This is a genomic window from Amycolatopsis thermalba (assembly GCF_023376025.1).
GTDB classification, from domain to species: Bacteria; Actinomycetota; Actinomycetes; order Mycobacteriales; family Pseudonocardiaceae; genus Amycolatopsis_E; species Amycolatopsis_E thermalba.
Window position 1 is genome coordinate 5376505 of record NZ_CP091196.1, and the last position, 57671, is coordinate 5434175.

The following is a 57671-nucleotide window of genomic DNA, read 5'->3' on the forward strand; positions in this document are numbered from 1 at the left end:
GCGGCCTCCAATGCCTCAGTGGCGGGGTCCGTGGGGGCGGGCTCGGCGTCCACGGCGCGGTCGATGGCCGCCACCGCGTCGGCGAGCGCTGTCGCCAGCGGCGACGGGGTGCTGCCGGTGCCGCCCGGCGCCTGTGCGTGGCTGCCGGGTTCGGGGGGCCGTTCGTTCGGGTCGCTGCCCACGGCTTCACACCAGCGGCGGCCGAGGTCGATCATCGCGTCGGTGTCGTCGTCGGCGGTGCGGTGGGCCTCGCGCCAGATCTCGCGCAGCGTGTCCAGGGTGCCGGCGTCGAGGACCCGGGTGACCTCGCGCCGCACGGCGGCGGTTTCGCGGCTGTTGAGGACTCCCCCGTCCACCCGAGCCAGCAGCAGCGCGGCGCAGCGCGCGGCGTCGGCGGTCGTCATCTGCGGGGCGGTCGCGGGGTCGTCGAGATCGACCTTGAGATCGGCGAGCAGGAGGTTGGTGGCGCTGGCGCGCAACCAGTACCGGTCACCCGGGCGGCGGCGCAGCTGTGCCGCTTCGATGCGGGACTCCTCCAGCAGGGCCGCCGCCGCTGCCGCACCGGGCGGCGCGTCGTCCGGCGCTTGCCACACCGAGTGTTTGGCGTGCGCGCATTCGTGAGTCAGCAGTCCCCACGCGGTGCGGTAGCGCTTGCGGTCCCCCACCCGGTGCGGGGCGACCGTGGCGGGGTCGACCCCGGGGGCGAGGTGGACACCGTCGACCTCGATCGTGGCGGGATCGTAGAAGAAGCACGCGGGGGCGCCGTGGCCCGCTCCGGGCGCGACGGTGACCACGATGTCGTCGCGGTCGGCGATCGCGGGGACCTCGTCGCCGAACGCGGCGGACAGGGTCAGCCACCCGGGCGCGGCCGGGAACACGGCGGTCGGTGTGGCGGCGGTGGCGACGTGGGTGCTCATGTCCTGTCCTTTCCGGACTGTCCCTTAGAACTGGGGGCCTAGTGACAGTGGGGCGACGTGGGGGCCGAACACGTTGTGCACCACGTCGGCGACCACGTCGCGGTCTTCCTCCGGTGCGATGCCGAGGAGGTTGCCAGCGGCGGCGGCGGTGCCCAGCACGTCGGCGATCCGGGTGAACGCGATCAGCTCGCGCAGCTGGGGCGCCCACCCGATTTCGCCCTTGTGCTGCCGTGCGGCCAGGTTCCGCGCGACCCGTACCGCCCTGGGTTCGATGCCCAGCTGGGTGGCGAGGTCGTAGTCGGTGGACACGTGGATCTGCGCGGCGAACCGCGACGAGAGCGCGTCGGTGAGCACCGCGCCGTGGACGCCGGGGTTGTGTCCGGCCACGACGTAGAACCCGGGCGCGGCGTCGACCACCTCGTTGCGGTGGGATTTGACGATGATCTGGCGGCGTCCGTCCATCGCGGGGTACACCACGGCGAGCACGGTCGGCGGGATGAGGGTAGCGTCGTCGATGAACAGCGCCCGCCCTTCGCGCATCGCGGTCACCAGCGGGCCGTAGGCGAATTCGTAGCGCCCGTCCGGGGTTTGCGTGTAGGAACCCACGAAGTCGTCGGTGACGGTGTCGCTGTCGCCCTGCACGGTGATCAGGTCGTCGAACGCGGCCTCCACCACCGACGTTTTCCCGGTGCCGGGTGGGCCGTACATGAGCGCGGACACCCCAGCGGCACGCAACCGCCGCAGCGCGGTGACGTCGGACAGCCCGGACAGTTTGCGCGGGTGGTACATCTGCCCATTCGGGCGCCGGACCGGGGTGGTGACCAGCGCGGCGGGAGCGGGTGGCGTCGACCCGGTGGGGGTGGTGGTACGCGGGGTGATGGTGACGGTTTTCGCGGCGTCGGCGGTTTTCCCGGTCGCACGGTAGGTGAGCGGGTTGGTGCCGACCTGTTCGGCTTGCCCGCGCGCGGCCAACGTTGCCAGCGCGTTGCCCACTGCGCCCGATGATCGTTTCAGGGTCTGCGCGATCGCGGACGGGGTGACCGTGGCGGTGGGGTTGCTGGCGAGGTGTTCGGCCACCATGCGGCGCAATTCGCCGTTGCGCAGCCGGGTTGTCGTCCCCGGGGCGGCGGGCGCGTCGCCCCGGGCAGTCGGTGTGGCGGGCGTGCTCATCGGGTGTCCCTTTCAGACAGTCGCGGTTGCGGATCGGTCCGGGGCTAGAGGTTTTCGCCCCATTCGGCGTGCCGCCGATGGAAGGTCAGGTCGGCGCCGCTGCCGCACGGGCACGGCGCGGACGCGTCGCGTTCCCACTGCTGGCGGGTGATGGTCAGCGGTCGCGAGCATCCGCCGCATTCCACGGTTCCCGTGTCGGGACCGCCGCCGGGGGTGGTGGTGGACAGCCATTCGACGGCGTCGAATTCGCTGGCCGCGTGGTAATGCGTACCGTCGGTGGCGACGATGCGCCAGTGCTCACCGCGCACCCGGTCGGCCGGGTAGTAGGTTCCGGCGAGTGTTCCGTCGGGGCGGGTGACCGTGCCGTACAACGTTTGTTGCGCGTCGGCGGGGTCGATGACCACGCACGTGACGGTGCAGCCGTTTTCACGGAAGTGGTCGACGGTGATTTCCGGCAGCGGCGCGGGATCGGCCATCGGGTCGATGACGTGCACGGCTGGGGTGCGGGCGTTGCGGCTCACGACGTGGCCCCCTTTCCGGGATGTGGCGCGGGTTTTTGGGCGGTTCAGCTGTACGCGAGTTCGGTGGCGTCGTGGTGCGCGTCGGTGGCGGCTGCGGCGGCGTCGTGGCTGGGGTGTTCTTCGGTCCATCCGCAGTAGCAAAACGCGGTGGCGGTTCCATCGGCGTGGGTAGTGACATCGGTGAAGCACATAACGGTCCCCATTCGCGAATTCACTGATTCCGATTTTCCGGGGGTTCCCGGCGACACAACAAACGTAACTCGATCCCGGGTGCCGCGCAATAGGTTTCCCGCGCGAATTTCCGCGAATTTCGGGCGATTTTCGAGCGTTGCCGGCGTCGTTTTCCACAGACGTTTGCGCAGGTCAGGAGTGTCCGGCCCAATAGTGAAAGGGAATGGAAGGCCGGCCGCGATTGATAAAGCCGCGGACAAGAATTGCTTATCGTCAATATGTGGGCAAGCGCGGGAAAGACAAGGTGAGTGGAGTGCGGTAGTCCGTTGCTGACGAGCGGCAGCCACGGGCCACACCGCCCCCGGGCCTGATGTGCTTACCCGCTTGGCGTCAAGCGAGTCTGGGACACCGGCGGATCCCCCGTCGGTGGTCGTGAGCTGCGGAAAGGCCCCGCACCGGGGGATCCGGCTTAGCCGGATACCGGAGGGCGAGGCTGATCTGCCGGGCCAGCGGCCCCACGGTTGGCCGTCACGCTCAGGATCACCGCACCTTGCCACGGTGGCGGTGCGTGACCGCCCGCGGGCGTCGCCATCGCTGCGACGTGGACAGTGAGGCAGGCACGCAGGCCACTCGACGCGGAGCAGCGAGGGAATTTCCGCAGAATTCAGGAGCACGCTCACAAAGTTCTTCTTTTTTGACGTCGCCGACGGTATTACCGTGGCCGACGCTAGCATCCGAGCGGGCGTGAACGGGGCGAGATATCGAGGCATTTCGCTGTTCCGCACAAATGCCTTTGACGCTGCCAGGAGGTGGTGCGGTTCATTCATTTGCCATGGCACGAGGCGAATCATCGAGCGGGATCCCGGTGTGGCGGGCACGTAGTCGCTGGGCGAGGTCGATGGTGTCTTTGGTGGGTTCGGTATCGATTTCGGCGAGGCGGGTGTGCAGGAGTGTGAGGGTGCGGGAGATGGCGTCGTGCCGGCCGAGTTTGTGTTGCAGGCGCATGATGTCGCGGTAGAGCAGCTCGTTGTGGGGGTCGAACGCGCGCGCGGTTTCCAGCAGATCCAGGGTGTAGTCGGGGTCGGTGTCCACGCGGGCGCGGGCGAGCGCGGCCACGGCGTCGAGGGCGTCGCGGCGGGTCGCTTCCCGTGCCGCGGCAAGCCATTCGGCCTCCAGGCCCTCCGCCAGGAAGCCGCCGTAATGGGCGACGATGGCCTCGTAGGCGTCGGTGCGCTGCTCGGGGGTGGTGGCGGTGCGGCGTCGGGTGACCGCGTCGGCGAAGGCCCAGTAGTCCACCTGCACGACGGCCGGGTCGAGCCGGTAGTAGCCGTGCTCGGCCAGCACCAGCTCGCCGACGGCGCCACCGGTGGCGGTGTCGAGGGCGCGGCGGATCCGGGACAGGAGGGTGCGCAGCACGCTGGCGGGGTTGCGGGGTGGCCGATGCGGCCACAGGGCGTCGATGATGGATTCGCGGGGCGCGCCGCCGGGGTGCACGGCCAGGAACACCAGTAGTTCCGTGAGCCGGCTGCTCAGGTCGACGGGCAGGTCCTGCGGGTGGGTGGGATCGGGGCGCCAGCGCAGGACCGGGGTGCCGAACACGGTCAGCAGCAGCGCCGCCGCCGCGTTCTCCGGGGGCGCGGCCGCGGCCTGCGGGGGCTCAGGAGCGCCCGCCCTCGGCGGCGGTGACGGCGCATTGGTTGCGATCTCGAGGTGATCGGGATCGTGGTGAGGAACCCCGGGGCCGGTGTCCTCTGTTGGCGCTTGGGTGGTGCGCAGGAAGGTCAGCAGGTCGCGGGTGGCGGTTTCGGGGAGGGTGAAGGCCCGGATGCCGCGCAGGGGTTCGCCGCGGCCGGGGTCGGTGGCGGAGATGACGCCGGCGGCGGTGACGTAGGCGGTAACGCCGGGGCGCCATTGGCCGAGCAGCAGCGCGGTCAGGCCGTGCTGGGCGTGGTTGTCGAGCAGCTGCTGCAGCCGCTCCTGCTGTCCGGCGTCGGTCGGTGGCGTCGCGACGAGGGTGTACCCGGGTGGCGTGTTCTCGGACTCCAGGGTGGCCAGGGCGGTGTCCACGTCGGGTACGACGGTGACGGTGTCCGGCAGGTCGGCGGGCGGCACCGGGACGCCGAGCAGCCGGGTGAGGTCGGCGGCGGGCACGAGCATCCTCGGCGCGGGGCGGTCGTCGTGTCGGGTGGTGAGGAGGGTGAGCAGCAGGGCACGAGCTGCGGCGTAGGCGCCAGGCCCGACGAGTCCGAGGCCGTGCACGCGGGCCAGATCGAGAGCGACCTGCGTCCCTGCTCCGTGTATGGGAACGTCGAGGCCGATGTCCACCACCGAAGGCGAGTTCTTCAGCCCGGCGCCGCCCACGACCCGCACCTCACGCTCGGCCGGGGCCGCCGGGTCGGCGGGGTTAGCGTCCGGCTCGGTGTCCTCGTCATGCTGGGCGCGCAGGTGGGCCAGGCGCAGCTGGTAGACCACAGGCGCGACGGGCAGGTCGTCGCGGCGGCCGCTACCGGGCCGGTAGCGCGCATTGTGGCGGCGGCGCGCGAGCACCAGCAGGGCGCTGACGGCCGCGGCCAGGCCCAGGCTGACGAAGATCTCGGTGCTGCCGCATGCCGGGTCGTCGGCCGGCTTGCCCGGGCTCCCGGCGTCGGCAGCGGGCGTGGTGCTCGGACCTGGACTCGCGAGTGGAGGCGGCGGCGCCGGTGTGCTGGAGCCCCTGTCCGGTGGGGCGGGTGAGCTGCTCAGGGGCAGGCGGAGCAGGTCGCCGGGGTGAATGAGGTGAGGGTTGGTCAGGAGCCGCCCGCCGGGTTGGGAGCTGCCCTGGTTGAGGGTCCAGATCTCCGGCCACCGGTTCCCGTCACCCAGGCGGCGTTGCGCGATCCGCCACAGCGAGTCGTGCACCCCGGCCTCGGGTGCCCGGACTCGCTCCGTTCCGGGCTCGGCCGCGGGCACCGGTTGTTCGACGGCCGCAGCGACGATCGGCGCGTGCCCGGCTGGCGTGGGGGCGGCGGTCGCGGTGCGACCTAGGACCGCGACCAGCACTGCGCCGACGAGCACCGCCGCGACCCGCCGCAACGGTCCTCTCTGTAGCCGCAGGTCCGGCCACCGCGCGCCGCGGGCAACATCGAGGGTGCAGACGGCGATGTCGAGGACCAACATCAGCCACAGCAGCCAGGCCAGGCAGGCGAGCGCGTCGAGCAGGAACCTGCTCGACATCGGCGCCATCAGCACGGTGCCGATCTCGTCCAGGCTGGGCACGTGGTCCGGCAGCGGCCATCCCACGCCGTGGATCAGCGCCCACGGAAGCCCGGCCACCAGCGCGGCCAGCAGCACCGCGGCGAGCAGCCCGCTCACCGTCCGGCCCAGCAGCCGCACGATCCCCAGGGCGCCGGACGCCGCTGTCATCAGGTGCTCGCCGCGCCGGCCGCGACCGCGGTGGAGTCGGGCGCGCCCGATGGCACTATGGGCGCGGCCACCGTGCCGTCATGCCGGAATTCCTTGCCGTTGGTGGGTTTCTGCTTCCTAGTGGGTGGTTTGCGTTTGCCGCCGCGGCGGGGTTTCGCCGCGTGGTCGCGCCAGCGTGCGAGGTCGGTGACGGGGATGTCGGTGACCTGGGACAGCTCGTCCACGTCGATGACGTCACCGGCCGAGGTGAGGGTGTCGCCGAGTTCGCGTTCGAGCTCGGCGAGCTGACCAGCAAGCTCCGCGTGCCGGCGCGCGAGCTCGCCGACGGTGGTGGCGGCGTGCGCGCGGCGGGCGCTGCGCGCGGAATCGGTTTCCTGGAGGCGGCGGGTGATCTCGTCTTCGGAGGTGACCATGCCGGTGTTCCCCTTTCGTGTTGGTGTTGCGGCGTTCAGGGGTCGATGCCGGTGACGCCGCGCTGGGGGTGTGCGGCGCCGCGGCCGTGGGTGTGGATGTCGGTGATGCCGATCAGCGAGAGCAGCTGGGGCCGGTAGGTGTCGGTGACCTCGACCGTGACCGTGTCCCCGGCCACCTGGACCGTGCCGGTCGCGCCGATACCGGCCAAGTACCGCTGCGCGAGGTCCCGCGCTCGCGCGGGGTCGACGCGGAGGGTGCCGTCGCTGCGGTAGGCGGCCAGGTCGAGGGCCTGTGCGCCGGCACGCGCCGCGGACTCGGCATGCCCGCTCACGCGGACCTTGCTCGCCAGCGCGAGCCCGCCATCCAGGCTCAAGCCGGCCAGGGCGAGCAGCCCGACCAGCAGCGCGAGCACGAACGCGGTCACGCGCCCATGCTCTGCACGCCACCAGGAACCTGGGCCGGTCATGGCGTCGCTCGGGCGGCGGGCTGTGATCGGTAGGTGTCGACGACCTCGCTGGCGCTCGATTCGAGGGTTTTCCCGCCGGGCACGCCGAGCAGCAGCGCCTGGCCGAAGTCGACGGTGCAGCGCACGTGGACGGTGACCGCGCCGCCCGGGGTCAGGGCTCCGGACAGGGTGGTGGCGACGTTACGGCAGACCGGGCCGGCCTGGGCGAGTGCGGCGCTCGCGGTGTCGCGGGCGGCGGTGGCGGCGGCCGCGGTGCTGCGTTGCAGGGTGGCGGCGCGTGCGGCTTGGTGGGCGGCGTCGTCGAGGCGCAGCCGGGCATCGACGCCGCGGTGCACCACCACGGCCACGAACACCAGCAGCATGACCAGTACCGGCGCCACCAGCACGGCCTCGGCCGTCACCGATCCGCGCTCGGCCACCCACCAGCGTCGCCACGTCGGCGCGGAAGTTGAACTCGGTCGAGTCAACGGACTTCCTCCCCTCACCAGCCGTGCGCCGTGGTGAGGTCGGGCAGGAAGCGTTCGACCTCACCGAACGCTTCGGCGTGCACGTGCAGATGCACGCCGGGCAGTACCGCGGCGGCCTCGCCGCGGATGCTCACCGCCACCGTGGCCGCGGTGCGGGAGACCGCGAGTTGCGGCTCGCGCAGGGGCCCGGCGGCGAGGTCGTCGAGCAGGCGCTGCCCGGCGGCTTGGCCGGCGCCGGTGGTGCCGTTCTGGGTGCGCGCGGCGGCCAGGGCTTGGGATGCGGCGGCCTGGGCGACGTGTGTGGCGTGGGACCACAGGGCGAACTGGACGATCGCCAGCAGGGCCAGCAACAGCAGCGGGGTGGCCAGCACCAGCTCGACCGTGACCTCGCCCCGGTCTCCGCGCAGCGCCCGGCGAACCCTCCCGGCTAGCATGGTCAGCTGCCGAGGCCGAGGTCGATCGAGTTGGCCTTCTGTGTCAGTTTCGCGACGATGATGGCGATGATCGCGATCGCGGCGATCGCCATCAGGGCGGTGACGATGACCGTGGTGGTGATCTCCCCGCGTTCCGGGTCACCCCGCAGCAGCGCGAGCCGCGCGGCCATCAGCTCCCAGACGATGCGCATGTGGTTCACCATTGGTGTGCCTTCTTTCCGTTGTTGTGCAGAGCTTTCACAGTCCATTGAGGACTTGGATGACGGCGGGGTAGGCGATGAATCCGAGGAAGCCGAGGAACAGCAGCGCCACCGGCATGGCCATGCGTTCGGTGGCGGCTTGGGCGTCGGCTTCGGCGTCGGTGACCTGGTGGGTGCGCAGTGCTTGGGCTTTCGCGGCCAGGGAGGCGCGAACGCGGGCGCCTTCGGTACCGGCCAGGGAGATCGACGCGGCCAGTTCGGACAGTTCGGTGATGTCGAGTTCCTCCCCGAGCCGGCGCAGCGTGGCCCAGGGGGTGGTGCGGGTCAGCTGGGCGGCGTGCAGCGCGCGGCGGATCTGGTCGAACGCCGGGCCGCGCCCGACGGCGGCGGCGTCGCCGAGGGCGGACTCGACCCCGGCGCCGCCGGCTAGGGTGATCCACACCAGGTCGAGGAAGGCGGACAGGGCGTCGCGGAATTCGCGCCGCAACCGGGTGGCCTTGGTCCGCACGTCGAGGTCCGGCACGAGGAACCCGAGCGCGGCGAGCACGAGCCCGGCCAGCAGCGGCACCTCCAGCCCCAGGGACAGCCCGCCCAGCGCCAGCAGCGCCTGCAGCAGCCACGGCGCAAGCAATCCGCTCAGCGCGAGGAGAGCTTTCGACGCGAGGTGGGTGTCGACACCGCGCCCGGTGACCCGCAGATCGTTCTCGATCTTGACGACTGGCAGGCCGAGCGTGCGCAGCGCGGGCACGAACACCCGCCCCCATTTGGTGACCCAGGCGGCGTCGGACACGGCCGTGATCGGTGGGTCGGCCGGCCGGGTGCTGATGTGCGCGAGGCGGGCGCTCAGCGCGGGGCGGGGTGGCAGCGCCCAGATCAGGAGGAGCCACAGGCCGGCACCGGCGCCGGCGCCGAACACGAGCGCGGGGATCATGCGCCCTCACCTCCGCCGATGATCGCCATGCCCTCGCCCGACGGTGCGCGCGGGGTGTCGAGCGCGAGTACGCGGGCCCGGCCACCGCTGGTGGTGATGCGTGCCAGCCAGGCGAATCCGGCGGCGAACACGCCACCGAGCAGGAGCAACACGACCTGGCCGATGGCGGAGTTGTAGACGTCGAGGTAGGCGCGGTTGAACAGCACGACCCCGGCGGCGAAGGCGAGGGTGGTGGCGACGATGACCCGGACCGAGGTGCGGGTGCGGGCTCGCCCGGTTTCCACGCGCATCCGCATCGCGGCCTGCTCGCGGGCGGTGGTGGCGAGCGAGCCGAGCAGGTCGCCGAGCTGGCGAGCCTGGTGCTCGGCGGCCAGGACCAGCGCGGCGAGCACGAGGTCCGCGGTCGCGTCGTCCAGCTCGCGCGCCAGTCCCCGCAGCGCGGGCGCGAGACGCTGCCCGCTTTCCAGCCTCGCCGCCAGGCCGGTGACCTCGCCGCGGATCGCCGCCGGCGCGAGCGGCGCGGTGGCGAGGATGGCTTGCTCGAGCCCGGCCGCCGCGGACAGCACATCGCGCAGCATCTCCGTCCACGACGCGATCGCCTCGATCCGCGCGACCCGCCGGGCATGGGCACGGTCCGGCCCCACCAGCCGGGGCAGGAACCAGACCCCCGCCGCAGCCAGGACACCACCGGCCAGCCACCCGGTCACGGCGGCGGTCAGCAGCCCCGCACCGACCGCCAGCGCCAGCCGCACCAGCACCCTCCGGTCAGCGCCCCTCCCCCGCGCGGCACGGACAACGCCGCGACGCGACGGCGTCGCGCGCCAGCCGGCGAGGATGAGCAGGATCCCGGCCGCGGCGCCCAAGCCGAACGCGGCGGCCACGAGGACCTCGGTGTCGAGCGTCATGGCGTCCACCACCCCTCCGGCCGGGTCAGCAGGTCCGGGTCGAACCCGGCCGCGACCAGGTCGTCCAGGGTGTCCGCGCGCAACGCGCCGGGCACGGGCACCGCGCGGCGGTCGGGGCCGCGGCGGTAGACCTCGTTGGAGATCACCGAGCCGGCCTCGGCATCGACGACCTCCCGGATCGAGGCGATCACCCGCGTGGTGCGGTCGGCAGCGCGGTCGAGGTGCACCACGAAGTGCACCGCGCTCGCCACCAGCAGGGCGGTGGCCTCCAGCGGCAGCCGCTCCGGGCCCTGAGCCGCGTAGGAGGCCAGCCGGGTGAAGGCGATCTTCGAGCTGGAGGCGTGCAGGGTCGCCATGGAGCCGTCGTTGCCCTGGGACATGGCGTTGCACATCGGGATGACCTCGGGCCCGCGGATCTCGCCCACGATCACCCGGTCCGGGCTCATCCGCAGTCCCCACCGCACCAGCTCGGCCTGATCGATCGCGCCCTCGCCTTCCACGTTGGGCTCGCGGGCCTGCAACGCGGTGACGTCGGCGTGCAGCTCCGGGTCGAGGCCCAGGCCGAGTTCGAAGGCGTCCTCGACGGTGACGAGGCGTTCCATCGGGTCCATCTCCGCGGCCAGGGCCCGCAGCAGCGTGGTCTTCCCAGCCCCGGTGCCGCCGGTGATCAACACGTTCTTGCGGGCCCGCACCACCGCGCGCAGAAACCGCTCCAGCCCGGCATCGAGCGTGCCGCGGCGGCGCAGCTGGGCGAGGGTGGCGGTGAGGTAGCCGTGCCGGCGGATCGTGCACGCCGTCACCCCGCCCGCCGTCAGGCCCAGCACCGCGAACAGGCGTTCCCCGCCGGGCAGCTGCAGGTTCAGCGCGGGCGAGCCGCGGTCGAACCGGCGCTCCTCCGACGAGGCGCGCGCCGCCAGCGTGCGGATCAGATCGGTCAGCTCCTCATTGGACCCGGCCACCGGGGCGACTCGCGCGCGGCGGCCGTCGTTGTACTGGACGAACACCTGGTCGTAGCGGTTGACGGCGATCGTCTCCACGGTCGGATCGGCCAGCAGGGGCTGCAGGCCACCGAGGCCGAACACCTCGTCCAGCACCTGCTCGACGACCCGCTCCTCGGCCTCCGAATCGACCAAGGTGCGTCCGGCGAGCAGCTCGGCCTCGCTGTGTGCGGCGATCGCGGCGTCGAGGACCTCCCGGCCGAGCTCGCGGCGCCGCTGCACGCTCGACCCGCTGGCGCCGTCGGTCTCGACGCGGCCAGGCAGGTCCGTGGTCAGTGTCTGCCGGAGCCGGGCTCGCAGCCGCTGCTCGGCGTCGTCGGGCCCGTCGGCGAGCGGGGCCACCAGGTGCAGATGATCGATGTGGGTCATGTGCGTGGTTCCTTCCCCGGCTGGTGTCCGTTCCGCGACGGCTCGCCCGCCTGCGGTGTCGGCACCGGCCGCAAGCGGTAGAGGCCGGGCCCGGGCGGGCGGATCACTGCCCCGCCGGGCAAGCGCACCTGCTGAGCGGGCACGCCCGGCACCACAGCCAGCCCGGGTGGAGCCGCCTGAGCCGGTGCCGGGGGCGGAGTGGTCAGCGTGCGGGCGAGCGCGGCAGCGGCGCGCGCGAGACCACCACCGCGGCGGCGAGCCGAGGGCTGGTGTCCGGCCAGCGCCGCCGCGGCGGCCGGGTCGTGCGGGATGCGGCCGATCGCCGGCACGCCCAGCTCGCGTTCGACGTCGCTGGTCGGGTAGCCGTGCCCGGTCAGCAGCAGCCCCGGCCGCGCGGTCCAGTGGGCCAGCTCGCTCAAGCGGGCGGCGGCGTGCGCGAGAGCGTCCGCGTGGGTGCCGGTGAGCAGCACCAGCGCGTCCGCGCGGCGCGCGAGCGCTTCGGCCGGCGAGCCCGGGTCCAGACGCCCGCAATCGGCCAGCACCACCACCCCGGGCTCCCGGGCGGTCGCCTCGATCAGCGGCTCGCCCGGCGCGGTCGCCAGGGTGGTGAGCGCGGCGCGGGCGTGCGCCGCGCCCGGCGGGGCGAGCAGCACCCGCGCACCTCCCGGCAGAGCCTGGGTGTGCTCCCACACCAGCCCGAGCGCACGCCGGCGGCGCGCGGCGGCGGCGAGGCTGACCAGGCCGGGCGTCGGGGGCAGGCCGAACCGCATCGCCAGATCACCCCCGCTCGGGTCCACCTCCGCCACCAGGCGACGCTGCGGCGTGGTGTCGGGCCACTGCGCGGCCAACGCCACCGCCGTCGTGGTCACTCCGGGCGAGCCCTTCAGGCTCATCAGCGCGACGAGCATCAGCGACCACCACCCGCGGGCTGCATCACCAGCGCGAGCTGCCCGGCCGGCACCTGCGCCAGCTCGGTCGCCGCCGTGGACTCCAGCTCCAGCGACACCACCGTCGCCTGATCGGTCCCCGTCGGTGCGACCCCGATGACCGTCGCGTGCCACGGCGCGCCTCCCGCGCTGGATTTCGCCGTGTCGGCCGTGGTGTCGGCGATGACGACGACCGTCACCCGGGTCCCGGCGGCCAGTTCCGGCGGGAACTGGCCCGGCTTCACCGCGACCGCCGCCACCGCCCGCCCCGCCGCGGGGACCACAGCATCGCCGACGCTGTCCGGAGTCAGCAGCGCCCCCGGCCCGAGGCTGGTCGCCATCGGACGGCCCAGCACCGCCGACGCCTCACCGGCGGGCACAGTCGCCACACCCGGTGCCGCGGCAACGTCGACGCTGCGCAGATCGGCGGTGGTCAGCACCTGGCCGACGCCGACCGGCCGCGCTACCACCAGCACCGCGACCCGGTCTTGGCTGCCGGTGGTCCACCACACCGCGCCCCCGACGCAGCACACCACCAGCAGCACACCGAACAGCAGATGAGGCAGGCGACGGCGCCGACGACGAGGTGGCGTCCCCGGGGAACCGGTGGAATCCAACCAGGCCCCCGGCCGCTCGACCGCAGCCGTGTCACCGCCAGTGTGGATGTCGGTACTGGTCACGTGCGCCTCCAGGCATAGCTCACCCGCACCACGCATCTCGAATGCGCAGCCGGAAAAAGGAAAAGAACGAATTCAGTTGAGGGGCGGGGGTTATCCCGTTCCGAGTGCCTGCGCCTCGGCGACCCGGAAGGACGCCTCCGCGCTCGTGGTCATGTCCGGGAACGTGCCCGACTCCCCCGCACCAGACCACGTGACACGCCACCGCACCGTGGCCGTCGCCGGGAACCGCTCGCCCGGCGCCGAGGCCGAGGACCGGTGGAAGGTGTATCCGCAGTCCGGCGACGCCGCTTCCGGGTCACCACCGGCGGGAAACGGCGTGCCCGGCCCCGCACACGTCACCGTGGCGCCATCACCCATCGACCACGACACCGAGGTCGGCGTCGCCGTCGCGGTGACCGACACCCCCGGCACCGACGCCGTCGCCGACCTCGGCTGCCACACCGCCCGGTCCACCCACAACCACGTCGGCAGGCGCACCAACTGCGTCCCCGCCGGACTCGACGCGATCACGGGACTCGGCAACCGCAACTGCGAACGCGCCTGCTCCGCCAACTCCTCAGGCGACGGCAACGCCACGGCACCCGGCGTCTGACCATCCGGAATCCACACCGGCGAGCGGAACAACGCATCACGCCCACCCGGGCCCGCGCACTGGTAGACGTACCAGGCCCCGCGCTCCCCCGGCGCCTGCGCCAACACCGCACCCCCGGACCGAACACCGGCCCGCGCCACGAACCGCACGCCCCCGGCGCTCTCGCCACGACGGTGGCTGACCGTCGCCACCCCATTCGACGGCGGCTGGTAATCGCTGCGGACGTAGGCGCAGTTCGCAAGACCGGACTCGCCACCGACGATACGGTCGCCAGGTGCGGCTGCAGACGGATCGGAGCCGCCGGTTTGCGGCTTCGCGTCGCCGCGATTCGGCGCAGGGCGAGCTGGAGGCTTGCCCGATCCGCTTCCGGCCGTGCCGGCGCCGAGGTCGCAGTATGGCGAGGGATCGCTGCTGCAATCGACGCTGCCCCAACCACTTCCGAACGCGGGCGTCGCGCATCCAAGGACGACAACCAGCGCAATCGTTGTCGCGGAGCCTGTTCTTCTCAGCATGTTCCCACGTCCTGGATGGCGAAGTCGGTAACCTTCCAGGAGCCATCAACGGCCTTCTTCACCATCGCGTTGATGTGGCGGCGTCCCCCAGGGCCGTCCTCGGCAGGCTGGCCGTTGTCGATCCGGTACTTGAGCCAATGGCTGTCGTCGCCGCAATCGACGATGTTCACGGTCGTGGGGTTGTCAGCCGGTTCGACTGACTCGACCTGCGGGCTGTTCTCCGGCTTCCCCTTGGTGACCAAGCCGTTGTACCGGTCGGCGTAGAGGCCACGGGACATCTTTGACAGAGCCTCGGCGGTCGCATTCCGAGCGAGCTTCGACGATTGCCAGTCCGACGTGGTTGCCGCTTCAGCCATGTCGCTCCACATCCCCAGGTAAGCGGCGATGGCCAACTGCTTCGCAGTGTCGGCCGGATCGGCGACGGCGGTCGTGCTGCCCGGCAATGAGGCCTGGGAGGGCGCGGTCGGGGAAGCTTGGCTCGCGCCCTCTCCAGAGCTGCAGGCCCCCAGGGTGATGCTGGCGGTGGCGGTAAACACGGCCAAGCCGATGCGGGCCTTCCTCCAATTCATCACATACCCCCAGGTCATCAACGGTCGTGGTTGCGCTCTGAGTACGACCCTGACCGCTCGGGTGGTACTGGTGGCCTGGCCCGCGGAAAGTTCACCCGTTGGTTTGAGCGAGCAGGCGCTCTGCGGCAAGCAGGGCACGATGGCGTGCAGGGTGACACGGAGGGACGCGGGATGGTGCAGTCGGCAGGCGCGGTGTGGTGGACGCTCGGCGCCGCCGTCGCGGGGTTGGTACTGGGAGCCGCGGCGAGCACCCTGACCCGCCAGTTCCTGGCGCAGCCTCGCGCCCTTGCGGGAGCCCGATGGTTCGGCGGCGCGCTGACGGCGGTCGTGCTGGCGTTCCTTGCCTGGCGGAACGGGAACCGTGACGAGTTGGTGGTTCAGAGCCTGGTGACCGTCTTGGGGGTTCCGCTCGCGATCATCGACTGGTGCGAGCATCGCCTGCCCCGCGCCTTGGTCCTGCCACAACTGGCTGCAGCGGCCGTCGGGTTCGCGGCCCTGTCCATCGTCCGCGCAGAACCCGAGCCGGGGCTCCGTGCCCTTGTAGCCTCGGTAGCGCTTGCCGCAGCATTCCTCGCCCTGGCTGTCGCTACAGCGGGTGGAGTGGGCGCCGGGGACGTGAGCCTTGTCGCCGTCGTCGGCCTGGTTTGCGGCTGGCTGGGGTGGCCGCAGGTTCTCGGGGCGCTCGTCGTGGCGCTTCTGCTTGCCCTGTGCCTCGTGGCCATTCCAGCGACCCGCGGACGAGATGAGGGTGGAGCGGCGGTCGTGCCCTTCGGGCCGTGCCTGCTCGGCGGGACTCTCACCATGGTGCTGGCCGCCGGATGATCTCGGCTCGGCCGAGTCCGTCCCGGCGTCACTGGCTGCCGTCATCGTACTGCTCCAACCGTGGTCGAAGGTGTCGAAGAGGAGTGGTCATTGTCGGTCGCTCGGGGTCTTCCGCCTGGGTGTCCGCGGGCAAAGTGGCATCACGGGTGATCTCTAGGCCGGTGACTGGTTGCCATGTCGAGCAGGTAGCGCACCAGACGTAGGGCGGAATTCTCGTCGGTTCAGCGCCGCCCTGGTCGACATCGTCGACGTCGTCGAGCTCGCGGGTGTGGGCGCAAGCGAGTACGAACTGCACCACTGGCTTGTTCCTTCCGCGACTCGGCCTGCGCCGTGAGGGTGGGAGAGCCGGGTGCCGCCCCGGGGGCAGGGCGTCACCCGGCTAGCGCGGACTGGCATCGTCGGTCCCCCGAATGAACCGACGAGCTTCTCGTTGACCAAGGCCCGCACTACTCCACTGTGGACCACGAATGAGCGACGGGGAACTCCGTTCGAGGGACAAGCTTGTGCTGTTTCCGGTGCTGTTTCTGTGCCGGTTCTGTCAAGTCGACAACGACTGTCAACTAAGAGATCAGAGCGTGTCCAGCTTGGCAGCTCTGGCGCGGACGTCGAGGGTGCGAGGATCGTGCAGGGATTCGAAGATGCTCGCGGCCTCGTGGTAGCAAGAGCGGGCCAACGGGACATCGCCGAGCTTGACCAGAGCCTCTGCACGGGCGACGAGCGTCTCAGCTTCCGCCCAGCGCTCACGGCTGACCCGCCGGAGTCGCAGCGCGGCGTCGAACTGGGTCAGTGCGGCGCGGTAGCGTCGCTGCTGCAACAGCAGCATTCCGTACTGATGGTGCACCAGACCGAGCACGGGTGGCACCGCGACCTTCTGGGCATGTGCAAGGGCGTCCGCGGCAGCGCGAGTGGCGGCGGCGATGTCGCCCGCTGCCTGATGCACGTGCGCCAGCGTGGCACCCGTGAAGGCCAGGCCGAGGTCGAATTCCTGGCCGGCGAAGAGATCCTGGGCTTCGGCGAGGCACTCACCTGCCTCCGCTCGCTCGCCTCCGGCCATCAGCGCCGCCCCAAGCGCGAACAGCGTCCAGGCCCGGACGCGCTCGTCATCCCCGCGCAGCCGCATTGCCTCCCGGAGGTGGTTGATCGCTTCTTCCGTGCGGCCGAGTTCGTGCTGCGCCCAGCCCAGGCTGTGCAGGCACCAGGCGACACCCCGGGCGCTGCCATCGCGCCGCGCGGCGGCCAAGCCGTCGGTGGCCGCTGTCAGCCAGGTCCCCCAGTTCTTGGTCACGTAGAAGTAGGGCAGGAACAGGGTCGGCAAAGCCCACGCCGCGTCGCGCGCAACGTGGCTGCGCGCTTGGCGGGCGATGTGGATCGCCGTCTCGGCCTCGGCATCGCACCAGGCGATCGCCGCGTCGTAGCCACCGTTGTCAAAACGCAGCGGCTCGATCCCGGCCTTGTCGCCGGCGGCCAGCTCGCGCCCAGACCAACCGGGTGCCAGAGCGTTTCCCGCATGCCAGGCGGTCGCGAGGTACCAGTTGAGAACCCGGTCGTGCGCCCGTTCGAGTTCGGACAGGGGCTCCTCGACCACGGCGCGCTGGTGTGCGTAGGCCCGCAGCAAGTCGTTCATGCGCAGCCGCCCGCCGTGGGCGTTGTCGAGCAGGTGCGCGTGGCGCAGGACCTCCAGCATCGCCCGGGAGCGCTCCCCGCTCAACCCGGTGAGCGCTGCCGTGGACTCCACGCTGGCCAGCCACGCCGGGCTGAAGCCGAGCAGCCGGAAAACTCGGCGAGCCTGCGGCGGGAGGGCGAGGTAGGACAGGTCGACGACAGCGTGGATGCTGACCGACGGCTCCGGTGAGGCGAACAGGTCCAGCCGGCGCGCGTCCGCGGCCAGCTCCTCTGCCAGGCCCGTGAGCGAGCCATGGTGCCGTTGCCGGATGTGCTCGGCCGCGATCAGCACCGCCATGGGCAGCCGTCCGCAGCGCTGGACGACCGCCTCAGCCGCGCGCCGCTCGGCCATGACCCGGGCGTCGCCGATGCGCCGCCCGAGCAGGGACAGGGCCTCCTGCTCGCTCAGGGGTGGCAGTTCGAGGTGGAGGCCGCCGGTGTGGAGCAACAGGCCCGGCTGATGCTCCCGGCTGGTCACGACCACCGCGCTACCTGCCCCTGGGAGTAGGTGCCGGACCTGGTCGTAGTTGGCGACGTTGTCGAGTACGACCACCGCCGGCCGCTGAGCGAGCAGCGAGCGGTAGCTCGCGGCGCGATCGTCGATCGAGCCGCGGAGTGCGTCCGGACCGGCGCCGAGAGCGTGCAGAAAAGCATCGAGGACCTCGTTCGGCTCCGCGGCCGTGCCGGGCGCCAGCCCGCGCATGTCGGCGAAGAGGCATCCGCCCGGGAACCGGCCCTGCACCCGCGCGGCCCATTGCAGAGCCAGCTCGGTCTTGCCCACCCAGAATACGCCCTCGATCACCGCGGTCACGGCCGTCCCCGGACGCGCCTGCGTGATCAGCGCGGTGTCGAGTTGATGCAGGAACTCCTCCCGGCCGACGAAGTCGGCCGCGGCTGCAGGCAACTGCATCGGCCGTGCCGGCGGACGGCGCCCGGCATCCTGCTCGCGGGCGATGCGTTCCAGTTCACCGTCCGCTCGGAGAGCCGAATCGATTGCCTTGACCGCTTCCGGTGACAGCCGCCTGTGCCCGTGCAGCATCTTCGACAGGTAGCTCTCGCTGTAGCCGACCGCGTGGGCGATGTCCCGCACCGACATGCCGCGCTCGCGGCGCAGCCTGTGCACCGCCGTGGCAAAGCTGTTGATCACCCGCATACCTCTCCCCCACGGCGAAGCAGCTCCTCACCACACCGAATGAGAAGACCCACGCACAGCAGCCGCCGGGGACCGGTTCGCCGCCCCCTCGGGCGACAACCGTGAACAGCTGAAATTCATTTGTGTAAGCCAGCAGCTCAGCAATGAAGATCTACTCGACGCCTCCTGAATACGTCACCACACGACACCGAGCAACGAACATGACATCAGGTGCACCCGGACGGGTTACAAGTCCCAGTAGGACCACTCGCGCGGCCTAAGCAGAACTACTCAGAGCCCACTGCCCGAAGCGGTCGGCCCGCCCCGAAAGATCCGCCAAGCAGGTCGGCGCCGACTCCCCTCCTGAGCAATGCCGGAGCCTCGGGCGCGACGAACGTCCCCTTCGCGGGCACCGTGTAGAGCAAGCCCAGGTCCCGGAGAATCCGAGTCCCATGCCGGACCGTCCCCAGCGCATACCCGAGCTCCTGCGCCAGACGCCTCTCCGCAGGAAGCGGGCGGTGGGGCCGCCACTCGCCACTCTCGATCCGAGACTTGATCTCCTCCGCGACGAGCATGTAGGCGAACTCGGGAGTGCGCTCGCGCTGGCTCATCGCCAGCTCCCCCTAACCCGCCCCCAACCGTTCTCCGCATTGAGCTTCGTCTTGACCCGTTGCGGCTTCGCATGACGACCTAATTCCTTTCGCCGCGATCGCGAGTTCGAAGCGGGAAACAGACCGCGAAAAGACACACGGGGCCACATGATCGACCTTCTTCCAATTGTTGGTGCCAACCGGTGCCGATTCTGGCACCACCCAAACCGTGCATTAGCGCAATACGAGCTGGCAATAGCCCAAGCGGGTCGTTCGCACAAAGAGAGTGTGATCGGTACTCTTCACTTCATGGCGAGCGATGACCGAGAGGCACGAGCGGGCAACGAGCAGCCACTGGCCAGACTGCTGCGCTCTCACTGGTCGGCCCGGCAGCCACAGGAGAGCCTGCGCTCCGTCGCCCAGCGACTGGGCGTAGTGCACACCACGCTCGGCCGCTGGCTGGACGGCTCGCGCACGCCGTCGGAGGACCAGGTGAGGGCCCTTGCCGACGTTCTCAAGATCACAGGACGGGCCCGCGACGACCTCCTGAAGCTTGCTCAGTGGTCCAGCGCACGCGGCCGCACTGCAGGACTATTAGGCATCTCGGATGCCTTCACGGAAATCCTGAACCTCGAATCGCAGGCCAGGACCGTAGCGGAGTGGTCACCTCTTCGCATCCCCGATCTTTTACAAACAGCGCACTATGCGCGGAACACCTCGAAGGAAAACGCCGCTCATGGCGCAACGCTGAAACTCGGACGCCAGAGCGTACTTCTCGAGAACAAGACGATTCACTACAGGGCCTATCTCGGAATGCCGGCACTGACATCCCGAGTGGGAGGCAAAAGTGTAATGGCCGAGCAGATCGAGAAGCTGCTCGTCGCCTCTGAGCGGACTACCACCGAGGTTCGGCTCGTGCCGAATGATCTTGACTGGCACGATGGCCAACTGGGCGGGTTCGTCCTCTATGAGCGCGAGGACGAACCTGCGGTCGTGCACATCCAACACCTTGGGGCGTCGACGTACTTGACCTACCCAGAAGTCGTCGCCCAGTACCGCGCGCTGCTGGCCGAACTCGACGCCCTGGCGCTGACACCTCAGGAGACGCGGCAGCATCTCGAGAACGTCCTCCAGGCGTTGATCGGAACAAATCGCCCTCAGTCTGCCCGCCATTCCCCTCGGAAACCGCGATCATCACAATCTTGAGCTACACTCTTCGACCTCAATCGGCCGTCAGACTCGCGTCGCCTTGATCGCGACGAACCCGTCGATCTTCGCCACGTCGCGCAGGCCGAACTAGTTCGACAGGGTTGCGTCCGCCTTGACGGTCGGCAGTGCCATCGCCGGCCGCGCGTCGCAACGTACCCACACCCTCCGCACTGACTCTCGCTCCGGCGCCCACGTCGGTGTCAGCGCATCCTGCTGCTGGGCCGACTGGAGTTGCGACAGAACCGTGACGGACCTTGTACATGCAGTCGTAACGGCAGCAAGAGCCTTGATCAGGCGGCCTGGGACCTCCCGAGCGGCATCACCAGAGCGAACTTGCAGGACGCAGTCGACGGCGTCCAGCGCTATCGTGCCGACGGCCTAGGTCAAGACGAGGCCATCGCTCAAGCATCCGCCGGGCTGGTTTGGTCGTGCCACCACTGACCTTCATCGAAGGTGCACGCCGAGGCCATCCGCAAACGTAACTGGTCACGGAACCGATCGAGATGAACCCACCCGCTCGCCAGGTAACGCCGCACTGCTCCGCCGCGATCGATCAACGTGGTCGATGATGCGGAGCGTGCGGAACTTGCCCGGCAGTTCGCAGCTGACATGCAGCGCGGGGTGATCGAGCTAGCTCGGCTGGGCTACGACGCCAAGTTGTTCCGACACCATGCTCGCCGAGCACGGGCCCATCGAAGCGGCCCGCCGCCTGGTCCTGGCCCGCGACCCCTCGTATGGCCTGTGGCGGCTGAAGACACTCCGACGGCTGCACATGAGCGTCGAGATGTGGGTCCTCCTGCCCTGGTACAAGCCATTGTTCGACGACACCGTCCGCAAGCAGGCCGAAATCAAGCTCCGCCAACTCGATGTCGACGTTGAAGCTGAGCTGGACCGGCTCGTCCGTAAGCTCGAGCGGCCGGAATGATCGCGCGAGCGCGCCCCCAACCGCGGCCAGCAGGTGTCCTGGCACTTCGAGAGCCCCTTCGTCAAACGCGAGGCGGGCGGACGCCGATCCGCTCGGGCCACCGTCGAGAGGGAGCCACGCCATGAGCGGCGCGCCTACCCTTCAGCGGCTCATCGATGCCGCGACGGGTCTTTCGCTTCAACCGCGTGGTCCGCGATGGAGCCACCTGTCACTGTGCGTCCTAGACGCCGTCTTCTCTATCGGGGCCCGCTACTCCAACGTCACCCGCCTCTGCTGGCGTTACGCCAACTATGCGGCTCTGCCTGACCCCCTGCTGCCCGCGGATGAACTGGGCACCATCGTTGGAACGCACCGCGAGCAGCCGCTCGATGATCTCGTGACCCATATTCGGTCCACCGACCCCGAAATCTTCGCCAGCACCGTCCTCCGCCACCGCGGCCGCACCAGCACGCGGAACGGGATCCTCAAGGCGGAAGCGGTCTTGCACTACGCCGACATCCTCACAAACCACCACGTCGACACAATCGGCGACATCCCTGCTCTCCTCTCCGACGACGCCCGGTTGGCAATGGTCGAAGACGCCCTGCGCCGCGTACCAGGGAACGGCGGCAACGACGTGCGACTGAACTACCTTTGGATGGTGTCCGGCGATGATCACCGGGTGAAGCCGGATCGCATGGTGCTGCGTTGGCTCACTCACCACCTTGGCCAACCGGTCACTGCCCGAACTGCGCGCGAACTACTGGCCGCCGTAGCCGCCCGCCTCAGCTGTACGCCCTGGGAGCTCGATCATGCGATCTGGCGTGTCCAGTCCGGCCGCCGGTGATCCCCGACCGTCCTACACCGTAACGGCCTTCTCCCTGCGACGCCGGAGTTGTAACGACACCGGAGGCCCGCTCGATCTTGCCCTCGTGCACCCAATCACCCCCCGACGTCCGACCCCGGGGACACCCTGGATCAAGACAGCGTTCGCCGGGTGTGCCGCGATCGTCGCAAGCGGGTGCACTGGCGCGCCCACACCCATCACCGTGACCGTCACCGCCCCGCCTCCGAGTCAGACCGCAACGCTAACTACTTGTGACGGATCTTCCGTCTCGATGCCGGTTCAGTACACACTGACCTGCGCGGACGCCAACACCTGGCTCGACAAGCTGCAGTGGACAGGCTGGGGCACGCCCACGGCGCACGCAACCGGTGAGCTATGGCAAAACGACTGCGAACCGAGTTGCGCCAGAGGCCAGTTCGTGCAGTACCCCGCCTCGGCGACCGCAACCGACATGGTCAACGGTCACTACACCTGGCTGGAAGTTAGCGCTCCCCAGGCGCCAGGAGGTCCGTACGACTACGTCATCGACTCCCAAGGACCGCGATAGGCAGGCGGTCCATCGCTGACATGGTAGGTACTGCCGTTAGGAGCACATCGCGAGCAGGTCGGCGGCAAAGGAGGTGAAGGCGAAGTGCTGCCCACCGTACCCGTCCACCAGTTCAGTCACGAGCCCCTCGGACTGGGCGATCATAGTGTTGATAGCCAAGAAGGCATAGTCAATACTCTCGCGATGCACGTACGACAGGGGAGCCACTGGGATTAGTATGTGCGCAACCACCGTGTGCACCTTGTCGCACACCTCCAGGGTGTACATCTTGCCGAAGAACATGCCCTGAACCTTGTCGTTGACGAACTCGAGCACCTCGGGGGTTATGCGGAATATTCAGTGCGAGTCCGCAAGTCATGGAAATGAAGGCACTGTCGGACTGCTCTGCGATCCACAGGACGGTCAGGACACGGCCGTCGCACTGCACGAAGTAGAGCGTCTTGTTGCCTATCTCTGACCTTCCCATGAGCCGTTGTACTGGTGGTCGAGGAACGCGGCCATCAGGTCAACAGCTTCAGTTTCATTCATTTCCGCGACCCCTCTCGCCCTGAACTCACAAGAGTGTCGTCGACCAGTGCCAGCGCGTTACCGCCTCCGCGAACCGGCACGCCGTAGCGTCAATCCGCAACTTTCTTTCCGATCCCGCCGGTCTTTGGCCTTGTCCCTCGCTAACAATCGTCACGCAGCCCTGCGCCGTCTGTAACGACGAGTCGGTCGAGGCGAGTTATCGGCTACCGGGCGCGCTCCTGCCGGAACACCAGGGCGCGCATCCTCTCATCAGGCAGGTGAACGGTGGACCTCAAGAACCTTCCCGAGCCTGATAACGCGGTCTGGCTCTACACGGCCTACGCCCGTCGGCAACCTCTTGTCGATGGAGGTCGGGTACCACCGGGGCCGCGGGGTCGACTTCTAGTCTGTGCCACTGGGCTCTCTCACGCGGCTGCTGCGGGGGACTGGGTCTCTCAGGGCCTACCTTGCAGTGTGCCTCGTTGCTCTCCTCGCTGCATATCGCCGACGAGCGATCAGGACCCCAGAGCACGCGAGAAACCTCGCCCTGGTGCTTGCCCTGCCGGTGCTGCCGTTCGCCCTGTTCGGCACGCTCGGCGGCGCCATGATCCTCGTTGATTACCTCGGATACCTCGACATCTACGCCAACACCTTCACGAAGGATCAGGTCGTCATGGTGTTCGTCTTCGGCGCTCTGTCCATCAGCTACATCTTGGCGTGCCGGGCAGCGCTCCGGGTTCCCCAGATCGTCGTGTCCTTCTGGCGCCAGCCACCACGACATGCCCGTCCCGAAGACGACTACCGCCGGCCAAGCACCGAGCTCAGGTAGCTATCGCCCGCTCACGACCACACGCCCGAGAGGAAAGCCAAGATGGGTCTCTTCAGCCGACGCAAGCAGCAGGATGACGCACCTCCGGCTGCGCGTAGTTCGATCAGCCAGCAGGACCTACGGCGCGCCGATGAAGTCCTATCTGCCTGGGAACAAGCCATTGGGACGACGGATCAAGCCGTGCGGGCCGCGACGCTGAGGGGCTCGAAAGCCGGCGGTTTCGTCAGCTTCGAACACAGCCTCCGACACGGCGAGGCCGACGTCAATGGCCCTTGGCGCTGGTTATCGGCAGTGGCTGCGGCGGCCGGCAACCAGGGCGACAGCATGCTCGCTGCCCGCGTCTTCCTCTTCGCCTACTTCTGGTGCGAGCAGTTCGTCGCAATTATGTCGCTGGCAGACTGCGCTGAACTCGGTCTTGGCAGGACGCCGAACGACCTCATGGCCGAGATCGCCTCAACGGGATTGGTCTGTCTCGAGCGCCTGGCACCGGAGACGGTCGTCGTCGACAGCATCACGGGCGTCGTCCGCGTCGAAAACCTCAGCGACGCCGCAGCCTTGACCATAACTGACCTGCACAAACAGGGCGAACAGGTTGAGCCCGAGGTTCGCCTCCGCGCCGAGGAAATTCTGCAGAATCGTACGTAACCAGCACATGCCAGCGGCGTGTGAAAGGTGCGCGCGGTGCACTCGGAGCCCAGAGCGAGCAACGGCCGATCTTGCCGCGTTCGATCGTCCGTGGTGAGCTGAAGCTCATGCGTCGATGGGATCCCCTCAACGATCGGCAGCTGGACCTTCTCAAGCGCGTCGACGCGGGCGAAGACCTCAGCGGCCCGGACCATGCGAACCTGCGCCACTCAGCCAACGCTGTCCGCGACCGCGGCCTCATCACGGTCAGCCGGCGCGGCGGCGTCTGGCGAGCCGAACTTACCAAGGCCGGTCGCTTCTACCTTGATCACGGCCACCACCCCGACGACCCGCGGTTCACATCCCGCATGACGACCGGTTCCGCAGTCACGGCCAAGCCTGCCCCGTCGCAGAACACGGACGATCTCGACGGCGAGCTCGCTGAACCGGCGACCGCACGAGCCAACTCGCGCCAACCTCCCCGCGCCACGATCAAGACGACCGAGCGGCGCCGAGCCGAAGCGACGGAACTGATCGAGCACCTCACCGTGCACGAGGTCTACGTCGTCAAGGCCCCAACGGAGGCAGACCTCGCCCGCTGGCGCAAGATCGTTGACTTCGCCAAGCGCCATGACCTCGTGCCCGAGGGCCGCTACATCGAGAAGATCCGCCAGTGGAATCAGGGCCGCGATCTTCACATCTGGCTCCGGAAAGGCCGTCCCGTCAACGTCAAGCGCGACGGGCTTGACCTGCCGGCCATCCCGGTCGCCGAGACCCTGCGGTCACCGCATCCGGTCGTCGCCGACCTCCGGGATGACAAGGGCCGGCTCGTCATGCCCAAGCCCTCGCGCCATCGCTGTCTCCTCGTACTCCAGGCCCTCGCCGCGGAAGCAACCCGGCGGGGCCACGTGGTGAAGAAGAAGCCCGTCGACCAGCGTCATCACCACCACTACTACGGCTACGGTCCGCGGCCGACGGGACCTCAGTACTCGCGGCGCGAGGGCCAGCTCACGGTGGTCATCGACGGGTTCGACTTCGACGTCACGGTGCAAGAGGCAAGCCCCAACTCGGAGGATCCCGAGAAGAAGAAGCGGCTCGTACTCGAGCTGCCCGTGTACCGCTCCGAGGGCCGGCAGTATCGCTGGACAGATGGCAAGACCCGGACTATCGAGGACGGGCTGCGGCAGCCCTCCACGAGCTGGAGACGCGCGCCAGCGAAGCCCGGCAGCGCCAACTCGACGAAGAGCGCGCCAAGGCGGAGCGCAAGGTCCGCTGGGAACGGGCCATGGCCGTGGCGAGACAGAAGGCTACGGAGGCCTACTACGGCAAGATCCTCGACAACCAGGTCGTGCGGTGGCAACGCGCGAAAGAGCTCCGGACCTATCGGGCCGAGCTCGCGCAACGTCTGGAAGACGCTGGCCCTGATGAAGACCTCGACAGCACGCGTCAGTGGCTGGGGTGGATCGACCAGCACATCACGAGGACCGACCCCACAGAAACCCTGCCGGACATGCCGGCCACGCCGGAGCTGACGCCGGATGATCTCAAGCCCTACCTAGGCTCCTGGAGCCCTCACGGCCCCGAGGCCAACGTCAACAGCTGGCAAAGACAGTGGTGACCGGGCCTTCTAGCGCGATCCTCCAGTGGCGGCTCGTTTTCGAAGCTCGGTTAGCCGCTTGGACAGGGGTCAAGCAGGGCGGCATGGACGGCCGCGGGCTGCGGTATTCGCGCCACTCGTCGGTGCGCAGCACGCCGTTGCACGTGATGGTCTTCTCGCGCCATGTGCTGGCGCCGTCCAGTCGCCGAGCAGTGGGGTAATCGAGATCACGCTGCTTCACCTCGACCGGTACGACGTTGGCGCCGAACCGCGGACGTTGTTCGAGACCGTCTCGTGTCGCAAGTCAACCGCCACCAGACGTCCTGAGCCGAGCAGCCACACCTCGAAGGAGCGCTTCGTATACCGCGTTGAGCGTATCGACCCCGCGGTGTCCTGGAGCAGCTGTTCTTCCTGGTCCTCCGAGAACACCCGCCACCCGTCGATGACCTGCTGTCGATCCGGCGCTTCGACGACCTCGGCCTTCGCTCTGCGGAAGAGCCCGCCAGGTGTTGGCCTCTTGACCTGCTGCGCCTCGCGCACTACGACGGAATCCCGGGGCACACCTGCACGCCTGAGATCAGCCGCAACCTTGCGTGCGAACCCCTGCAACCTTCGAAAAGCCAGCGCTTCGTCCGGCGTCTGATTGCTTGCCACCCGGGCCCCTCAACTCACTGCGGTCAGGGACGCGGACACGTGGTAGCCAGCCGGCTGGAGGGCTACCACCTGCTCGAACCCCGTGAAGTTCAACAACTAACGCCCGCTGGTCTTCGGTTGGTTGCTTGCGTTGACGCCCTGTTCGATGTCGTCCGTGCGCTTCTCGCGCTGCTTCTTCGATTCGCGCTCAGCGTCCATCGCGTCCTCGACGCTGCGCACGATGGGCGGAGGTTCCGGCGGAAGAGGAACTGGCATGCTATTCGCTCCTTCAGCGGGCCCCGGCCGCAGCCAAGGCAGGGTTAGCAAGTCGTAGTCGGTTCTGCCGATCCAAGCGTTACCGGCTCGACCGATTGGGGCTGCTTCGCCCGTAGCAGTAACAGACCACTCGTCGGGAACGCTTGATTGGGCAAAGGCAGACAGCCAACGGGGGTCATGTGAAGTCCATGTGGACCTGTTCTTGTGGTCATTATTGCGCTGAGAAGAGCTGCTGCCACTGCACTGGCCGAACCCCGGCGTTGAGACCAGAGGCCGGGTCTGCAACGAGCAGGCGTCCGGTGAAGCTGCGCTCGCCGAAGGACGAAGTTGAGGCGTTCCTGCATCCTAAGGGCGCCTCACGACGCACCGGAGCCGGCGCGCGGGGGAGCACCGGCGCCGAGAACCGCGCCAAGGCTGAAAAATCCAAATCGCGGAAGGCATCCAAATCCAAGAAGAAAAAGGGCGCGAAGGCAAAATATTATCATCCCGCCAAGTCGTCCTCTCGCTCTAGCGCGCCAAAATGGATAACGGCGACGCGGGGCATCACCTCGGTTGTCACGAACCCGGTCGGCAACGGGAAGCGTCGTTAGAGCCGCAAGCACCACGCGGATTGCTCGTCGCTTTCCGCACCCGACTTACTGCTCGTCGTTCGAAGAAGCCTGTCGTCGACTCGACTCGAAGGCCACGCCGAGAACAAGCGCTCGACGGTTCGCTAGCACTCCACGTGCCACCTCCTCGAGCTCGGCGGTCCCGGTACCACGAGTACCGATCCAGCCATCCTTGACCAGTGCGGCAAACATCGTGTTGTTGATATGGCGCGGCACGTTGTCGTAGCCGAGACGGGTCCCACCGTTTGGGCCCTTGCAGGTTCGAAGCAGCTCCGCGAAGTATTCCCGAGCAAGGTACATCCCCTTGACAAGCTCTTTCGGCTCCTCGAGGCGCCCCCAGGAGTCACACAACTTGACCCAGCAGGCCTGACTGGACAGACGGTAGTCCCCTGCAGAGCCGCCAAATAGCTCGTCAACCCGGCGCATGCGCTCCATCTCGCTGGCGAGGTTCTTGTCTGGCCGGTACCAGAGGGCCCCGCCTCCCTCCCTGCGGCCATCCCGCACCATGCGCTTGTACTGCACAAGCACAAAAGAGCGGAACGTCTGGTTGAAATAGACGACGTCCACACCCAGCACGGTTTCTAACGGCTCAGTGTTGGCGTTTAAGACGAAGACTCGACGCCGTCCGTTACCAAAAACACCCCAGTCCACATGACCAGACTGGCCACGAACCAGGCCGGGGAAGGTGTGAACGTCATGATTGATGAGCGATTCCTCGGACACAAGCCGGCGATCAATCCCCGCGAGAAACGATGGCTGTTGTTCCGTCGGCAGTCTCCAAGAACCAAGCGCATCGCGTCCAACACCGGCCATCTCGAGCACCAAGCCAGTGCCATCTCGCTGCTCGTTCAGGACGAGGCTACGATCGCCGGCGGGCGGCCCAACCTCATCTCGTCGGTTCAAGCGCCGGATGAGATCGGCCATCTCTGGGAACATGGCGACGAGAGCGGCCACGACAGCGTCTCCCACAGCGCTGGTCAACACGCCCGGCTGAACCCGCGCTTGGAGTCGGTCAGGCAACTGCTTGCGCAGCGCTTCGAGTGAGAAGGCCGGCACCTCCTCAATCTCGACGATCTCGACTCGACGTTCGAGGTCTGACACCCGTCGCCGGCCACGGGCCCGACCCAACCATCTGACCTGGTTCTCGTCGTCGAGCAGCAGCGCCAGATGTGATTTGACACCCTTCCACTGCTCGGACCGCCACGCCACGGAAAACGTACGCTGGCGTCGCACGATCCAGCGCGCGTCGAGGCGCGTCGAGATGTCGCCCGTCGCGATGATAGCAACCATCAGGCCGCCCTACCTCCAACGCATCACCGCTCGGTGTCAGCCAGCCTTCTCCTCGGGGACTGCCCGCGAGCGGACCTCGTTCAGCACGGTCTGGATGGCATTGACCTCGGCGTTCTCAAAGATGTCTTCCGGCCCACCCGGAGCGAGCGCAGTAAACGGCGGCTCATACAACGCGCCCACGTCAACGGTCCCGTTCTTGGCCAGGAAGTCGATCAGCAGCTTGAGGAAGTGCAGCTGCGATGCCGACAGCGTCTTGCCCGCCTGAAACTGATCGAAGGCCGCCGCCGCTGACTCATAGTCCAGGCCAGTCAGCGAACGGAGAAACAAGCCCAGCCCGCCGTACTCCTCCTTCACCTGGGCGATGTCCTCAGGTGAGCCGAAGGCGGACTCAACGAATACCGCCTCCAACTGTTCGAGGTCCACGGCGGTGATCTGACGGTTGCGGAGCAGCTTCTGAACAGCCAGCTCGTGCTCGTGGCTACGCAGATACGTCCGCACCTTGGTCTCGAACCGGCTCCGGTTCGTGCCGAGTGTGATGCCACGGAGCTCAGCCTGGGTCAGCTCGCCAAGCTCGTCCTCGAAGTCGGTGTAGACCACGCCTCGGCGGATCTTCGGGATCAATCGGACGAGACCCCGGATCCGCCGGCGCATCGACTCCAACATGGGCAACGTGACGTCCTGCCACCAGTCATCACTGATGAGGTCCGACAGCAGCTCCTGCTGCTTCGCCACGACCGGGTTGTTCAACGTCGTGGGGTCGAGCAGCGCCTCCGCGATCTCCTGCACCTGGTGGCGCAGCGCGTCATAGGCGGGGTCACCCTGGAGCAGGCCGAGCTGCAGTCGTAGCACCAGCAGATCGAACCGCTTGGCTTCCTCGCTGTTCTCATCCTCCTTGAACTCAGTCGGGAGGCCAGCGAGCGTTTCGGCCAGTTCGTCACGCTTGTCCGCGGTGATCTTCCCCCAGCTGGCCAAGTCCTGGTAGGTCTCCACCTCCCGCAATCGGCGCCTGACCTCAATGTTCTGCGGGTTCATGCCCACGACCTCGGCTTGCAGCCGCGCAGCAAGGTCCCATCGGAGGCCGACCTCGGTCTGGGTTCCATCTACCGGCTGATCCTCGTTCGGCGGCGGGACCTCCGGCAGCTCCTGGTCCAACGCGTACAAGAGCTCGGCCCGCCGGCGGAACAGCCGCTCGCGCAGGGACGGCTGCAGCCGCCCTTCCGCGGGCGCAATGTCCTGGTTGAAAAACTCGACGTTGCGGCACAGATCGAAGACGAGGAAGCCCTGCTTGTCGTTGTTGGGGCCGAACAGGTCGGGACACAGGCGCGTCCCCCGACCGATCATCTGCCAGAACTTGGTCTTTGAACGGACCAGCTTGGCGAAGACCAGGTTCAGAACCTCGGGCACATCGATACCGGTGTCGAGCATGTCGACCGACACCGCGATGTGCGGCGCCGAGTCCTTCATCGAGAACTTGTCGATGAGATCCTGGGCCAGGGCCACATCGTGGGTGATGATGCGCGCGAAGCCACCTTGGTGCTCTGGATAGAGAGTGTCGAAGCGCTGGACGATGAACTCGGCGTGCTTCCTGTTCCGGGCGAAGATGATCGTCTTGCCGAGACGGTCTCCGCCTTCGACGTGCGCGCCGTACGTCATCAGCGTCTCGAGCATCTTGTCGATGGTGTCGGCGTTGAAGAGGAACTTGTTGACCTCGTCCGCGCTGATTTCATCCGGCTGCCCGTCCTCGTCATCCCAGTCGACGAGGTCCCACTCCTCTTTCTCCGCCTCCGACAGCTCGTCGTACCTGATGCCGCGCTGGGGGAACTTCAGTGGGACGTTGACGGTGTGAGGTTTGACCAGGTAGCCCTCCGCCACGGCCTCCTCCAGGCCGTAGACATCCGTGGGCACGCCGTCCTCGAGGTTGAACAGGCGGTAGGTGTTGCGGTCGATCTCGTCCTTCGGCGTGGCCGTCAGGCCGACCAACAGTGAGTCGAAATACTCGAAGATCGTCCGGTACTTCTGGTAGACGGAGCGGTGCGCCTCATCGACGATGACCAGGTCGAAGTGCCCCGGACCAAAGCGCCGGAGCCCGCCTTTCATCTCGTTGATCAGCCCCATCATCGTCGGATAGGTTGAGACGTAGACCCGGCCGTCGATGTTCTTCTCCGTCAAGAGGTTGACCGTGGGAGTCCCGGGCAGGTGCTGCTTGAAGGCGTTCGCGGCCTGCGTCACCAGGGCCTGCCGGTCAGCCAGGAAGAGGACGCGCTTCACCCACTGCGCGCGCTGCAGCAAGTCAACCAGCGCGATGATGGTGCGGGTCTTGCCAGCGCCGGTCGCCATGACGAGGAGGGCCTGGCGCTGCTTGTCCCGCTCGAACGACTCAGCGATCCGTCGGATCGCTCGGCTCTGGTAGTAGCGGCTGGCGATCTCGTCGTTGATCGCAACGCCGCCAAGGGCCAGCCGGCTCGTTCGCCGCTGGATCAGGAGCCGAAGCTCGTCCTTCGTGTAGAAGCCCTGGACCTCCCGCGGCGGGTAGTCCACGTCGTCCCAGAGAAACGTCTGGTAGCCATTGGTGTAGAAGATGACCGGCCGCTGGCCGAACTGCCGCTCGAGAGCGTTCGCGTAGGCCTTGGCCTGCTGCTGACCGGCCAGGGCGTCCTTGGTGGTGCGCTTGGCTTCGACCAGGCCCAGCGGTCTGCCGTCCTCGTCCCAGAGGACGTAATCGACCCGTCCCTTCCCGCTGGGCGTCGGCAGCCCATCTACGGGGTACTCCCGGTCCTCCTGCTTGTCGAGAGCCCAGCCCGCCTCCCCGAGCAGCAGGTCGATGATGTGCTTGCGGGTATCAGCCTCGTTGTAGTCGTGGGTGTCCGGCTGGGCCAGGTTGGCGGCCTTGGCCGCCTTGATTTCGGCCCGGAGCTTGGCGACCTCAGCATCAAGGTCTTGGTTCTTCCGACGCTCCTTGACCAGCTCCTCCTGCTGGCGGGCGAACTGCTCCGCCATCGCCTGGATCTCAGCCTGCTTCTTCCGCCGCACCTCCTCGGGCATGGGTACCGGGATGCGCGACTGGTCGAAGGTCAGGCCGGCGGCCGGGAGATCTTCCTGGTTGCGGGCATACCGCCGGGCGATCCAGTACAGAACATGGAACAGCTCGGCAACCGTGCGCACAGCGTCCTTGGGCTGCACCGGCCCCGGCCTGTGCACCGCGGTGTTGCCCTGCCGCCTGATCACATCCATCTTCGTCCGGATCGCCGGCCCGACCAGGTTAACCATGGTGGGTTCGGCGATCAGGGCGGCGAGCTCGCTGTGGTACGGCAGCTTCAGGGTTCCATCAGCCCGGTAGAGCCAGTTCACGGCCAACTCGAGCGTGCGACGAGCGTAGAAGCAGGCCGCCCGCGGGTCCGCCACCGCGTTCCGCTCCGCCCGCACTGCCTCGTCGTGCAGGTCGGGCCACTCAGCCTGCAGGAACCCGAAGTTACTCACGCATCAACCTCCCCAGGACGACAGGAAGATCAATTCTGCCACAGGTGTCCGACGAAAGCACGCGTCTGCAAGGCATTGAAGAGCTCGTCAAGGTACGCCAAATCCTTCTCCTGGAGGGTCCTAACTTGCTCAACCTCCTCCACGCGACGAGCGAAATCGCGCTGCAAATCCACAGGGGGAACCGGAATTGGAATACGCTTCAGCTCTTGGGCATTTATGTTAGCCATACCAATAATACTCTTGCACATATTGCGCAAAATGGCCTTTCCATACCTACTGTTGAGGAATGCGGAAAGATACTCAGGGTGATTTTCAGCGCGCATCCTGACACGGATTAGATAGCCCGCATAAGCCAACGGTTCACCACTGCGATAAACCGCCGTCTTACCTACAAGATCCGGACTATTCGTGCGATTAAATAACACGTCACCCGGATAAACCAGGTAGCGGTCATTTAGGCTTTCACGCGGCAAATATTTGAGATCCGAGAGGTCTATGCGGCCACGCGTCGTGATGTTACCCATTCGCAGCACTGGAAGGTCACCGTGCTCATCGGCCTTCTCGCTAGTGCCATATCTTGCAGACTCAATTATGTCGCCAATTCTGCCAATGGGCCATCCCTTTTCGTTAGCGACAGGATTGCCAAACATGGCGATGAAAATTGCCTCCGAAAGATCGTCGAGGAGCCCAAGAGCCTCCCGACGCTTCGCGCGCAACTCATCCATGGCATCCAAAATGTCTGCGACATATTCCTGCTTCTCAAACGGAAAGATCGGAACCGGCAGCTTCTTAAAGACGTCCTGAGGCAAGCTTCGTCGCCGAGCGGTCGTTCCTCTGAGCTTTGACGAGTAGTACGCGAGTGCACGCGGCGACCGAAGGTACCTCTCGAGGTACCTTCGGCAAATATTGTCGCTTTTCAGATTCCAAATTCCATACGCCGGACTGACAATCGCCGCCGGATAGAGCGTTTGGAACGACAGGACCCCTTCATCGATAGGAAACCCAACAACAAGCTGACCACGTCGCACAACCTTGTAAGAAGAAGTATCCGCGCTTGCTACCCGTTTCTTGAACTTGTCACCCTGCTCCACCAAGCCTCGATGCATGGTCATAGACAAAACAGGATGAGAAGATTGACCGGCAAGCTCAACAGGCGCAGGCTCTATCAGATCACCAAGCTTAACCAGCTCACCGTTCATTCCAGCATTCCCTTCAGGGCGGAAACACCGCGCTGAATCTCACATTCAAGGCGCTCAAGGTCTTCTACAACCTTCAGCGGCGGCCGATACTCGACTTCCTCATGGACGACATCCTTGTACCGGTTCACACTGAGGTCATACCCGTTGGCAACAATCTCCTCTTTTGGCACACAAAAGCTCTGGTCCGTTCGTACCCGAGTTTGCTCCGAACCATTCCGACGATTCCATCGGGTCAGGATATCCGGCAGATTATTGCTCCGATGATCTGATTCCTCGAGCGCCCGACGAGGACGGACGCCAAGCTTGTCGGCGCTCACCAGTGGAGCCCGCTTGTCGTCGAGACTGAACCCGTCGGCAGTCACGTCATAGAACCAGACTGAATCTGTTCCGCCTGAATCGGTTTTGGTGAAGATTAGGATGGCTGTGGATACGCCCGCATAGGGCCGAAAAACCCCGCTTGGCAGTTTAACGACACCCTCGAGCTTCTGCTTTTCAACTAGGATCTGACGGATACTCTTGTGGGCTTTAGTCGAACCAAAGAGCACTCCATCGGGTACAATAACGGCGGCCCGACCACCTGGCTTGAGTAGCCGAAGGAAGAGCGCCAGGAAAAGAAGTTCGGTTTTCCTTGTTTTGACGATCTGCTGCAAGTCTTTAGCGGTGGCCTCATAATCCAGGCTTCCCGCGAAAGGCGGGTTTGCAAGGATGAGGGAATACTGTTCAGCCTCACCGGAAGCACTCTCGGCCAGCGAATCCCGGTAACGAATGTCAGGCTGCTCGATACCGTGCAAGAGCATGTTCATGCTGGCAATGCGCAGCATTGTACGATCGAAATCGAAGCCATGGAACATGCTCTGGTGGAAGTGTCGCTGTTGGGCCGATTCTAGTAGCGCATCCTTATGTTCTCGACTAACATAGTCAACAGCGGCAATGAGAAAGCCGGCTGTCCCGCATGCGGGGTCACAGATCTCGTCCCTCGGCCCTGGGCTCATCATCTCGACCATCAACTCGATAATGTGCCGGGGGGTTCGGAACTGGCCGTTCTGACCGGCGGTTGCGATCTTACTGAGCATGTACTCGTACAGATCGCCCTTGGTATCCCCCTCGCCAAGAGGTATGTCATCCAAAAGGTCAACGGCTTTGGTCAGCAAGTTGGGAGTCGGGATGGTGAACCGGGCATCTCGCATGTGGTGCGCGTAGGTGGTGTCGTCACCGCCGAGCGCCCGCAACCACGGAAAGACGCCGTCCCGCATGACGACGAACATGCCTTCGGGATCAAGATCCCGGAGTCGCGACCAGCGAAGCGCTTGCGCGTCGTCGGAGTAGATCGCCTCCTCGACTGGTCTGCCCGTCCGAGCGGCCTTTCGCTCCTTCGCTGTCTGCAGGTCATCCAGCCGGCGCAGGAACATCAGGTACGTGATCTGCTCGATCACCTCAAGGGGGTTGGAAATCCCACCCGACCAGAAGGCATCCCACAGACGATCGATCTTGCTACGTAGTTCACCCGTGATCACCCGAGGCAGCATAGTCCTGGGGTACGACCGAACGATGCCACCAGCCCCCGGCCACTGATCTAACTCAGGGTAGTCGGACAGTGTCAAGGCGCACTGGCGGCGTCACCGTCGCATCACCGGTCATCCCCGCCGACCGCAGCGGGCGGCAGTGTGTCCGGGTCGATTGGGCTGACCTCGAAGGCTCCGAAAACCTGACTCAGGTCGGCGAGAGGCCGGACCGCGTCCCCGCGGCGCTACAAGCGCGGCCGCGGAGCCCGACGGGGCCTGAGCGGTCCAGAAGGTCAGCGCGCCCAGCCCCGCCACGACAGTCCCGAGGGAGGCACCGATGGCCGGAACGGTCGTCAGCGCGATCGCGACGATCAACGCGCCGACGACGACCAACAGCACGCACGCGCGCAGGGTCGTCGACCAGCCGCTCAGAAATTGGGCAGCCAGACACAACCAACCGTCACGAGCGGGGGCCTTGCGGTGGCGGCCTGCATGTGGCCGCTTGGCGACACCACCTGACGGAGCGGCCGCCGGCCGCGGACGCCTCGGCTTCTCGTCCGGGTGGTTCAGGATCACACGGACCCGTTTGGGCGGGGCCTTCTCTGGCGGGTCGCCAGCAGCGGGCGGTACAGTCATCAGGTCCTCACGATTGTCTAGCCGGCATTCATGGACACTCACGTGGCCCCCTGTTCCCGCAGGGGGCCACGACCTTTCACCCACCAGCACGCAGGCGCTGGTGCGATTGGAGCCATTGTGACCGCTTCGCACCGCTGCCTGCTCGCGCCGTCGGATGCGTCGCGCCGAGCGGTTCAGCCGAAGCGCCCGGCGGTCGGGTGAACCGCAAAATTAACCGAGCGTAACTAGTCCAGCCGATCACTTCAGCCGCATTAACCTTCCCGGCGACCGGTCGTCGCGGCTGACCACTTCCCAGAGCGGCTCAGTTGAACACACTTCGTCGCTGGTCGCAAGCGTTCGACTGCGGAGTGCTATCTCGATGGTTCACGAACGGCGGGCTAGATCTCCTCGAGCACTCCTCACCTGCACACCGCGGCCGTACTGTCAAGGCTTTCACCCTGCGTTGCGCCATATCAGCGTCCCCCGGGTGAAGATCAAGAACTCTGGGTAGCTCAAGACGCCAGGACCGTGACGTCCGACGGCGCCCTGGCGCGCAATCGAGATGCCCCGTCTGGATGAAATGGACCGGTTCTCCCGCAGATCGCGTTGGCAGCAGCCAAGGTGAAGTGCATGGAACTTCAACCACTGGGCGAGTACGAACCCACACCGCGGCCACCACGCCGGCCTAACGCCGGCCGAAATGACCGTTTGACCGTCCACCTACCTGAAAAGCTCCCGGAACTCAATCCCCGGGCCGCCTCGACCCTGCTCGGCATCCTTCGCGAGCTGAACAGCTCGCCTCAGCAGCAGCGACCGCAGGATGGCGGCTAACGGACGCGGGCACGGGTAGCCAGTGCACCACATTTGAGAGACCCGACTGCCTGACCTCGTACGCGGAGTTCTCCCGAATCGTCCCGCAGATCAAGCCCTGACAGATGCCGACGCCACAACTCAAGCTGTAGCGGCGCTGAGGCCCCTGTCGCGGACATTTCGCCACTTTCTCCCGGGAGCCCAAGCCTGGTGCCAGGACGCGGCGGTCACGCTCCCCTGCTTGAGAACCGCATCTCGAGTCAGCAGCGCCGGCCAGAACTGGATGAGATGTGGGGTCACCGTCGGCCGGCCGAATCGGCGTGCACGTCGGTCGCACACCAGGTCCACACCACGGAGGCAGTAGCGGACCCGGAGCGGACCTTCGTGCAGGGCGAGCCTCCGGGACTGCAGCCCTGACCAGTCCCGCAGGCAAACCTCACCAGCGGACTCGAAGGAAACCTCAACCACGTCCTCCCACTCAGGATCAAGGTCAGGCGGGCCGCTCAAGGCCTCAACCTGTAACGGAACCCGCCCGGTCGGCAGGCCGGTGATGAACGCCAAGCGGCCACTCAAAGCGGCTCCACGGAAACCGTTCTACTGCCCGGCAAATGCCCTCTGCCACATCGCCGAACCGCGCCTGGGCTGCCTCAACGCTGATGTAGCCCTCAAGAACGTCGAGCTCGCCGTCGAACAAGACCGTCATGCCTGCCCCCAGAGACCGCCGGTATCCAACTGCCCTTCGCAGTGATGCTTCGATCATGCATCAGAACAGCCGCCTGACGCACGTCTAGTAACAGATTGCCCCGGCAGTCCTACTTGGCCTTCTTCCGCCCCTTCGGCTTAGCGGGAGTTGCCTGAGCCGCTTCATAGGCCTCGACCACGTCAGCCCGAATCCGACCGCGGTCAGCCAGTTCGTACCCCTGCTCCTTGGCCCATTCACGAATGGCGCGCGTCTTCTCCCGATCAGCCGGGGACGCGGCGTGGCCGTTCGTGCTCGGCCGCACTCCGCGCTTGCTCCGTCCGCCTGTTTTTCGCGCATTGGCGACGAAGTTAACAAGCTCATCGCGCAACCGACCAGCGTTGTCGGCAGTAAGGTCGATCTCGTAATCCACGCCGTCGAGTGCGAAGAACACCGTGCTGATGTCCTCGGTCACCGAACCATCGAGGTCGTCGACCAGTTCAACGGTCACCTTCTGTGCCATACATCTTCCCCGTCATCGTGGTTGTCATCAATCGAGCAAGGCACCGCTCCTCCAACAGGCAGCGGAGGAACCAATGCAGCGTCGACCCTACCGGCCATGACGACATCGCCTCCGACCGACTGTCGGCACGGTGCTAATAGGACACGCGCTAGGCGCGCTCGGCCCTGATCACGACAAAGCCGTTGGTCTTCCGCACTTCTCGAAGCCCGTACCGCGCGGGTATAAACTCCTCCGGTCCGTAGCCGACGCTGCCAGCGCCGGCCGTCCGCGCTGGCAGATACACCAGCACCTGGTCGACGAGACCTGCAGCGAGAAACGGCGCCGCCTTCGTTGCGCTGTAGTTCAATACCGCTGACCGGATGCCGCCCTGATGCAATGACGCCAGGAGCTCTTCAGGCGAGCCGCCGCTGGCGACGCCGTCAAGTTCGATCATGCCCAGGCCATGACCACCCAGTACCCCTTCGAAGACCCGTCCGTCCTCCGTCAGAACGGCGTCCACGGATACCCGCATCTCGTCAAGGAACGGGTCAGACAGCGAAGAGCGGCCACCCTCCACCTCCGCCAGTGACGCCCAGGTGACAAACGGACGTGCGGTCCGCAGAGCGCGCAGCCATGGCCCCAGCACCAACTCGGCCTCGTCGGCCAGAAGGCCGACCTCCACGTCGACGCCTGCGGCCCGCATCCTCGCCGCGCCGCCCTCTTCCCGTGAAGTCGGATCGATAATCGCGATGACACAGCGGGCGATGCCCGCCTCAATTAGCAGTTTCCGGCATGGTGGCGTCCGGCCGAAGTGGTTGCACGGCTCAAGCGTCACCACCGCCGTCCCGCCCCGTGCCCGGTCGCCGGCCATTGCCAGGGCATGCGCCTCAGCATGGGCATCACCCTTACGTTCGTGGAAGCCTTCGCCCACCACGACGCCGTGTCGGTCCAGGATGACGCAGCCCACCGGCGGGTTCGGGCTGGTCGTCCCAAGACCAAGCGCAGCAAGGGAAATGGCTCGCCGCATGGCGGCGAGCTCAGTGGGTGCAGCCATCACGGCATCCCGGCGATTGCAAGGTCGTCAAGCAGGTGGGCGACCTCCGCGACGCGTTGGTGGCGGTGAAGGCGTTGCCCCACAACCTGTATCTCACGTTCCGTTCGGACGGAACCGGCACTGCGGGCAATGCCAAGCGCTTCCCTGGCCACAGACGCAGCCTGCTCCACCTCGTCGACGGCCGCGTAGGCTACGGCGAAGCGACTCAACGCCACCCCGCGGTCGCGCCGGTAAACGGCTGGCAACGTCGGCAGGGTCCGGTCAAACACCTCGATGGCCCGTTTCGGTTGCTGAAGCGTCAGCCAACAGGACGCCCGCTGCAGCTCTAGGTAGCTCTCCGTGCAAAACGATCCGTGCCCGCCGCGAGCGTCCCCGTCGGTGTCTGTGGCGGCCCACGCCAGCGCTTCGTCAAGTTTTCGCAGCGTGGAACCGGCATCCCCGTCGAGGGCGTACCCGTGTGCCTCCTGCTGAGCCAAGGCCGCCCGCATCGGACCAGCCAACGCGGCTTCATCTCGTTGGGCAGCTTGCACCAAGCCGATGGTCTGGCCAGCGTCACCACTCGCCGCGGCCTGCTGGCTCCGCCGAAACAGTGTCCAGGCCAACATCACGCGATCGTCAGCTTCGTGGGCCCACTCCAGTGCCCGATTCGTCCAGTACACCGCGCGGTCGAGGCCGCCCGCGTCCTCGTGCAGCCAGGCTGCGGATTCCGCGTACTGCGCCGCTACCCGCGCCACCTCACGCCGGGCATGGTCACGCGTCACGGCCAGCAAGTCACCGATCATCACCAAGTGGCTCTGCACCGACGTCAAGGCGTAGCGGGGCCCGAAGAGGTTGTCCGTCTTAACCAGGAGGTGCCACTGCTCCCGCAGGTGGTCGACCATCTCGTGGACCTGGGTCGAAGTCACCACCGGCAAGTCGGGGCCGCGAGCGGCATCAGCCGCGGCACCCAAAGCCGGGCCGAGCGTCATGGCGGACGCACCGGCGGCGGCGACGTCCGTCCCTGGACCGACGCCGACTAGTTGTAGTCCCGCGCCACTACCCCACTGAGCGATCTTGCGCTGATGGTGCTCCAGCTCGGCGATTCGGGCGGCGTGTTCGGCCTGAGCCCTGGCGTTCTCGAAGGTTCGGTAGGCCGCGAGGAGCTGGCCAGCCGCGGCGAGTGCTTCATCAGCCGCTCGCCAGAACGCCTCATCTCTGGACCGCTGCCCGCGTTCGACATGGGCCAGGGTCGTGCGGTCGCAGTACAGCCGCTTCGCGAGCTGGGCTTGCGTCAGGCCGGCGAGCTTCCGGTACGCGCTTAGCTGCTCTCCGAGCGCCCGCTGCCGCTCCGTGACCTCGCCTGGCTCCGTGTCCATACCCCTCACAACCCACCTTGCGACGCGGTGGTCCACCGGTGCTCGATTCTGTCAGGTGACGCCGCGTGTGCCAACTGTGTGCACAGGGTTGTGCACACCACTGACACGCGCTGAAGTCAGTGGCAGGCGCCCGCCGCCGGGCGAGCCTTTCAGACACCTCCCCGATCCCGGCGGCGGGCGCTGCCCAACCAGCGACTTCACCAGGACAACGTCTATGGCGACCCGATTGATCGAACGCACCCCCTCCCCGATCCCGGCCTGCTGGCAACGGGGACACAACCGTCTCGCTACCAGCACTGAGCCCCGCCTTCCCGAGCCCGCGCTCCTCTACAGCCTGACCGCCTTGACGCTGACGCTGCACGCGCCGCGCCCACAATCTGGCGGTTGCAGGACGTGTGGCCGACCATGGCCGCGCTCGTCGGTCTGCTTGGCCTACCGACTGCGTGAAGGGTTCTGACGATGGCCGAACCAACCGCGGAAGCGGAAGCCCTGGTCAAGGCCTTGGCCAGCATGGCCGCCAACCTGCCGATGGCGGCGCTCGAACTGCGGGAGGGTCGTATGGGGCCGGCCCGCCAGCATGCCCTGGGCGACCTGCTCGTCGAACTCGGCCAACTGGTCCACCGCCATGCCGAGATGGACCAGGCGGCAAGCCCCGACGCCGGGAGCTCCACTCCCCCACCATGACACCTGCGGCCGCCGCACTCCTCACGCTGACCGCTGGCCTCCCCTTGCTCTACCTCCTGGTCCTCGCGCTCAGGCGACGCCATCACCTCCGCCAGCACCAGCGGTCCGCCGAACCGCGATCCGTGGCGGCCATCGTCCGCAGGGTCCACGAAGACCAGCAGGACCAGCACCACGACGTGAGGTGGCCACGGGCTGACCCGGACCGCGGACGCGTCGCCCAGCCGAGGCCGCTGCTTTCTGACTAATCCCCCACATCACGACCGCCCTCGGGAAAGGAGCTGCCCGCGATGGACCCGCACCACAGACGGCCACGCCGGTCCGCACCGTGCTGACACATTGGTTGCGCTGGACGCGCGCGCGGTACCGGTGGCTCACCGTCCAACGACAGGTCGGCCGGGGCCTGCGGCAACTTCGTCAGGAGCGGCATTGGACCAACCGGCGGCTAGCCAGCGCAGCCGTTGCTCCTGGTTTCGCGTGGTTCTCATCGAGCACGGTCGGACTGAGCCAAATCTGCCCGACCTCCTACAACTGGCCCGCGCACTCGCCGTCGATCCCCGCGTCCTCGTCGAAGGCCTCCGCCCTCCGTCCGCCCCACCACCTTTCGAGGAGTAGCCCTCCATGACGCCGATCACGACGTTGCCCATACAGGTCGACACCGACCACACCCTCCGCGTGAAGATCATCGACGCCTGCGGAATGACCTGCACGTTCTGCCACAACGAGGGCACCCCCGTCGTCGCCGACAACCTCGGCCGCGAGATCAGCAGTTTCGTCCCCTCCGGGCGGACCGGTAGGGTCTCCATCTACACCGGCACCAACGGCGCCCACTTCCTACCGGCCCCCGTCTTGCCCGATGCCAGCTTCGAACAGGCCCTCATCGCGCTCCGTGACGCCCTCGGCCTGGACGAGCTCCATCTCACCGGAGGCGAACCCACCCTGCACACCGGTCTCCCACAGCTCGTGACGGTCGCCCGGCGGGCAGGTTTCTCGGTCCGGATGACCTCGAATGGTGAGCGGGGTGCTGATCAGATGGCCGCATGCGCCACGGCCGGGCTCGAGCGAATCAACTTCTCCGTCTTCGGCACGACCCCTGAGGAGCTGGCCGCGGTCCAGCACAATCGGTACCGCAACCTCGGCCGAGCCACCCGCAAGCTGGAGGCGCTCAGGGCGTCCATCGACGCCGCCCTGGCTGCCGGCGTCGGCGTCAACGCCAACATCGTGGTCCCCGACGCCAGCCACATTCCACGGATCCACCGCCTGCTCGATGAGTACTCACCGCGGCTGTCCATACGGCTCCTCAACTCGCTCGACCACGGCGATGCATCGATCCGGGCCATCAACCAGGCTCTCGAAGAGCGAGGCGCCGTACCCGAAGTCCGACACCTCACCGCCGGCGTCTCCGGAGCCCGTACCGCCTATCGACTGCCCGACGGGCGCCGGGTCTTCTACAAGCAGATCCGGCGGGTTCGCCTGCCCCAGACTTGCGCCAGCTGCCGCTTCAACAACGACACCGACTGCGAAGAGGGCTTCTACGGTGTCCGCCTCTACCGCGACCGCCGCGGTGCCTACCAAGTTGGCGTCTGCATTCAGCGGATGGACCTCTGCCGTCCTCTGGACGACTTCCTGCAGTCCGACCTACCGGCCGAAATCCGCCGGCTCCGAGAGCAGGAGCTCGCCGAACTCACACCCACCACTCGCTAGGCTCGACCACCACCCGACGAAGGAGAACTGCCAGTGCCAGTCGAGCACGAAGCCAAGGTCCTCGACATCGCCCCTGACGCCATCGCGACACTCATCCTTAACAAGGGTGGCCGGCAGGTCAGCGAGACCAAGCTCATGCGACGCTACGTCTACGACATCACGCCGGGAGATCAGTCGAAGTGGATCCGGCTCCGCGAAACCGGCAGCGAGACCACCCTTTGCGTCAAGGAGATCCGCAGCGACGCCATCGACGGGACACACGAAGTCGAAGTCACCGTCGACGACTTCGCCGGCACCAACGAACTGCTAGGCCTCCTCGGTTTCACGCCCAAGTCGTACCAGGAGAACCGTCGCACGAGCTTCCTGCTTGACGGCGCCCGTTTGGAGATTGACGAGTGGCCCCTCATCCCGCCGTACCTTGAGATTGAGGCCGACGCCCCTGATGACGTCGTCCGGACAGCCTCCTTGCTCGGGTTCGGCGAAGACCAGCTGACGAGCGAGAACACGATCAAGGTGTACGCCCGGTATGGGATCGAACTCGCTGCGATCAACAATCTCCGCTTCTGATCGTACCTAACTAGCCTCGGGCCGTTGCCGCTCAGTATCTCGCCGGTCGTAACACAACGACTGGCGTGACAGATCTCTTGATGAGCCCCTGTGAGAGGAACGGCAGGATGAGCAAGAGAGCTGCGCCCCTGTGAAGGGCAAAGTGCTGGTCGGCGTCGGCCTGCTGATTGTCGTGGCGTCGATCAACTGGGTCGTGGTCGCGGCTCTGGGTGGGGCTCTCCTACTTCTCGCGATCATCGGGATGATCGTTTCGCCTACTTCGGAGCGACCAGACGCCAAGCCGAAGCCAGCGAAGGCCAAGCCGAAGAAGCAGACTGAGCCCGTCCGAGTGGCGGGTGGATGGCAGTATCCGGGCGGCGAGACCGTCGACGAGGAGACCCACTCGCGTCGGCTCCTGGCGGAACAGTTGGTGCTCCCCGCAGAGCGACGCGACCCGGTCTGGATGGCAGCGCTCGCGGCGCGCGATAAGCCGATCAACGAGCTGGCCGCGATGCGTCAAGCCGCCGAGAACTGGCTAAGGGCCTATCACGCCCGCGCCTACCGAATACTGGACCGTTCGACCGAAGACCTCGAGCGGCTGTGCGCGCAACGCGGCCTGACCTCGTCGCTTCCTGTCGGCACCAACATGCGCGCACGCGACCTCGCTGACGCGCTGTCCCGATGGCTCGAACGGACACCAAAACCCGAGCCAGACCGAACTGCCGTCCTTCATCTTGAACGGCAATTCTCGCTGACGACGGATTGCAGCAACGGCCATTTCGCCGATCACGGCATCGTCTCCGCAGCCGATGGGCGCGTTACGCGAGAGTGTCGCTACTGTGATCCGTCGACTCGGTGGACGGAAGAAGCATGACGGTGGCCCTTAACGGCTGAAGGTCGCGTGCACCCCATGGACACGAGGACGCCGGCACGAGCCACAGTGACTACGCCTACGCCTGTTGGAGTGACCGTATCCGTGAGCCCGTGATCGGCTGGTTCGGCGACAGGCAAGGGCTCGATGTTCGTCGCGACGGTTCGGTGGCAGTACCGGGTCCAGCCAAACGTGCCAACGATGCGCTTCGCCTGCCTCTCGGACGAGTCGGAGTACCGCGAACTCCTCCGCAACCCGACGATCGCCTCAGTCTGGAACTTCGACCTCTCGGGCGGCCTCGATCCTGCCGAACTTCCGAAGTCTTCACGCTGCGCAGCTGGCCGTCGACGGAAAGGCGCGAAGATCCGCCGTACCGTGCGCGACGGAGCATAGTTTGCCTCCGTGACCCTCGGCCAGGACGTCGTCGACCAGGACGTGACGATCTCCTACACCTATCCGTCCTGTGCAGCGCCACGCCACCTGCTCTACCTCGACCTCCCGCGGCCAGCGAAGGGCGTCCACTTCCAGGGCGGGCATTCGTCGGGTCAACGTCGTGGATTACTTTGCCAGCCCCGACACCGCTCGGGTCGAGCAGTCACCAGCGGACGCTCCCGCCAAAACCATCGACGTCAGGCAGGTGTTTCCGAGGGCAGGCGTGGCGTTCGTTCGGGTGCTTGAGGACCCACTGGGTAACACCTCGGGCCGTCAGAAGGCACTGCAAGATCGGGGGGGTTACCTAGTCCTCATCCTCGTCAGGCGTCGGATCGCCTGTCCTCACCAAGCGGAGCCACAGCTCATCAGGCGCGGCGCCGGTTGCGCGACTAGCGGGCGCTTCCACCGTTAAGGCATACACACCTGGCCCGTCCGGCAGTTCGAACGGCCCATGCACCCCGCGTGTGATCTCTCGGCATGGGCTACCTCGACACCTACGCCGCCACCTGCGGCTTCAACGTCGGCCTCCTCGACCCCTAAGCCCACGGCCTCGGGTCTGCCCAGGGTCTGGTTGACATCTCACGTGTGAGGCTCGGCCTCGCCTGGAAGGATGTCATCGTGCCCAAGCCCTACCCCCGCGAGTTCCGCGACGATGTCGTTGCCGTGGCCCGCCGCGGCGAGACCCCGTTGAAGCAGGTCGCCAAGGACTTCGGGATCTCCGAGTCATGCCTGGCCAACTGGCTGCGCGCCGCCGACGTGGAGGACGGCGCCCGGCCCGGCGTGACCCGGGACGAGTCCGCCGAGCTACGCGAGTTGCGTAAGCGCAACCGGCTGCTGGAGCAGGAGAACGAAGTCCTGCGCAAGGCGGCTGCCTATCTGGCGCAGGGCAATCTGCCGGGAAAATAGTCTTCCCGCTCGTCCGTGAACTGGCCGCGGCCGGCGCACCGATTCGGGTGCCGGCCGCGGTGACGTGCAGGGTGCTGGGCATCTCCCGGCAGGCCTACTACCAGTGGCGATCGTCTCCGGTCTCGCAGCGGGACTGGGACGACGCGCACCTGATCGACGCCGCCCTCGAGATCCATGCCGACGACCCGGCCGACGGGTACCGGTTCGTCGCCGATGAACTCGCCCGTCGCGGGTTCACCGCGTCGGAGAACCGGGTGTGGCGGATCTGCTCGATGCAAAAGATCTTCTCGCTGCACGCCACAAAGAAGGGCCTTTCCCGCACGGCGGGGCCGCCGGTGCACGACGACCTGATCCGCCGCGACTTCACCGCTGACGCGCCGAATACCAAGTGGCTGACCGACATCACCGAGCATCCCACCGGCGAGGGCAAGCTGTATCTGTGCGCGGTCAAGGACTGCTACTCCAACAAGATCGTCGGATACTCCATCGCCTCGCACATGCGGGCCTCGCTCGCGGTCGCGGCGCTGCGTAACGCGATCGCGCTCCGTAACCCGCGCGGCGTCGTCGTCCACTCCGACCGCGGCGCCCAATTCCGATCGGCGACCTACCAGCGTGTGCTGCACGCACACGGGCTGGCCGGGTCGATGGGCCAGGTCGGTGCCTGCGGGGACAACGCCGCGATGGAATCGTTCTTCTCGTTGCTGCAAAAGAACGTTCTCGACACCCGGCGATGGCACACCCGCGACGAACTCCGGTTGGCGATCGTGTCCTGGATCGAGACGAAGTACCACCGCAAACGCCGCCAACGAAGGCTGGGCAAGCTCACCCCGGTCGAGTTTGAGACCATCTACACGACCGCAGCAGCGGCCTGAGAAACAGTCAGCCCCGGTGTCAACCGAAGTCTGGGCAGACCCCTCAGCATCGACACCACCATCCGGCTCCTCAACGGTCTCGCACCGCCGCTGTGCCGGCCGGCCTCACCCCATTGGCCCCAGCTCAGAGAATCGCTCACCGTGGAAAAGCGTTCCGCCAGGAAGCGGTTGGGCTCGGGGCGGAAGTTTTGCCTTCCTCTCGCCATGTCCCTTTCGGGTCGGTTCGCCGGAGTTAGGGGTACACCGGCCGCTCGACCTGGCGCGGTCGTGACGAAGGAGGTTGGCGCCTATGAGCAGTTTTTCTCGGGCAGGGTCGCATTCTCGGCTTACTCGGCCGCCTACGGCACCTCGGGGCGTCGATCGTGCGCCGTCTCGTGGCGGGCAGGGTTCGAATGCTTCCCCGGCGGCTCAGCCGTCCGAGTCGACGGCGCCGATGCTGTTCACTGCTGAGCAGGCGGCGGTGATCTTGCAGGTGCGGCCGTCGTGGTTGCGACGGAAGGCGGCGGCGCGGGCAGTGCCGTGTCGATTTGTGGGTAAGCATCTGCGGTTCGCTCGCGCGGACCTGGAGGCCATCGCCGAGATGAGTGCCCGGAAGCCGCGAAAGAGCTCGTGACCTCAAAGAACCTTCAGTGGCGGCTTGCTTTATTGACGGACATTCAGCGTCCATATGTCCGTCAATTCATCCACGCAAAAACATTGAGGGGTGATTCGTCATGGCTTTCGTCGAGAAAAGCGGAAAAGACTTGTGGAGGGTTCGTTATTGGCGGGACGACGGGACGCATGGGTCGTTGTCGGGGTTTCGGACGAAGAAGGAGGCGCAGGACAAGGCCGCTGAGATCGATGCCGACAAGCGGCGTGGGACGTTCCTCGACCCGGAGGCCGGCAAGCTGCTCCTGGCGGAGTGGATCGTGACCTGGTTCGACGCCATCGACGTCGCACCCGCCACGCTCGCGCAATATCGCAGTCTGACCGACAACCACATCATTCCCCGCTGGGGCGACACCAGTCTGAACAGTATCTCCGGTATCGCCGTGCATGCCTGGGGCAAGAAGCTCCGCGGCCAGGGGTATGCGACCTCGACGGTGTCCACGATCATCAAGCTGATGACCATGATGCTGGCCGACGCCGCCGACGAGCGCCTCATCCCAGTCAACCCGATCCAGCCCCGGCGGCGCGGACGGCGGCGGCACCAGCCCCGGACCGAACAGCTGTGGGCGACACCGGAACAGGTCGTCGCGATCGCGGCGCAGGCCAGCGCGCTGGTCGGGCTGTGGGCCGGACTGCTCATCATCACCGCGGCCTGGACCGGCGCCCGCTGGGGTGAACTGACCGGCCTGCAACGCCCCAACGCCCACCTCGACGACGGTGAGATCATCATCGACCCGCAGATCGGCGCGCTGCACGAAGTCAACGGACAACTGGAACTCGGACCGCCCAAGACGGCGTGTTCCGCGCGCACCATCTCCCTGCCGCCGTTCCTCATCCCGCCACTGCGGGCCTACCTCGACAGTCACGACCATCCGCATGTGTTCGTCAGCGCCGAGCACCAGCTGCTGCGGCGGTCGAACTTCTCGCGCCGTGCGATGCGACCCGCGGCAGATGGGAATCTCCAGCGGGTTCGGCCCGAGGTGCGGGTGCGGCCGATCCTGCCCGGACTGCGCTTCCACGACCTGCGGCACAGCCACAAAACCTGGATGATCGCCGACGGCATCCCCGAGGTCGCCCAATCGCGGCGACTGGGGCACCGGATTCCCGACGAGATCCGCGACGTCTACTCCCACGTAGCCGCCGAGGTCGAGGCCCGTCTGCTGGACAGTCTCGAACGCCGCTGGCACGACGCCGTCGCCAGCGTGCACGAAAATCACGGGCCGACGATCACGCAGCCGCTCTTGCTCGCTGCCTGACATTCACCATCACGTGGCCCGCTGCCCGTCCGGCAGCGGGCCACCGTCATATCCGGATCTCGTCGAGCGCCGCAGGCGTTGCCAAGCAGCCGTATCGCCCCCGAACCACCGCCCACCGGCCCCAGCCGTCCAGCGCGGCCGTCAGCGGAGCGCAACGGCGCCTATCTGGCCGCAACCGGCACGAACCCGAATCGGGTTCCGGGCGCTTCGAGCAGGTTCAGGTCAGTTGGTCAAAGAGCGGCCGAGCAGGAGCGTTTAGGCGACCCCATTTGCCGCCGGAAGCATGATCCACTCCAGAATCGCTCCTGCACACCCCCGTTGATCTTGAAGTCGACGAGCTGCAACGAACGTGAAGAAAACACGAAAAAGCCCGCCGACCTGGGCTTCCACCCAGAGCCAGCGGGCTCATCCAGACCGTCGGGCTGACAGGATTTGAACCTGCGACCCCTTGACCCCCAGTCAAGTGCGCTACCAAACTGCGCCACAGCCCGGCCGTCGCCTGCCGTGAGGCTCGGCGACGGGGGATAGCTTATTACGGACCGCACACAGCCCGGTAGCGGGGTGCCTTCAAGTCGCTGGCCTGCGCGGATGAGGCCGGGCCCCCAGGACGGCCCCGCCCCTCACCAGTGCGCCGCCACCACACCGGCGGGCCACCAGCTCACAGGTGCGCGGCCAGCCGCGCCCCCAGCTCCGGTGCGCCGGACAGCTCCTCCCGGATCGACGCTGTCGCCATGGTGGTGAACAGCTCCCTGGGCGTGGCCGACCAGTCGAGGCCGCCGAAGGGTGGCTCCGGGTCGTACTCGATTCCGAACTGGAGGAACTTCGCGACGTCCTCGCTGGTGAAGCGGGCCGCCAGGTGCAGGGCCATGTCGATCCCCGCGGCCACGCCCGCCGCCGTCAGGATCTTGCCCTCGTCGACCCACCGGCGGCTCACCGGCATCGCGCCGAACGCGCGCAGCGCCTCCAGGAAAGACCAGTGCGTGGTGGCCTCCCGGCCCTCCAGCAGGCCCGCCGCGCCCAGGATCAGCGAACCGGTGCAGACCGAGGCCGTCACCTCCGCCCGCGCGGCCGCCGAGCGCACGTAGTCCAGCAACCGCTCGTTCGTCAGGGCCCGCAGTGTGCCGGCCTGGCCGCCGGGCACCACCAGGGCGTACGGCGCGGGCACGTCGTCGAAGGTGCGCTCCGCCGTCAGCGACAGGGGGATGTCCGAGTGCACCGGGTCCAGGCTCTCCGCGACCACCGTGGCCTCGAAGGACGGGTCCGCGTGCCGCAGCGACGCCAGGACCTGCAGCGGACCGATCAGATCAAGGGGCGTGAGCCCGGGATACAGCACGAAAGCGATCGTCTTCATGCACCGCAGCCTGGCGGGCACCACGGCTGCCCGGGCAGGGGATGTCCGAAAACCTGGGATCGTCGTCGGACGGACGGCTACGCTGACGCCATGCGCCGGATGGTGATCGTCGGGTACGAGGAGTCCGCCCTGCTGGACATCGCCTGCCCCGCGGACGTCCTCGACGCCGCCAACCGGTACGGCGCCACCCCGGCGTACGAGGTCACCCTGGTCAGCCTCGACGGCCGGCCGATCCGCTGCCAGAACGCGCTCACCCTCGCCGCGCAGGACCGGCTCGACCGGCTCCGCGGCCCGGTCGACACGCTGATCGTCGCGGGCGGGACGGGCCACGCGAGAGCCGCGGCGGACGTCAGGCTGACCACCCACGTCCGCCGGGTGGCGGCGACGGCCAGGCGGGTCGCATCGGTCTGCACGGGGACGTCCGTGCTCGCCGCGGCGGGGCTGCTCAACGGCCGGCGGGCGACGACGCACTGGATGTGGGCGGCGAAGCTGGCCCGGCAGTACCCGGAGATCAGCATCGACCCGGCGCCGCTGTTCGTCCAGGACGGCAACGTGCACACGGCCGCGGGCGTGACGAGCGGACTGGACCTGACGCTGTCGTTCGTCGAGGCCGACCACGGGCCGAGCCTGGCGCGCGAGGTGGCCCGCGCGCTGGTCACGTACCTGCAGCGGCCGGGCAACCAGGCGCAGGTGAGCATGTTCCTCGCCGCGCCGCCGCCCGAGCACCGCCAGGTGGCCGACCTGGCGGCGTACATCACCGGCCACCCCGGCGGCGATTTGTCGACCCGGGCGCTGGCGGAGCGGGCGGGGCTGAGCGAGCGGCAGCTGACGAGGCTGTTCCAGGAACACGCCGGGGTACCGCCGGGCCGGTTCGTCAGACGGGCCCGCACCGAGGCCGCCTCCCAGCTGCTCGCCACTACGGACCTGCCGTTGACCGCGGTGGCCCGGCGGTGCGGGTTCACCTCGGCGGAGACGCTCCGCCAGGCGTTCGTCGAGTTGTGCGGCACCCCGCCGTCGGCGTATCGGCGCCTGCACCGGCGGGCCTGCATCGCCTGAGCAGCGGGCCGGGCCGCCCGCCGCACGACCGCCAAAAGGCGGGGTACCCACGCGAACCGGACAGCCCACCCCCCGAGCCTGCACCGTCAGGAGCAGCGGGCCGGGCCGCCCGCCGCACGACCACCGAGGCGAACCCCGGACGAGCCGGTGGAACCCGCGCGCGGAGCGGTACCACGCCGCGACCTGTCGTTATCGAATATCTACAGTAGTGCCCGATGCGCAAATACCTGTGGCTGGTCCCGGTGCCGTGTGCGGTCTGGCTCTTCTTCGCGGTGCAGGGGATGATGCACTACCTGCCCACCCGCCCCCAGATCGACCTCGAGGTCTACCGCCACGGCGTGCAGGCCTGGTGGGACGGCCGGGACATGTACGGCGCGCTGCCGGAGGTCGCCAACGGCGCGCAGCTGCCGTTCGTGTACCCGCCGTTCGCCGCGTTGCTGCTGTCGCCCCTGGCGATGCTGCCGTGGGACGCCTCCGTCGTCACGCTGTACGTCCTCAACGGCCTCAGCATGTTCGTCACCGTCTACCCGGTCGCGCGCGCCGTCCGGCCGCAGCTCGGGCGCGACGGCGGGGTCGCCGTCGCGTCGGTGGTGCTTCCGCTCACCGTCTTCCTCGAACCGGTCAGCCAGACGTTCGGCTTCGGGCAGGTCAGCATCATCATGATGGCCCTGGTGACGGTCGACTGCCTGGCCGGGCGCACGATCTGGCCGCGTGGCTTCGGCATCGGCCTGGCCGCGGCCCTCAAGCTCACCCCGGCCGCGTTCGTGTTGTTCTTCCTCATCCGCCGCGACCACCGGTCGGCCATCACCTCGGCGATCACGTTCGCCGTGGCCTCCGTCATCGGGTTCGTCGCGGACTTCGGCGGCTCGATCCACTACTGGTTCCAGGGCGGCCTGAGCGGCGGCGGCGTCAGCGGCACCGCGTTCGCCACCAACCAGGCCATCGAGGCCGTCGTCGTGCGCACCGGGCTGACCGGCGCGGCCGAGAAGGCCGTGTGGCTCGTCCTGGTGCTCGGCCTGCTGGCGCTGGTCGCGAACGCGATGCGCCGCGCCGAACCGGCCCTCGCGTTGATGGCCTGCGCCGGACTCGCCCTGCTCGTCTCCCCCACCTCGTGGTCGCACTACTACGTGTGGGTGGTCCCGGCGCTGGTGGTGATGCTCGGCATCACGATCCGCCGCGCCGAGGACCGCTCGTGGCTGGCCACCGCGTGGCTCGGCTGGGGCGCGCTGACCGCGGTGTTCTTCGTCTGGGCGCCGTTCCACACCCTGCCGGACACCGACTTCCCGGTCGTGCACCGCGACTGGACGTTCCCCGAGCAGCTCTCCGCCGCCACCTACGTCCTGGTCGGCGTCGCCCTGTTGCTGGCCTTCGCGATCCCCCGTCAGAAGGATCGCGAGCTGACGCCGGTCACGCCCGCAAGGCGCCCCGCCGGCGCTGCCAGTCGGTGACCGCGGAGCAGCCCGCCTCCAGCTCGGCCCGCAGCAGCGCCTCCTGCTGAGCCGCGACCTCGTCACCGAGCAGCTTCGCCACCCGGTCCAGCCCGGACAACGCCTCCCACGGCGTGCCCGGCAACGCACCCACGACCTCCCCCGCCGGCGGCAGCGGAACCCCCTCCTCGATGCCGGCCCGGCCCGCCGCCAGCAGCGCCGCGAGCACCAGGTGCGGCTGCGCGTCGGCGCCGGCGAACCGGAACTCCAGCCGCAGCGACGCGTCGCGCCCGGCCACTCGCACCGACGCCGTCCGGTCGTCCACGCCCCACCGCAGCTCCCGCGGCGAGAACGGCGCTGTCCGCAGCCGCACGTAGCTGTTCCAGGTCGGCGCCCACACCGGGGCCAGCGCCGCCGCGTCCCGCAGCACCCCGGCCAGGAACGACGCCATCACCGGCGACAGCGCGGTCCCGTTCCCCGACGCGGGCTCCCCCGCGACGGAAGACAACGACAGGTGCACGTGGCACGAGCACCCCTGCCCCGGCTCCGGCGCCGCCAGGTAGGCCGCGGACACCCCGTGCTCCGCGGCCACCGACCGCACGATCAGCTGCTGCAACAAGGCGTCGTCACACGCGGCGAGCGCATCCCGGTGCCGCAGCACGATCTCGTACTGCCCGGGATGGCACTCGGCACGCGCGGACTCCACCCCCAGCCCGGACTGCTCCAGCGCCACCCGCAGATCACGCAGCACCGGCCGCATCCGCTCGGTCCCGCCGACCGCGTAGTCCACGCCGTGCGCGCTCAGCGGGCCGTCCGCGTCGCCGAACACGACCTCGTGTTCCAACCCCGCTGACGGCACGTACCCGAGCGATTCGAGCGCCATCAGCTGCTCGGTCAGGGCCCGCCGCGGAGCCGCTCGCGCCGGTTCGCCGTCCGGCCACTCGACGTCGCACACGATGCCGCACAACCCGTCCGGCAGCGCGGTCATCGTCGCCGGATCGGGCCGCATCCGCAGGTCCCCGTAGCCGCCGACGTAGCGAGCGAGCGGGCTGTCCGGCCCGGCCGGCAGCGCCTCCCGCTCCACGTCCCAGGCGAACACGTACGTGCAGACCCCGTAACCGCCGGAGAGCACTTCCTCGGCCACGAACCGCCCGGACAGCTCGACCGCGGCGAACCGGGCGTGCGGATCGGGCACCAGCAGCAGCACCCGCGGCACGTCCCCGCGCGCCAGCGCCACGCGCAGGCCCCGGGCGGCCGCGGCCCGCTCGGCGAGCGTGCGCGGCCCGACCGGGCGGGGCGCTCTCACCACGCCCCCGCCGGGTCCGGGGCGTGCAGCGGGTTCGGCACGCGCCCCCACCGCACGTCGAACTCGTCGTCGCGGTCGACCTTGTCGAACCCCTGCCCGGCCAGGTGTTCCCGGTTCAGCGTGACCCGCTCGACGTCCGGCGCGAACAGCAGGCACGCGTCGAACCGCCGCGCGACGTCCGGGTTCTCCGCCCGGTAGCGGCCGGCGACCTCGCGCACCAGCTCCCAGAACCGCGCCCGCGGGAAGGCCAGGTCGTCGAGCAGGATCTCCGCCCAGAACCGCAGCTGACCGGAGAACACCGAGCTGAACAGCGACTGCGCGAGCAGGTGCGCCGGCCAGCGCAGCATCTCCCCGGCCGCCTCCGGCGCGAGCAGGCGGTAGCAGTCCAGGTCCTCGTCCAGGAGGTCGACGCCCTGCGCGAAGTCCTTGATCGCCACCCGCAGCGGCCGCCCGCGCTCGTCGACGATCAGGATCAGGTTCTGGCCGTGCGGGCAGAACCCGACGCCGTAACGCAGCAGCCACTGCAGCAGCGGCGTGAGCAGCAGGTCGAACACCGTGGCGCACCAGCGTTCGGCGTCCCAGCCGGACCGCTGGATCAGGCCCGTGATCACCGACGCGCCCGAGCGATCGCGGTAGGGCAGCGCGGCGAACGAGATCGCCTGCTCCCCCTCGGCCAGCCGGGACACCAGCGGTTCCCGCCACAACGCCCCGAGTGTTTCGTGGAACCGGTACGGCAGGTCCTCGATGGCGCCGAACAGCGGGTGCTCGACCGACACGCTCGCGACCTCGCCGAGCAGCTCGAACCGGTACTCGCCGGCGAGCAGCGGATCCGCCGCGCCGACCCGCTTCAGCCAGCTCGTCACCGCCGGCCCGGCGAGCGTCGCGCCGGCCGCCAGCCCGCGGTAGACGAGCGTGTTGCGCACCGACACCGCGGTCTTGACGTCGTACCGGTCCGGCCGCGACACGTTCGCCAGCGTCCGCACCGTCTGGTGTGGACGGTAGGCGTCCCGGGACTCGCCCAGCTCGATCACCACCCCGGTGGCGAGTTCCCCGGCGTAGAGGGTGCCGAGGATCTCGTCGGCCTGCCACGGGTGCACCGGCGCCCACACGTACTCGGCGGGGTCGGCGAGCCGGGCGAACTCCGCGCGCTGGTCGTCGTCCAGCTCCCCGGCCAGCAGCGTCTCGGCCGACAACGAGTCCACGCAGCGGAACCGCGCGTGGTCGCGGTGCACGGCGAACCACCGCAGCCGCACGTCGGCCCCGGCCTCCGGCGCGTACCGGGCGCGGTCGCCGGCGGAGAACCCGACCCGGCCCTTGTTCAGCACCAGCCGCGGATGCCCGGTGAGGTGCCCGTCGGCCAGGTTGTAGTCCATCGTGGACAGTTCCGCGGCGCTGGGGGCGCGGCGCAGGCGGGCGGCCTCGTTGGTGACCGTGGCGGTCAGCTCGGCCAGCACGTCCGCGAGCCGCAGCCCGGACAGGCCCAGCTCCTTGCGCGCGTCCACCACCAGCACGCGCGGGTCGGTGGCCGGTTCGCCGTCCCGCGACGCGGAACCCGGCTGCACCGTCCACGACTCGAAGGCACCGCGCCGGGCCCGGAACTCGTAGGTCACCTCCGGCAACGCCAGCCGCCAGAGCCGGTGCTCCGCGTCGTCCGCCGGCGACGGGTCGAACAGACCCTCGTAGGACAGTTCGCCGAGCATCTTGTGCACGATCAGCGTGCCGGCCGCGCGCCACGCCTGCGCTGAGTCCACGCTCACTCCTCCAACCCGAACCGCGTGAATGCCGTGCGCGACGGCAACCGGTAGACCGTGCGGCCGCAGACCGCGTTGACGATCGAGGCGGCCCGCCACGCCACCAGCCCGAGATCCGGCGCGCCGACGCCGTGCGTGTGCCGCTCGGCGTTCTGCACGAAGATCGCGCCGCCGATCTCCGGCGCGAGCCGCAGCCGGTAGTCGCGCTCGACGACCGGGCGGCCGCTGCCGTCCCGGGCCACCGCGTCCGCCAGCGGCCCGAGCAGCCCGTCGATCGGCCGCTCGCGGTAGCCGGTGGCGGCGACCACCGCGTCGGTCACCCAGGTCGCCGTGCTGCCCTCCTGCCGGTGCCGCAGGCCCAGCGCGATCCGCTCCCCGTCCCGCCGCGCCGACACGACCTCCACGCCGGGCGTCAGCGTCACGCCGGGCCAGCCGCCGCCGATCGTGCGGCGGTACAGCTCGTCGTGGATGTCGGCGATGGTCTCGGCGTCGATGCCCTTGTAGAGCTGCCATTGCGCGGGCAGCAGCCGGTCGCGCTCGGCCTCGGGCAGCCGGTGGAAGAAGCGCGTGTAGTCCGGCGTGAACTGCTCCAGCCCGAGCTTGGAGTACTCCATCGGCGCGAACGACACGGTCCGCGTCACCCACCGCAGGCCGTCCGGCTGCTTGCGGTGCCGCAGCAGGTCCAGGAACACCTCCGCGCCGGACTGGCCCGAGCCGACGACCGTCACCGCGGGCAGCGCGAGCAGCCGTTCCCGCTCGGACAGGTACTCCGCGGAGTGGATCACCGGCACGTCCGGATCGTCCGCGAGCGCCCGCAACGGTTCCGGCACCCACGGCTCGGTGCCGATGCCGAGCACCACGTTGCGCGCGCTGATCTCGCCGGCGGCCGCGTGCAGGCGGAACAGCCCGTCGCGCCACTCGATCCCGGTGACGGTGGTGCCGAACCGGCAGCTGCCCAGCCGCCGCGACACCCAGCGGCAGTAGTCGTCGTACTCGGCGCGCGGGATGTGGAAGCGCTCGGCGAAGTAGAACGGGAAGAGCCGGTCCTTCGCGTGCAGGTAGTTCACAAAGGACAGTGCGCTGGTCGGATCGGCCAGCGAGACCAGGTCGGCCAGGAACGGCACCTGCAGCGTCACGCCGTCGAGCAGCAGCCCGGGGTGCCAGCGGAACTCGGGGCTGCGCTCGTACAGCGTGACGGTCAGGTCCGCGACCGGCTCGGCGAGCGCGGCCAGCGACAGGTTGGCCGGGCCGATCCCGACCCCGGCCAGATCGACCGGAGTCACCGCAGGACCACCTCGGCGGCCTGGGCGGCGGCGGTCGCGGCCACCGCGTCCAGCAGCGGGCGGTAGTCCTCCGCGGTCGCCCGCGGGTGCAGCAGGGTCAGCTTCAGCCACACGCCGTCGGCCATGGTGGCGCGGCCGACGATCGCGGTGCCGGCTTCCAGCAGCGTGCGGCGCACCCGGGCGACCAGTTCGTCGTCGGCGTCGGCCGGTTTGAACAACACGGTGGACAGCGCCGGCCTGCCCCACAGCCGCAGCGCGGGGTGCCGCTCGATCATCTCGGCGACCTCGGCGGCGGTGGCGCAGCAGTGTTCCACGAGCGCGCCCACGCCCTCGATGCCCAGCGCGCGGAAGGTGACGGCCATCCGGAACGCGTCGGGACGGCGGGACGTGCGGATCGAGCGGCCCAGCAGGTCCGGCAGCCCGGCCTCGGTGTCGTCACCGGCGTTGAGGTACTCGGCGCGCACGGACAACGCCGACAGATCCGCGGCGTCGCGCACCGCGAGCAGGCCCGCGGAGATCGGCTGCCAGCCGAACTTGTGGGCGTCCAGCGCCACCGAATCCGCCTGGTCGAGCCCGTCGAGCAGGGGCTCGAGCTGCGCGCTGCACAGGGCGAGCCCGCCGTAGGAGGCGTCCACGTGCAGGCGGGCACCGTGGCGGCGGCACACCTCCGCGACCTCGCGCAGCGGGTCGATCTCGCCGGTGTCGGTGGTGCCCGCGGTGGCGACCACGACCGCGGGCCCGCCGAGGGCGCGCAGGGTCTCCGCCAGCGCGGCCGGGCGCATGCGCTCGCCGTCGCAGTCCACCGGAACCGGCGCGGGCAGCCCGAGCAGCCACGCGGCGCGGGCCACGCTGTGGTGCGCGGTGCGCCCGCACACCGGGCGCACCGCCGGGTCCGGCTCGCGCGCGAGCAGCAGCCCGAGCAGGTTCGATTCGGTGCCGCCGGTGGTGACCACGGCGTCCGGCGCGGGCGCGTCCGGGTAGCACAGCCGGGCGATCAGGGTGACCAGCTCGCGTTCGATCTCGCTGGCGACCGGCGCCTGGTCCCACGAGTCCATCGACGGGTTGAGCGCGCTCGCCACCACATCGGCGGCGACGGCGACCGCGAGCGGCGGGCAGTGCAGGTGCGCCGCGCACGCCGGATCGGCGGGGTCGACCGAGCCCGCGGCCAGCAGCCGGGACAGCTCGGTAAGCGCTTGCTCCGCGCCCACGCCGGTGGCCCCGGCCAGGGGTTCCGCGCCGGTCAGGGCCGCCACCCCGGCCGCGACGGCCGCGGGTCCGCCCGCCGGGCCCGGTCCCCCGCGCTCCGCCGCGCCCTCGCCCATCGCGTCGAGGACCAACGGGATCAGCTCGGCCAGCCGCCGGTGACCCTCCCGGCCGCCGGCCAGCCCGGCGCCCTCCGGCATCGATTCGCCCACTCACCGCTCCTTAGGTATGCCTACGCTAAGCCACGATACGGACACCGTGCGCCGCGGGCACACCCCCGGCGGGCACGTTCCTCCCAAAGTGCCCGCCCGGGGAGCGCAAGTCATGCCGCCAAAGGGGTCACAGCGGCGTGTGCCGGGTCACCGGGGTGCCAGCGCCTCCACCTGCCGCACCGGGTCCTCGCCGGTGGGCAGCAGCGCGATCACCGGCGTGGTCAGCCCGTTGTCCACATAGGACTGGATCTT

At 68.2% G+C, this 57671-nt stretch carries 53 protein-coding genes and 1 tRNA gene (2 of these 54 only partly in view); 19 read left to right on the forward strand and 35 right to left on the reverse strand.

Going from position 1 to position 57671, the window contains the following annotated elements; genetic code table 11:
* The 14 genes from L1857_RS26095 to L1857_RS26160 form a co-directional block, all read right to left on the reverse strand.
* Positions 1-917, reverse strand: the 5' portion of a protein-coding gene (locus L1857_RS26095; RefSeq protein ID WP_249466543.1) for a VWA domain-containing protein. The gene continues 838 nt to the left of window position 1, outside the view; only the first 917 of its 1755 coding nucleotides appear in the window; it begins with the start codon at positions 915-917; the stop codon falls past the left edge of the window.
* 24 nt (positions 918-941) lie between these two features.
* Positions 942-2087, reverse strand: a complete 1146-nt coding sequence (locus tag L1857_RS26100; protein WP_116111129.1) for an AAA family ATPase — start codon at positions 2085-2087, stop codon at positions 942-944.
* 44 nt (positions 2088-2131) lie between these two features.
* Positions 2132-2608 carry a hypothetical protein gene (locus L1857_RS26105; protein ID WP_116111128.1) on the reverse strand — a complete coding sequence of 159 codons (477 nt, stop codon included), beginning with the start codon at positions 2606-2608 and terminating at the stop codon, positions 2132-2134.
* Positions 2609-3598: 990 nt separating this feature from the next.
* Entirely contained in the window at positions 3599-6181 is a 2583-nt protein-coding gene (locus L1857_RS26110; protein ID WP_249466546.1) for a BTAD domain-containing putative transcriptional regulator, read from the reverse strand.
* Complete coding sequence (locus tag L1857_RS26115; protein ID WP_116111126.1) at positions 6181-6594, reverse strand: hypothetical protein; 414 nt, start codon at positions 6592-6594, stop codon at positions 6181-6183. Before L1857_RS26115 ends, L1857_RS26110 begins: the two co-directional genes overlap by 1 nt.
* A gap of 35 nt (positions 6595-6629) precedes the next feature.
* Complete coding sequence (locus tag L1857_RS26120; protein WP_429727822.1) at positions 6630-7019, reverse strand: pilus assembly protein TadG-related protein; 390 nt, start codon at positions 7017-7019, stop codon at positions 6630-6632.
* A 38-nt stretch (positions 7020-7057) separates the two neighbouring features.
* Positions 7058-7480 carry a TadE/TadG family type IV pilus assembly protein gene (locus L1857_RS26125; protein WP_275895907.1) on the reverse strand — a complete coding sequence of 141 codons (423 nt, stop codon included), beginning with the start codon at positions 7478-7480 and terminating at the stop codon, positions 7058-7060.
* A 62-nt stretch (positions 7481-7542) separates the two neighbouring features.
* Positions 7543-7962 carry a TadE/TadG family type IV pilus assembly protein gene (locus L1857_RS26130; RefSeq protein WP_116111123.1) on the reverse strand — a complete coding sequence of 140 codons (420 nt, stop codon included), beginning with the start codon at positions 7960-7962 and terminating at the stop codon, positions 7543-7545.
* A gap of 2 nt (positions 7963-7964) precedes the next feature.
* On the reverse strand, positions 7965-8153 hold the full coding sequence (locus tag L1857_RS26135) for a hypothetical protein (protein WP_429727824.1): 189 nt from the start codon (positions 8151-8153) through the stop codon (positions 7965-7967).
* A gap of 46 nt (positions 8154-8199) precedes the next feature.
* Positions 8200-9093 (reverse strand): type II secretion system F family protein, encoded by an 894-nt coding sequence (locus L1857_RS26140; RefSeq protein ID WP_116111121.1) that lies wholly within the window; start codon positions 9091-9093, stop codon positions 8200-8202.
* On the reverse strand, positions 9090-9998 hold the full coding sequence (locus L1857_RS26145; RefSeq protein WP_249466549.1) for a type II secretion system F family protein: 909 nt from the start codon (positions 9996-9998) through the stop codon (positions 9090-9092). The genes L1857_RS26140 and L1857_RS26145 overlap by 4 nt, the downstream gene beginning before the upstream one ends.
* Positions 9995-11365 (reverse strand): TadA family conjugal transfer-associated ATPase, encoded by a 1371-nt coding sequence (locus L1857_RS26150; protein ID WP_249466552.1) that lies wholly within the window; start codon positions 11363-11365, stop codon positions 9995-9997. The genes L1857_RS26145 and L1857_RS26150 overlap by 4 nt, the downstream gene beginning before the upstream one ends.
* The gene (locus L1857_RS26155; protein WP_249466555.1) at positions 11362-12273 is read right to left on the reverse strand and encodes a CpaE/TadZ family protein; all 912 of its coding nucleotides are present in this window, start codon (positions 12271-12273) and stop codon (positions 11362-11364) included. The genes L1857_RS26150 and L1857_RS26155 overlap by 4 nt, the downstream gene beginning before the upstream one ends.
* Entirely contained in the window at positions 12273-12836 is a 564-nt protein-coding gene (locus L1857_RS26160) for an SAF domain-containing protein (protein WP_249466559.1), read from the reverse strand. The genes L1857_RS26155 and L1857_RS26160 overlap by 1 nt, the downstream gene beginning before the upstream one ends.
* Positions 12837-13161: 325 nt before the next feature.
* Here L1857_RS26160 and L1857_RS26165 point away from each other — a divergent pair, with 325 nt between their 5' ends.
* A complete protein-coding gene (locus L1857_RS26165) occupies positions 13162-13563 on the forward strand; it encodes a hypothetical protein (RefSeq protein WP_249466565.1) in 402 nt (133 codons plus the stop codon).
* Between the two features lie 505 nt (positions 13564-14068).
* Here L1857_RS26165 and L1857_RS26170 read toward each other — a convergent pair.
* Positions 14069-14662, reverse strand: a complete 594-nt coding sequence (locus L1857_RS26170; protein WP_240323228.1) for a hypothetical protein — start codon at positions 14660-14662, stop codon at positions 14069-14071.
* A gap of 153 nt (positions 14663-14815) precedes the next feature.
* Here L1857_RS26170 and L1857_RS26175 point away from each other — a divergent pair, with 153 nt between their 5' ends.
* Positions 14816-15466, forward strand: a complete 651-nt coding sequence (locus L1857_RS26175; RefSeq protein WP_240323227.1) for a prepilin peptidase — start codon at positions 14816-14818, stop codon at positions 15464-15466.
* A 568-nt stretch (positions 15467-16034) separates the two neighbouring features.
* Here the strand turns inward: L1857_RS26175 and L1857_RS26180 are convergent.
* Both L1857_RS26180 and L1857_RS26185 read right to left on the reverse strand, forming a co-directional pair.
* Complete coding sequence (locus tag L1857_RS26180) at positions 16035-18281, reverse strand: helix-turn-helix domain-containing protein (RefSeq protein ID WP_116111117.1); 2247 nt, start codon at positions 18279-18281, stop codon at positions 16035-16037.
* A gap of 266 nt (positions 18282-18547) precedes the next feature.
* The gene (locus L1857_RS26185) at positions 18548-18871 is read right to left on the reverse strand and encodes a winged helix-turn-helix domain-containing protein (RefSeq protein ID WP_116111116.1); all 324 of its coding nucleotides are present in this window, start codon (positions 18869-18871) and stop codon (positions 18548-18550) included.
* A gap of 288 nt (positions 18872-19159) precedes the next feature.
* On the opposite strand from L1857_RS26185, the gene L1857_RS26190 reads away from it, so the two are divergent.
* From L1857_RS26190 to L1857_RS26200, 3 genes are all read left to right on the forward strand, one after another.
* Positions 19160-20056 carry a helix-turn-helix domain-containing protein gene (locus L1857_RS26190; protein WP_162831082.1) on the forward strand — a complete coding sequence of 299 codons (897 nt, stop codon included), beginning with the start codon at positions 19160-19162 and terminating at the stop codon, positions 20054-20056.
* Between the two features lie 673 nt (positions 20057-20729).
* On the forward strand, positions 20730-20984 hold the full coding sequence (locus tag L1857_RS26195; protein WP_116111114.1) for a hypothetical protein: 255 nt from the start codon (positions 20730-20732) through the stop codon (positions 20982-20984).
* Positions 20985-21105: 121 nt separating this feature from the next.
* The gene (locus tag L1857_RS26200) at positions 21106-21810 is read left to right on the forward strand and encodes a hypothetical protein (protein ID WP_116111113.1); all 705 of its coding nucleotides are present in this window, start codon (positions 21106-21108) and stop codon (positions 21808-21810) included.
* A gap of 583 nt (positions 21811-22393) precedes the next feature.
* Here the strand turns inward: L1857_RS26200 and L1857_RS26205 are convergent.
* Positions 22394-22672, reverse strand: a complete 279-nt coding sequence (locus L1857_RS26205) for a hypothetical protein (RefSeq protein ID WP_116111112.1) — start codon at positions 22670-22672, stop codon at positions 22394-22396.
* Positions 22673-23414: 742 nt separating this feature from the next.
* Between L1857_RS26205 and L1857_RS26210 the strand changes: the two genes are divergently transcribed.
* From L1857_RS26210 to L1857_RS26220, 3 genes are all read left to right on the forward strand, one after another.
* Positions 23415-23693: a hypothetical protein gene (locus tag L1857_RS26210; RefSeq protein ID WP_116111111.1), complete on the forward strand. Its 279-nt coding sequence runs from the start codon at positions 23415-23417 to the stop codon at positions 23691-23693.
* Between the two features lie 42 nt (positions 23694-23735).
* Positions 23736-24338, forward strand: a complete 603-nt coding sequence (locus tag L1857_RS26215; RefSeq protein ID WP_162831081.1) for a hypothetical protein — start codon at positions 23736-23738, stop codon at positions 24336-24338.
* A 71-nt stretch (positions 24339-24409) separates the two neighbouring features.
* A complete protein-coding gene (locus L1857_RS26220) occupies positions 24410-25849 on the forward strand; it encodes a hypothetical protein (protein WP_162831080.1) in 1440 nt (479 codons plus the stop codon).
* 302 nt (positions 25850-26151) lie between these two features.
* On the opposite strand, the gene L1857_RS26225 is transcribed toward L1857_RS26220, so the two are convergent.
* Positions 26152-26568: a hypothetical protein gene (locus L1857_RS26225; protein WP_162831079.1), complete on the reverse strand. Its 417-nt coding sequence runs from the start codon at positions 26566-26568 to the stop codon at positions 26152-26154.
* A 96-nt stretch (positions 26569-26664) separates the two neighbouring features.
* Positions 26665-26787 carry a hypothetical protein gene (locus L1857_RS35455; protein ID WP_275895905.1) on the reverse strand — a complete coding sequence of 41 codons (123 nt, stop codon included), beginning with the start codon at positions 26785-26787 and terminating at the stop codon, positions 26665-26667.
* Between the two features lie 335 nt (positions 26788-27122).
* Here L1857_RS35455 and L1857_RS26230 point away from each other — a divergent pair, with 335 nt between their 5' ends.
* On the forward strand, positions 27123-27413 hold the full coding sequence (locus tag L1857_RS26230) for a hypothetical protein (RefSeq protein WP_162831078.1): 291 nt from the start codon (positions 27123-27125) through the stop codon (positions 27411-27413).
* A 45-nt stretch (positions 27414-27458) separates the two neighbouring features.
* Here L1857_RS26230 and L1857_RS26235 read toward each other — a convergent pair whose 3' ends face one another.
* The 8 genes from L1857_RS26235 to L1857_RS26270 form a co-directional block, all read right to left on the reverse strand.
* On the reverse strand, positions 27459-28721 hold the full coding sequence (locus L1857_RS26235; protein ID WP_116111106.1) for a hypothetical protein: 1263 nt from the start codon (positions 28719-28721) through the stop codon (positions 27459-27461).
* Between the two features lie 36 nt (positions 28722-28757).
* Positions 28758-32198, reverse strand: a complete 3441-nt coding sequence (locus L1857_RS26240; protein WP_116111105.1) for a DEAD/DEAH box helicase family protein — start codon at positions 32196-32198, stop codon at positions 28758-28760.
* 29 nt (positions 32199-32227) lie between these two features.
* Positions 32228-33397, reverse strand: a complete 1170-nt coding sequence (locus L1857_RS26245) for a restriction endonuclease subunit S (protein ID WP_205413280.1) — start codon at positions 33395-33397, stop codon at positions 32228-32230.
* Positions 33394-34911: a type I restriction-modification system subunit M gene (locus tag L1857_RS26250; RefSeq protein WP_116111104.1), complete on the reverse strand. Its 1518-nt coding sequence runs from the start codon at positions 34909-34911 to the stop codon at positions 33394-33396. Before L1857_RS26250 ends, L1857_RS26245 begins: the two co-directional genes overlap by 4 nt.
* 1924 nt (positions 34912-36835) lie before the next feature.
* Positions 36836-37027: a hypothetical protein gene (locus tag L1857_RS26255; RefSeq protein ID WP_162831077.1), complete on the reverse strand. Its 192-nt coding sequence runs from the start codon at positions 37025-37027 to the stop codon at positions 36836-36838.
* Between the two features lie 109 nt (positions 37028-37136).
* Positions 37137-37526: a histone-like nucleoid-structuring protein Lsr2 gene (locus tag L1857_RS26260; protein ID WP_116111103.1), complete on the reverse strand. Its 390-nt coding sequence runs from the start codon at positions 37524-37526 to the stop codon at positions 37137-37139.
* A gap of 148 nt (positions 37527-37674) precedes the next feature.
* Positions 37675-38559 carry a bifunctional diaminohydroxyphosphoribosylaminopyrimidine deaminase/5-amino-6-(5-phosphoribosylamino)uracil reductase RibD gene (gene ribD / locus L1857_RS26265; RefSeq protein WP_116111102.1) on the reverse strand — a complete coding sequence of 295 codons (885 nt, stop codon included), beginning with the start codon at positions 38557-38559 and terminating at the stop codon, positions 37675-37677.
* Positions 38559-39914 (reverse strand): helix-turn-helix transcriptional regulator, encoded by a 1356-nt coding sequence (locus L1857_RS26270; RefSeq protein WP_116111101.1) that lies wholly within the window; start codon positions 39912-39914, stop codon positions 38559-38561. Before L1857_RS26270 ends, ribD begins: the two co-directional genes overlap by 1 nt.
* Before the next feature lie 459 nt (positions 39915-40373).
* On the opposite strand from L1857_RS26270, the gene L1857_RS26275 reads away from it, so the two are divergent.
* The 8 genes from L1857_RS26275 to L1857_RS26310 all read left to right on the forward strand — a co-directional run bounded on the left by L1857_RS26275 (position 40374) and on the right by L1857_RS26310 (position 47830).
* Positions 40374-40598 (forward strand): hypothetical protein, encoded by a 225-nt coding sequence (locus L1857_RS26275; protein ID WP_116111100.1) that lies wholly within the window; start codon positions 40374-40376, stop codon positions 40596-40598.
* A gap of 618 nt (positions 40599-41216) precedes the next feature.
* Complete coding sequence (locus tag L1857_RS26280; RefSeq protein ID WP_116111098.1) at positions 41217-42299, forward strand: radical SAM protein; 1083 nt, start codon at positions 41217-41219, stop codon at positions 42297-42299.
* Positions 42300-42332: 33 nt separating this feature from the next.
* Positions 42333-42866, forward strand: coding sequence for a class IV adenylate cyclase (locus L1857_RS26285; RefSeq protein WP_116111097.1), 534 nt, complete (start codon positions 42333-42335; stop codon positions 42864-42866).
* Between the two features lie 130 nt (positions 42867-42996).
* The gene (locus tag L1857_RS26290) at positions 42997-43719 is read left to right on the forward strand and encodes a hypothetical protein (protein ID WP_162831076.1); all 723 of its coding nucleotides are present in this window, start codon (positions 42997-42999) and stop codon (positions 43717-43719) included.
* Between the two features lie 144 nt (positions 43720-43863).
* Positions 43864-44109, forward strand: a complete 246-nt coding sequence (locus L1857_RS26295) for a hypothetical protein (protein ID WP_162831075.1) — start codon at positions 43864-43866, stop codon at positions 44107-44109.
* 657 nt (positions 44110-44766) lie between these two features.
* A protein-coding gene (locus tag L1857_RS26300) for an IS3 family transposase (RefSeq protein ID WP_116111095.1) occupies positions 44767-45926 on the forward strand; the annotation gives its coding sequence in 2 pieces (ribosomal slippage) (positions 44767-45045 and positions 45048-45926; 1158 coding nt in all).
* Positions 45927-46359: 433 nt separating this feature from the next.
* A complete protein-coding gene (locus tag L1857_RS26305) occupies positions 46360-46539 on the forward strand; it encodes a helix-turn-helix domain-containing protein (RefSeq protein ID WP_116111094.1) in 180 nt (59 codons plus the stop codon).
* 100 nt (positions 46540-46639) lie between these two features.
* Positions 46640-47830 carry a tyrosine-type recombinase/integrase gene (locus L1857_RS26310; protein ID WP_116111093.1) on the forward strand — a complete coding sequence of 397 codons (1191 nt, stop codon included), beginning with the start codon at positions 46640-46642 and terminating at the stop codon, positions 47828-47830.
* A 417-nt stretch (positions 47831-48247) separates the two neighbouring features.
* Here the strand turns inward: L1857_RS26310 and L1857_RS26315 are convergent.
* Both L1857_RS26315 and L1857_RS26320 read right to left on the reverse strand, forming a co-directional pair.
* Positions 48248-48321: transfer RNA gene (locus tag L1857_RS26315), tRNA-Pro, on the reverse strand.
* Between the two features lie 167 nt (positions 48322-48488).
* Positions 48489-49181 (reverse strand): DJ-1/PfpI family protein, encoded by a 693-nt coding sequence (locus tag L1857_RS26320; RefSeq protein WP_116111147.1) that lies wholly within the window; start codon positions 49179-49181, stop codon positions 48489-48491.
* Positions 49182-49271: 90 nt separating this feature from the next.
* Here L1857_RS26320 and L1857_RS26325 point away from each other — a divergent pair, with 90 nt between their 5' ends.
* Positions 49272-50237, forward strand: a complete 966-nt coding sequence (locus L1857_RS26325; protein WP_116111092.1) for a GlxA family transcriptional regulator — start codon at positions 49272-49274, stop codon at positions 50235-50237.
* 215 nt (positions 50238-50452) lie between these two features.
* Positions 50453-51685 carry a glycosyltransferase family 87 protein gene (locus tag L1857_RS26330; protein WP_249466569.1) on the forward strand — a complete coding sequence of 411 codons (1233 nt, stop codon included), beginning with the start codon at positions 50453-50455 and terminating at the stop codon, positions 51683-51685.
* On the opposite strand, the gene L1857_RS26335 is transcribed toward L1857_RS26330, so the two are convergent.
* The 5 genes from L1857_RS26335 to L1857_RS26355 all read right to left on the reverse strand — a co-directional run.
* Positions 51645-52973 (reverse strand): type I glutamate--ammonia ligase, encoded by a 1329-nt coding sequence (locus L1857_RS26335; RefSeq protein WP_249466571.1) that lies wholly within the window; start codon positions 52971-52973, stop codon positions 51645-51647. The genes L1857_RS26330 and L1857_RS26335 overlap by 41 nt on opposite strands.
* A complete protein-coding gene (locus L1857_RS26340) occupies positions 52967-54670 on the reverse strand; it encodes an IucA/IucC family protein (RefSeq protein WP_429728412.1) in 1704 nt (567 codons plus the stop codon). Before L1857_RS26340 ends, L1857_RS26335 begins: the two co-directional genes overlap by 7 nt.
* Positions 54671-54723: 53 nt before the next feature.
* Complete coding sequence (locus L1857_RS26345; protein WP_249466575.1) at positions 54724-56004, reverse strand: lysine N(6)-hydroxylase/L-ornithine N(5)-oxygenase family protein; 1281 nt, start codon at positions 56002-56004, stop codon at positions 54724-54726.
* On the reverse strand, positions 56001-57407 hold the full coding sequence (locus L1857_RS26350; protein ID WP_094007323.1) for a pyridoxal phosphate-dependent decarboxylase family protein: 1407 nt from the start codon (positions 57405-57407) through the stop codon (positions 56001-56003). The genes L1857_RS26345 and L1857_RS26350 overlap by 4 nt, the downstream gene beginning before the upstream one ends.
* Before the next feature lie 159 nt (positions 57408-57566).
* Positions 57567-57671, reverse strand: the final stretch of a protein-coding gene (locus L1857_RS26355) for an LLM class F420-dependent oxidoreductase (protein WP_116111088.1). 846 nt of this gene lie beyond the right edge of the window; only the last 105 of its 951 coding nucleotides appear in the window; its start codon lies beyond the right edge, outside the window — the gene reads right to left on this strand; it ends in the stop codon at positions 57567-57569.

Coding starts and splice junctions, on each gene's coding strand:
- L1857_RS26245 (WP_205413280.1), bottom strand. CDS start 33,397: ATGAACGGTGAGCTGGTTAAGCTTGGTGATCTGATAGAGCCTGCGCCT.
- L1857_RS26320 (WP_116111147.1), bottom strand. CDS start 49,181: ATGAAGACGATCGCTTTCGTGCTGTATCCCGGGCTCACGCCCCTTGAT.
- L1857_RS26175 (WP_240323227.1), top strand. CDS start 14,816: ATGGTGCAGTCGGCAGGCGCGGTGTGGTGGACGCTCGGCGCCGCCGTC.
- L1857_RS26235 (WP_116111106.1), bottom strand. CDS start 28,721: ATGGTTGCTATCATCGCGACGGGCGACATCTCGACGCGCCTCGACGCG.
- L1857_RS26200 (WP_116111113.1), top strand. CDS start 21,106: ATGAGCGGCGCGCCTACCCTTCAGCGGCTCATCGATGCCGCGACGGGT.
- L1857_RS26340 (WP_429728412.1), bottom strand. CDS start 54,670: ATGCTCGGCGAACTGTCCTACGAGGGTCTGTTCGACCCGTCGCCGGCG.
- L1857_RS26310 (WP_116111093.1), top strand. CDS start 46,640: ATGGCTTTCGTCGAGAAAAGCGGAAAAGACTTGTGGAGGGTTCGTTAT.
- L1857_RS26180 (WP_116111117.1), bottom strand. CDS start 18,281: ATGCGGGTGATCAACAGCTTTGCCACGGCGGTGCACAGGCTGCGCCGC.
- L1857_RS26330 (WP_249466569.1), top strand. CDS start 50,453: ATGCGCAAATACCTGTGGCTGGTCCCGGTGCCGTGTGCGGTCTGGCTC.
- L1857_RS26295 (WP_162831075.1), top strand. CDS start 43,864: ATGTTCGTCGCGACGGTTCGGTGGCAGTACCGGGTCCAGCCAAACGTG.
- L1857_RS26185 (WP_116111116.1), bottom strand. CDS start 18,871: ATGAGCCAGCGCGAGCGCACTCCCGAGTTCGCCTACATGCTCGTCGCG.
- L1857_RS26325 (WP_116111092.1), top strand. CDS start 49,272: ATGCGCCGGATGGTGATCGTCGGGTACGAGGAGTCCGCCCTGCTGGAC.
- L1857_RS26155 (WP_249466555.1), bottom strand. CDS start 12,273: ATGCTCGTCGCGCTGATGAGCCTGAAGGGCTCGCCCGGAGTGACCACG.
- L1857_RS26350 (WP_094007323.1), bottom strand. CDS start 57,407: ATGCCGGAGGGCGCCGGGCTGGCCGGCGGCCGGGAGGGTCACCGGCGG.
- L1857_RS26190 (WP_162831082.1), top strand. CDS start 19,160: ATGGCGAGCGATGACCGAGAGGCACGAGCGGGCAACGAGCAGCCACTG.
- L1857_RS26100 (WP_116111129.1), bottom strand. CDS start 2,087: ATGAGCACGCCCGCCACACCGACTGCCCGGGGCGACGCGCCCGCCGCC.
- L1857_RS26260 (WP_116111103.1), bottom strand. CDS start 37,526: ATGGCACAGAAGGTGACCGTTGAACTGGTCGACGACCTCGATGGTTCG.
- L1857_RS26215 (WP_162831081.1), top strand. CDS start 23,736: ATGGGTCTCTTCAGCCGACGCAAGCAGCAGGATGACGCACCTCCGGCT.
- L1857_RS26150 (WP_249466552.1), bottom strand. CDS start 11,365: ATGACCCACATCGATCATCTGCACCTGGTGGCCCCGCTCGCCGACGGG.
- L1857_RS26135 (WP_429727824.1), bottom strand. CDS start 8,153: ATGCGCATCGTCTGGGAGCTGATGGCCGCGCGGCTCGCGCTGCTGCGG.
- L1857_RS26110 (WP_249466546.1), bottom strand. CDS start 6,181: ATGACAGCGGCGTCCGGCGCCCTGGGGATCGTGCGGCTGCTGGGCCGG.
- L1857_RS26195 (WP_116111114.1), top strand. CDS start 20,730: ATGCTCGCCGAGCACGGGCCCATCGAAGCGGCCCGCCGCCTGGTCCTG.
- ribD (WP_116111102.1), bottom strand. CDS start 38,559: ATGGCTGCACCCACTGAGCTCGCCGCCATGCGGCGAGCCATTTCCCTT.
- L1857_RS26170 (WP_240323228.1), bottom strand. CDS start 14,662: ATGACCTGGGGGTATGTGATGAATTGGAGGAAGGCCCGCATCGGCTTG.
- L1857_RS26130 (WP_116111123.1), bottom strand. CDS start 7,962: ATGCTAGCCGGGAGGGTTCGCCGGGCGCTGCGCGGAGACCGGGGCGAG.
- L1857_RS26270 (WP_116111101.1), bottom strand. CDS start 39,914: ATGGACACGGAGCCAGGCGAGGTCACGGAGCGGCAGCGGGCGCTCGGA.
- L1857_RS26280 (WP_116111098.1), top strand. CDS start 41,217: ATGACGCCGATCACGACGTTGCCCATACAGGTCGACACCGACCACACC.
- L1857_RS26145 (WP_249466549.1), bottom strand. CDS start 9,998: ATGACGCTCGACACCGAGGTCCTCGTGGCCGCCGCGTTCGGCTTGGGC.
- L1857_RS26255 (WP_162831077.1), bottom strand. CDS start 37,027: ATGACGGTCTTGTTCGACGGCGAGCTCGACGTTCTTGAGGGCTACATC.
- L1857_RS26305 (WP_116111094.1), top strand. CDS start 46,360: ATGCTGTTCACTGCTGAGCAGGCGGCGGTGATCTTGCAGGTGCGGCCG.
- L1857_RS26140 (WP_116111121.1), bottom strand. CDS start 9,093: ATGATCCCCGCGCTCGTGTTCGGCGCCGGCGCCGGTGCCGGCCTGTGG.
- L1857_RS26115 (WP_116111126.1), bottom strand. CDS start 6,594: ATGGTCACCTCCGAAGACGAGATCACCCGCCGCCTCCAGGAAACCGAT.
- L1857_RS26275 (WP_116111100.1), top strand. CDS start 40,374: ATGGCCGAACCAACCGCGGAAGCGGAAGCCCTGGTCAAGGCCTTGGCC.